52 protein-coding genes and 1 tRNA gene (2 of these 53 only partly in view) are annotated in these 56,501 nt (G+C 67.3%); 19 read left to right on the top strand and 34 right to left on the bottom strand.

The window, feature by feature from the left end:
• The 3 genes in view from nikC to nikE are tightly spaced (at most 5 nt apart) and all read left to right on the top strand, a layout consistent with a single transcriptional unit that may run on beyond the window.
• Positions 1-21, top strand: partial view of a nickel ABC transporter permease subunit NikC gene (nikC, locus tag B5V46_RS00880; protein ID WP_080614838.1) — the 3' end only. The gene continues 837 nt to the left of window position 1, outside the view; 21 of the gene's 858 nt are visible here — the last part of the coding sequence; its start codon lies off the left edge, out of view; its stop codon occupies positions 19-21.
• A 5-nt stretch (positions 22-26) separates the two neighbouring features.
• A complete protein-coding gene (locus B5V46_RS00875; RefSeq protein WP_231119326.1) occupies positions 27-782 on the top strand; it encodes an ATP-binding cassette domain-containing protein in 756 nt (251 codons plus the stop codon).
• Positions 779-1,774: a nickel import ATP-binding protein NikE gene (nikE, locus tag B5V46_RS00870; protein ID WP_080614836.1), complete on the top strand. Its 996-nt coding sequence runs from the start codon at positions 779-781 to the stop codon at positions 1,772-1,774. Before B5V46_RS00875 ends, nikE begins: the two co-directional genes overlap by 4 nt.
• A gap of 412 nt (positions 1,775-2,186) precedes the next feature.
• On the opposite strand, the gene B5V46_RS00865 is transcribed toward nikE, so the two are convergent.
• The 10 genes from B5V46_RS00865 to hisN form a co-directional block, all read right to left on the bottom strand.
• Positions 2,187-2,924, bottom strand: coding sequence for an ethanolamine ammonia-lyase subunit EutC (locus B5V46_RS00865; RefSeq protein ID WP_080614835.1), 738 nt, complete (start codon positions 2,922-2,924; stop codon positions 2,187-2,189).
• Positions 2,921-4,309, bottom strand: a complete 1,389-nt coding sequence (locus tag B5V46_RS00860) for an ethanolamine ammonia-lyase subunit EutB (RefSeq protein WP_080614834.1) — start codon at positions 4,307-4,309, stop codon at positions 2,921-2,923. Before B5V46_RS00860 ends, B5V46_RS00865 begins: the two co-directional genes overlap by 4 nt.
• Before the next feature lie 18 nt (positions 4,310-4,327).
• A complete protein-coding gene (locus B5V46_RS00855; protein ID WP_080614833.1) occupies positions 4,328-5,272 on the bottom strand; it encodes a choline/ethanolamine kinase family protein in 945 nt (314 codons plus the stop codon).
• A complete protein-coding gene (locus B5V46_RS00850) occupies positions 5,269-6,210 on the bottom strand; it encodes a phosphotransferase family protein (protein ID WP_080614832.1) in 942 nt (313 codons plus the stop codon). Before B5V46_RS00850 ends, B5V46_RS00855 begins: the two co-directional genes overlap by 4 nt.
• Positions 6,207-7,481: a Zn-dependent hydrolase gene (locus B5V46_RS00845; protein WP_080614831.1), complete on the bottom strand. Its 1,275-nt coding sequence runs from the start codon at positions 7,479-7,481 to the stop codon at positions 6,207-6,209. Before B5V46_RS00845 ends, B5V46_RS00850 begins: the two co-directional genes overlap by 4 nt.
• On the bottom strand, positions 7,474-9,327 hold the full coding sequence (locus tag B5V46_RS00840; RefSeq protein WP_080617894.1) for an ABC transporter ATP-binding protein: 1,854 nt from the start codon (positions 9,325-9,327) through the stop codon (positions 7,474-7,476). The genes B5V46_RS00845 and B5V46_RS00840 overlap by 8 nt, the downstream gene beginning before the upstream one ends.
• A 1-nt stretch (position 9,328) precedes the next feature.
• Positions 9,329-10,240, bottom strand: a complete 912-nt coding sequence (locus B5V46_RS00835) for an ABC transporter permease (protein ID WP_080614830.1) — start codon at positions 10,238-10,240, stop codon at positions 9,329-9,331.
• Positions 10,240-11,220, bottom strand: coding sequence for an ABC transporter permease (locus B5V46_RS00830; RefSeq protein ID WP_080614829.1), 981 nt, complete (start codon positions 11,218-11,220; stop codon positions 10,240-10,242). Before B5V46_RS00830 ends, B5V46_RS00835 begins: the two co-directional genes overlap by 1 nt.
• Positions 11,221-11,299: 79 nt before the next feature.
• On the bottom strand, positions 11,300-12,874 hold the full coding sequence (locus tag B5V46_RS00825) for an ABC transporter substrate-binding protein (protein WP_080614828.1): 1,575 nt from the start codon (positions 12,872-12,874) through the stop codon (positions 11,300-11,302).
• 72 nt (positions 12,875-12,946) lie between these two features.
• The gene (gene hisN, locus B5V46_RS00820) at positions 12,947-13,741 is read right to left on the bottom strand and encodes a histidinol-phosphatase (RefSeq protein ID WP_080614827.1); all 795 of its coding nucleotides are present in this window, start codon (positions 13,739-13,741) and stop codon (positions 12,947-12,949) included.
• Between the two features lie 272 nt (positions 13,742-14,013).
• On the opposite strand from hisN, the gene B5V46_RS00815 reads away from it, so the two are divergent.
• The gene (locus tag B5V46_RS00815; RefSeq protein ID WP_080614826.1) at positions 14,014-14,784 is read left to right on the top strand and encodes a DeoR/GlpR family DNA-binding transcription regulator; all 771 of its coding nucleotides are present in this window, start codon (positions 14,014-14,016) and stop codon (positions 14,782-14,784) included.
• A gap of 237 nt (positions 14,785-15,021) precedes the next feature.
• On the opposite strand, the gene B5V46_RS00810 is transcribed toward B5V46_RS00815, so the two are convergent.
• Both B5V46_RS00810 and B5V46_RS00805 read right to left on the bottom strand, forming a co-directional pair.
• Positions 15,022-15,309 carry an HU family DNA-binding protein gene (locus tag B5V46_RS00810; RefSeq protein WP_080614825.1) on the bottom strand — a complete coding sequence of 96 codons (288 nt, stop codon included), beginning with the start codon at positions 15,307-15,309 and terminating at the stop codon, positions 15,022-15,024.
• A 285-nt stretch (positions 15,310-15,594) separates the two neighbouring features.
• On the bottom strand, positions 15,595-17,073 hold the full coding sequence (locus B5V46_RS00805) for an AMP nucleosidase (RefSeq protein WP_080614824.1): 1,479 nt from the start codon (positions 17,071-17,073) through the stop codon (positions 15,595-15,597).
• Between the two features lie 210 nt (positions 17,074-17,283).
• On the opposite strand from B5V46_RS00805, the gene B5V46_RS00800 reads away from it, so the two are divergent.
• Complete coding sequence (locus B5V46_RS00800; RefSeq protein WP_080614823.1) at positions 17,284-18,144, top strand: SDR family oxidoreductase; 861 nt, start codon at positions 17,284-17,286, stop codon at positions 18,142-18,144.
• 106 nt (positions 18,145-18,250) lie between these two features.
• Here B5V46_RS00800 and dxs read toward each other — a convergent pair whose 3' ends face one another.
• The 6 genes from dxs to B5V46_RS00770 all read right to left on the bottom strand — a co-directional run bounded on the left by dxs (position 18,251) and on the right by B5V46_RS00770 (position 23,590).
• The gene (dxs, locus tag B5V46_RS00795) at positions 18,251-20,182 is read right to left on the bottom strand and encodes a 1-deoxy-D-xylulose-5-phosphate synthase (RefSeq protein WP_080614822.1); all 1,932 of its coding nucleotides are present in this window, start codon (positions 20,180-20,182) and stop codon (positions 18,251-18,253) included.
• Positions 20,183-20,212: 30 nt separating this feature from the next.
• The gene (locus B5V46_RS00790) at positions 20,213-21,082 is read right to left on the bottom strand and encodes a polyprenyl synthetase family protein (RefSeq protein WP_080614821.1); all 870 of its coding nucleotides are present in this window, start codon (positions 21,080-21,082) and stop codon (positions 20,213-20,215) included.
• A 5-nt stretch (positions 21,083-21,087) separates the two neighbouring features.
• Complete coding sequence (locus B5V46_RS00785) at positions 21,088-21,330, bottom strand: exodeoxyribonuclease VII small subunit (RefSeq protein WP_080614820.1); 243 nt, start codon at positions 21,328-21,330, stop codon at positions 21,088-21,090.
• Positions 21,327-22,262 (bottom strand): histone deacetylase family protein, encoded by a 936-nt coding sequence (locus B5V46_RS00780; RefSeq protein WP_080614819.1) that lies wholly within the window; start codon positions 22,260-22,262, stop codon positions 21,327-21,329. Before B5V46_RS00780 ends, B5V46_RS00785 begins: the two co-directional genes overlap by 4 nt.
• A gap of 111 nt (positions 22,263-22,373) precedes the next feature.
• Positions 22,374-23,075 carry a response regulator gene (locus B5V46_RS00775; RefSeq protein ID WP_080617893.1) on the bottom strand — a complete coding sequence of 234 codons (702 nt, stop codon included), beginning with the start codon at positions 23,073-23,075 and terminating at the stop codon, positions 22,374-22,376.
• Positions 23,075-23,590, bottom strand: a complete 516-nt coding sequence (locus B5V46_RS00770; protein ID WP_080614818.1) for a MarR family winged helix-turn-helix transcriptional regulator — start codon at positions 23,588-23,590, stop codon at positions 23,075-23,077. The genes B5V46_RS00775 and B5V46_RS00770 overlap by 1 nt, the downstream gene beginning before the upstream one ends.
• A 185-nt stretch (positions 23,591-23,775) precedes the next feature.
• Here B5V46_RS00770 and B5V46_RS00765 point away from each other — a divergent pair, with 185 nt between their 5' ends.
• A complete protein-coding gene (locus B5V46_RS00765; RefSeq protein ID WP_080614817.1) occupies positions 23,776-24,642 on the top strand; it encodes a branched-chain amino acid aminotransferase in 867 nt (288 codons plus the stop codon).
• Between the two features lie 22 nt (positions 24,643-24,664).
• Here the strand turns inward: B5V46_RS00765 and B5V46_RS00760 are convergent, their stop codons facing one another.
• The 8 genes from B5V46_RS00760 to B5V46_RS00725 all read right to left on the bottom strand — a co-directional run bounded on the left by B5V46_RS00760 (position 24,665) and on the right by B5V46_RS00725 (position 35,445).
• The gene (locus B5V46_RS00760; protein WP_080614816.1) at positions 24,665-25,591 is read right to left on the bottom strand and encodes a DMT family transporter; all 927 of its coding nucleotides are present in this window, start codon (positions 25,589-25,591) and stop codon (positions 24,665-24,667) included.
• A gap of 82 nt (positions 25,592-25,673) precedes the next feature.
• Positions 25,674-26,723 (bottom strand): tRNA epoxyqueuosine(34) reductase QueG, encoded by a 1,050-nt coding sequence (gene queG / locus B5V46_RS00755; protein ID WP_080614815.1) that lies wholly within the window; start codon positions 26,721-26,723, stop codon positions 25,674-25,676.
• Positions 26,720-27,385 carry a glutathione S-transferase family protein gene (locus B5V46_RS00750; protein ID WP_080614814.1) on the bottom strand — a complete coding sequence of 222 codons (666 nt, stop codon included), beginning with the start codon at positions 27,383-27,385 and terminating at the stop codon, positions 26,720-26,722. The genes queG and B5V46_RS00750 overlap by 4 nt, the downstream gene beginning before the upstream one ends.
• Positions 27,386-27,440: 55 nt before the next feature.
• Entirely contained in the window at positions 27,441-28,241 is an 801-nt protein-coding gene (gene mtgA, locus B5V46_RS00745; RefSeq protein ID WP_080617892.1) for a monofunctional biosynthetic peptidoglycan transglycosylase, read from the bottom strand.
• A gap of 108 nt (positions 28,242-28,349) precedes the next feature.
• Positions 28,350-28,856 carry a DUF1269 domain-containing protein gene (locus tag B5V46_RS00740; RefSeq protein ID WP_080614813.1) on the bottom strand — a complete coding sequence of 169 codons (507 nt, stop codon included), beginning with the start codon at positions 28,854-28,856 and terminating at the stop codon, positions 28,350-28,352.
• Between the two features lie 141 nt (positions 28,857-28,997).
• Complete coding sequence (gene gltB, locus B5V46_RS00735; RefSeq protein WP_080614812.1) at positions 28,998-33,539, bottom strand: glutamate synthase large subunit; 4,542 nt, start codon at positions 33,537-33,539, stop codon at positions 28,998-29,000.
• On the bottom strand, positions 33,536-34,000 hold the full coding sequence (locus tag B5V46_RS00730) for a GFA family protein (protein WP_196774303.1): 465 nt from the start codon (positions 33,998-34,000) through the stop codon (positions 33,536-33,538). The genes gltB and B5V46_RS00730 overlap by 4 nt, the downstream gene beginning before the upstream one ends.
• Positions 34,001-34,011: 11 nt before the next feature.
• Positions 34,012-35,445, bottom strand: coding sequence for an NAD(P)-dependent oxidoreductase (locus tag B5V46_RS00725; RefSeq protein WP_080614811.1), 1,434 nt, complete (start codon positions 35,443-35,445; stop codon positions 34,012-34,014).
• Positions 35,446-35,674: 229 nt separating this feature from the next.
• Here B5V46_RS00725 and B5V46_RS00720 point away from each other — a divergent pair, with 229 nt between their 5' ends.
• Positions 35,675-36,478 carry an undecaprenyl-diphosphate phosphatase gene (locus B5V46_RS00720; RefSeq protein ID WP_080614810.1) on the top strand — a complete coding sequence of 268 codons (804 nt, stop codon included), beginning with the start codon at positions 35,675-35,677 and terminating at the stop codon, positions 36,476-36,478.
• On the opposite strand, the gene B5V46_RS00715 is transcribed toward B5V46_RS00720, so the two are convergent.
• The gene (locus B5V46_RS00715) at positions 36,479-37,465 is read right to left on the bottom strand and encodes a complex I NDUFA9 subunit family protein (RefSeq protein ID WP_080614809.1); all 987 of its coding nucleotides are present in this window, start codon (positions 37,463-37,465) and stop codon (positions 36,479-36,481) included.
• Positions 37,466-37,605: 140 nt separating this feature from the next.
• Here B5V46_RS00715 and B5V46_RS00710 point away from each other — a divergent pair.
• From B5V46_RS00710 to B5V46_RS00675, 8 genes are all read left to right on the top strand, one after another.
• Positions 37,606-37,692, top strand: a tRNA-Leu gene (locus B5V46_RS00710).
• Positions 37,693-37,734: 42 nt separating this feature from the next.
• Entirely contained in the window at positions 37,735-38,346 is a 612-nt protein-coding gene (locus B5V46_RS00705) for a ribonuclease D (protein ID WP_080614808.1), read from the top strand.
• Between the two features lie 4 nt (positions 38,347-38,350).
• The gene (locus B5V46_RS00700; RefSeq protein WP_042457780.1) at positions 38,351-39,310 is read left to right on the top strand and encodes an SIS domain-containing protein; all 960 of its coding nucleotides are present in this window, start codon (positions 38,351-38,353) and stop codon (positions 39,308-39,310) included.
• A gap of 3 nt (positions 39,311-39,313) precedes the next feature.
• On the top strand, positions 39,314-39,931 hold the full coding sequence (gene lptC / locus B5V46_RS00695) for an LPS export ABC transporter periplasmic protein LptC (protein WP_080614807.1): 618 nt from the start codon (positions 39,314-39,316) through the stop codon (positions 39,929-39,931).
• A gap of 13 nt (positions 39,932-39,944) precedes the next feature.
• Positions 39,945-40,451: a lipopolysaccharide transport periplasmic protein LptA gene (lptA, locus tag B5V46_RS00690; RefSeq protein WP_080614806.1), complete on the top strand. Its 507-nt coding sequence runs from the start codon at positions 39,945-39,947 to the stop codon at positions 40,449-40,451.
• Entirely contained in the window at positions 40,451-41,215 is a 765-nt protein-coding gene (lptB, locus tag B5V46_RS00685; protein WP_369822800.1) for an LPS export ABC transporter ATP-binding protein, read from the top strand. Before lptA ends, lptB begins: the two co-directional genes overlap by 1 nt.
• A 345-nt stretch (positions 41,216-41,560) precedes the next feature.
• A complete protein-coding gene (gene hpf / locus B5V46_RS00680; protein ID WP_080614805.1) occupies positions 41,561-42,118 on the top strand; it encodes a ribosome hibernation-promoting factor, HPF/YfiA family in 558 nt (185 codons plus the stop codon).
• A gap of 60 nt (positions 42,119-42,178) precedes the next feature.
• Positions 42,179-42,643, top strand: a complete 465-nt coding sequence (locus B5V46_RS00675) for a PTS sugar transporter subunit IIA (protein ID WP_080614804.1) — start codon at positions 42,179-42,181, stop codon at positions 42,641-42,643.
• A gap of 261 nt (positions 42,644-42,904) precedes the next feature.
• Here B5V46_RS00675 and galE read toward each other — a convergent pair whose 3' ends face one another.
• The 5 genes from galE to B5V46_RS00650 form a co-directional block, all read right to left on the bottom strand.
• Complete coding sequence (gene galE, locus B5V46_RS00670) at positions 42,905-43,888, bottom strand: UDP-glucose 4-epimerase GalE (protein WP_080614803.1); 984 nt, start codon at positions 43,886-43,888, stop codon at positions 42,905-42,907.
• Between the two features lie 4 nt (positions 43,889-43,892).
• The gene (gene galU, locus B5V46_RS00665) at positions 43,893-44,795 is read right to left on the bottom strand and encodes a UTP--glucose-1-phosphate uridylyltransferase GalU (protein WP_080614802.1); all 903 of its coding nucleotides are present in this window, start codon (positions 44,793-44,795) and stop codon (positions 43,893-43,895) included.
• Between the two features lie 220 nt (positions 44,796-45,015).
• A complete protein-coding gene (locus B5V46_RS00660) occupies positions 45,016-45,816 on the bottom strand; it encodes a 3-deoxy-manno-octulosonate cytidylyltransferase (RefSeq protein ID WP_080614801.1) in 801 nt (266 codons plus the stop codon).
• Positions 45,816-46,613 carry a 3'(2'),5'-bisphosphate nucleotidase CysQ gene (gene cysQ / locus B5V46_RS00655; RefSeq protein ID WP_231119183.1) on the bottom strand — a complete coding sequence of 266 codons (798 nt, stop codon included), beginning with the start codon at positions 46,611-46,613 and terminating at the stop codon, positions 45,816-45,818. The genes B5V46_RS00660 and cysQ overlap by 1 nt, the downstream gene beginning before the upstream one ends.
• 177 nt (positions 46,614-46,790) lie before the next feature.
• On the bottom strand, positions 46,791-47,423 hold the full coding sequence (locus B5V46_RS00650) for an alpha-ketoglutarate-dependent dioxygenase AlkB (RefSeq protein ID WP_080614799.1): 633 nt from the start codon (positions 47,421-47,423) through the stop codon (positions 46,791-46,793).
• Positions 47,424-47,593: 170 nt separating this feature from the next.
• Here B5V46_RS00650 and dnaK point away from each other — a divergent pair, with 170 nt between their 5' ends.
• The 3 genes from dnaK (at position 47,594) to radC (ending at position 51,639) form a co-directional block, all read left to right on the top strand.
• Positions 47,594-49,516, top strand: a complete 1,923-nt coding sequence (gene dnaK, locus B5V46_RS00645; RefSeq protein ID WP_080614798.1) for a molecular chaperone DnaK — start codon at positions 47,594-47,596, stop codon at positions 49,514-49,516.
• Between the two features lie 73 nt (positions 49,517-49,589).
• Positions 49,590-50,750, top strand: a complete 1,161-nt coding sequence (gene dnaJ / locus B5V46_RS00640; RefSeq protein ID WP_080614797.1) for a molecular chaperone DnaJ — start codon at positions 49,590-49,592, stop codon at positions 50,748-50,750.
• A 121-nt stretch (positions 50,751-50,871) separates the two neighbouring features.
• A complete protein-coding gene (gene radC / locus B5V46_RS00635; RefSeq protein WP_080614796.1) occupies positions 50,872-51,639 on the top strand; it encodes a DNA repair protein RadC in 768 nt (255 codons plus the stop codon).
• 13 nt (positions 51,640-51,652) lie between these two features.
• On the opposite strand, the gene B5V46_RS00630 is transcribed toward radC, so the two are convergent.
• Both B5V46_RS00630 and secA read right to left on the bottom strand, forming a co-directional pair.
• Complete coding sequence (locus B5V46_RS00630; protein ID WP_196774302.1) at positions 51,653-53,179, bottom strand: substrate-binding domain-containing protein; 1,527 nt, start codon at positions 53,177-53,179, stop codon at positions 51,653-51,655.
• 169 nt (positions 53,180-53,348) lie between these two features.
• A complete protein-coding gene (secA, locus tag B5V46_RS00625; RefSeq protein WP_080614794.1) occupies positions 53,349-56,084 on the bottom strand; it encodes a preprotein translocase subunit SecA in 2,736 nt (911 codons plus the stop codon).
• Between the two features lie 177 nt (positions 56,085-56,261).
• Here secA and B5V46_RS00620 point away from each other — a divergent pair, with 177 nt between their 5' ends.
• Positions 56,262-56,501 carry the beginning of a peptidylprolyl isomerase gene (locus tag B5V46_RS00620; RefSeq protein WP_080614793.1) on the top strand. The gene runs 606 nt beyond the window's last position, so only the first 240 of its 846 coding nucleotides appear in the window; its start codon is at positions 56,262-56,264; the stop codon falls past the right edge of the window.

Below are 56,501 nucleotides of genomic sequence, written 5' to 3'. Positions count from 1 at the left end.
GTCGGGGAGGCCGCGCATTGAGCCGGGTGCTCTCGATCGAGGGGCTGAGCGTCGCAGCCGGCGGCCGCCCGCTGCTGCGGGATCTGACGCTCGAGATCGCACAGGGCCGCACGCTCGCTCTGGTCGGCGCCAGCGGATCGGGCAAGTCCACCGCCTGCGCCGCGGCGCTGGGGGTTCAGGCGGCCAACCTCGCCGTCCGCGGCCGGGTCTGTCTCGATGGCAGGCCGGTGGCGCCCGGGCAGCTGCGGGGACGGGTCGTGGCCTCGATCCTGCAGAACCCGCGCAGCGGCTTCAACCCGCTCCGGAGCATGCGCGACCACATGCGCGAAACCTGCCGGGCGCTGGACCGGCCCTGGTCCGAAGCGGCCGCGCAAGACCTGCTCGCCGAGGTGGGGCTCGAAGACCCCGGGCGGGTGCTTGGCCTTTACGCCTTCGAGATGAGCGGCGGCATGCTGCAGCGCGTGGCCATCGCACTGGCCCTGCTCGGCGGGGCGCCGTTTCTCTTCGCCGACGAGCCGACCACGGATCTCGATCTGGTGGTGCAGGCGCGCATCCTCGATCTCATGGAACGAAGCCGGGACCGGGCGAGGCTGGGCCTCATGCTGATCACCCATGACATGGGCGTCGTCGCGCGGCTGGCCGATGAGGTGGCCGTGCTGGAGGCCGGTGCCCTGGTCGAGCGGGGACCGGTCGGACAGATCTTCCACGCCCCGCGCCATCCGGTGACGCGGATGCTGGTGGCGGCGCATCTCGCCCTTTACGGACAGGAGCTTCCGGCATGAGCCTGCTTGCCGCCCGCGGCCTGTCGCATTGCTATCGCAGCCGTCCGCTGCTGGGTCCGGCCAGAACGCATGCGGCGCTGTCGGAAGTGTCGCTCGAGATCGACGAAGGCGAGACCGTCGCCCTGCTCGGGCGCTCGGGCTGCGGCAAGAGCACCCTCGCGCGGCTTCTCTGCGGGCTGGAGAGGCCCACGACAGGCGAGGTGCTTTTCGAGGGCATGCCGCTGGAGGCGTGCCGCGGCGCAGCGTGGCTGAGGATGCGCCGCGCGGTGCAGATGGTGTTCCAGGATTCGCCCGATGCCACCAATCCGCGCCAGACCGTCGGCCGGATCGTCGCCGAGCCGCTGCGCCATCTGACCCGGCTGGACCGCAAGGGCCGCGAGGCGCGCGTCGCCGAGCTGCTCGATCTGGTCGAGCTGCCGCCCCGGATCGCCCGGATGCGCCCCGGCCAGCTCAGCGGCGGCCAGTTGCAGCGGGTCTGCATCGCCCGCGCCCTGGCCCCCGAGCCCCGGCTGGTCATCCTCGACGAGGCGGTGTCCAATCTCGATCTGCATCTGCAGGCCAGCACGCTGGCCTTTCTGGGCGAGATCCGCCGCAAACGCGGCATCGCCTGCCTCTTCATCACCCATGACCTGCGTCTGGTAAGCCGCTTCGCCGACCGCGTGCTGGTGATGGACCGGGGCCGGATCGTCGAGGAGGCCCCTTCCGCGGAACTCGCCACGCTCTCGCATCCCGCCTCGCAGGCCCTCCGCGAGGCCATCCTGCCGCCTTTTCCCGGCCGCCCGGCCGTCGGCAAGGCCGCGCCTCTGCCTGAAAACGCAGCCGAAATCCCGCCCGAGGCCCCGACAACGCCTGCCGGCATCTCCGTTATCCCCGTTCCCGGGGGGCGAACGGCCGGGGCGGAGATCCTATCCCCAGAATCTGGGGAAGAACCTGTGGGTAACCCGCGGCAAACGGCATCTTCCTTAACCCTTTCTGGCCTGCCTAAAAATTAGGCGGTTTTCGGGACGCAGCCGCCGACCGCAACCGGACCGGGCCCCTCGCGCCGGACCCTCGCGAAAATCCCGGAAATTCGCCTCGGACGGGCCTCTCTCTGCGCGCCGCAGCGGACCCGCCTCATCCGCCCGTGGGCAAGAAGCGCCCGACCGTTTCCCGACCGGGAAATACAAGTCGACCCGGCCCGCGCGGAAACCGGATATGCTTGAAACGCGGACAGGCCATCGCCATCAGGGTAGGTGAAAAGGTCAGGGCGCGGCCCCGGACCGTTCGAGCCGGATGGCCGCCAAGATCGCGGCGACAGAAGCCGGGGCCGCGGCGTGATGGCAGAAGCGTCTCGCCCGCCGCCCGACGGTCCTTCGGAACGGCCGCGCAAGGCAGGACCGCGACCCGGCCCGCCCGGGCAGCGCGTTAGGGGGCAAGTGTCCCGGCCGGGTGCGCTCCGCTTTCATCCTTCAGCGCGACGCCGGTCCGGCCCAGCTTGCGGGCAGCCGCGATCAGCCAGGCGATGCGCGCGGCCGCCGCCTCGGGCGAAAGCCCACCCGTGCGGTGGATGTTCGAGACGCAGTTCCGCGCACTGTCCCTCGTGACGGGCACGGGGTTGGCGGTGAGATAGGCCCCGAGGCTGTCCGAGACGCTGAGCCCCGGGCGCTCGCCGATCAGCATCAGGCACATCGCGGCCCCCATCCGCCGGGCGATGTCATCGCCAAGCGCCACCCGCGCACCCTCGGCCAGGATGACGGGCGTGGCGTCCAGCTCGGGCAGCGCCGCGCGCAGGGCCGCGATCACCGGCGCGGCATGGGCCAGCGCCGGGGCCGAGAGCCCGTCTCCGACCACCACGACGAGCGGAGCGCCGGTGCGCGGCAGATCCACCGGCCCGGCCAGATGGCGGCCCAGATCGGGGCGCCGCAGATAGATGCTGCGCGCGACCGCCCGGCTTTGCACCCGGATCGTAGCCAGCGGGGTCAGCGCCGCGGCAAGCGCGTCCCAGTCGGGCCGGGCATGGATCGCATCGCGGGCCGCGGCATGGGCCTCCTGAAACGCCAGAAGCGCATCCAGCGGTGTCGGGCCCGCCGCCGCATCCAGCCGCACCCGGGCGGGCGTCATCGCCCGCAGCCGTCCGAACCCCGTGCTGACGCTGCCGCTCATGTCGGAATCCCCATCCGCTTGCCCAGCGCCGCCGCATCCGGCAGCGCGGCCGGGCCCGCCGCGCCCTGCGCCAGCCCCGTCTTCGCCAGCCAGGCCTCGAATTCCGGCGCGGGCCGCAGCCCGGTCACCTCGCGCAGATAGCCGATATCCTCGAAGGCGAGGCTCTGATAGCCCAGCATCACGTCATCGGCGCCGGGCACGGTGATCAGGAAGGTCACCCCCGCCCGGGTCAAGAGCGTCATCAGCACGTCCATGTCGTCCTGATCGGCCTCGACATGGTTCGTGTAGCAGACATCGACCCCCATCGGCAGGCCCAGGAGCTTGCCGCAGAAATGGTCCTCGAGCCCGGCGCGGATGATCTGCTTGCCGTCATAAAGATATTCCGGCCCGATGAAGCCCACGACGGTGTTGACCAGCAGCGGCTTGTAGGCGCGGGCGACACCATAGGCGCGGGCCTCCAGCGTCTGCTGATCGACGCCGTGATGGGCATCTGCCGAAAGCGCCGCGCCCTGCCCGGTCTCGAAATACATCAGGTTGTCGCCGACCGTGCCCCGGCCGAGACTGCGCCCGGCCTCCAGCGCCTCGGACAGCATCGCGAGGGTGACGCCGAACCCCTCATTGGCGGCCTCGGTCCCGGCGACCGACTGGAACACCAGATCGACCGGCGCGCCCTCCTCGATCAGCCGGATCGCGTTGGTAACGTGGGTCAGCACGCAGGTCTGGGTCGGGATGGCGAGACCGGCGACCATCTCGTCCAGCGCCGCCAGAAGGCCCGCGCAATTCGCGAGGTTGTCCGAGGCCGGGTTGATCCCGATCACCGCATCGCCCGCCCCGAAGAGCAGCCCGTCGAGCGTCGAGACCGCGATGCCGCGCGCGTCATCGGCCGGGTGGTTGGGCTGCAACCGGGTCGACAGCGTCCCGGTCCTGCCGATGGTGTTGCGAAAGGCGGTCACCACCTCGACCTTGCGCGCCACCCGGATCAGGTCCTGATTGCGCATGATCTTCGACACCGCCGCGACCATCTCGGGCGTCAGCCCCGCTGCTGCGGCGGCAAGGCTTGCCGCATGGGCCGCGGGCGACAGAAGCCAGTCGCGGAAATCGCCCAGCGTCATCGCCGCGAAGGGGGCGAAGGCCGCAGGGTCGTGACTGTCCAGGATCAGCCGCGTGACCTCGTCCTCCTCATAGGGCACGACCGCCTCGGTGAGGAACTCGGCCAGCGGCAGATCGGCCAGAACCCGGCGCGCCGCGACCCGCTCGGTGGCGCTGGCGGCCGCGATCCCGGCCAGCTGATCGCCCGAGCGCTCGTGCGTGGCCGCGGCCAGCAGCCTCGCCAGGGACCCGAAGGTGAACTGCTCGCCACCCGCGGTGGCACTGTATCGAGGCATCTTTCCCGCCTTTCCCGGTCAGACCGTCCGCAGATGCTTCGGCCAGTCCTGATGGCCGGTGATCTGGCGAAACCGCATCAGCTTCCACATCCCGTATTTGTGAAAATCGAAGGCCAGCCGCGACACCCTGAGCTGCACCATCGACCACAGTGCCCATTTCACATCGGCCAGCGCCTTGTGGACGATGACCCGCGACAGGATCTCGGGGCGGACCTCGCCGAAATAGGCCTCGATCAGCTCCAGCTCCTGTTCGGGGGTGAAGAACATCTCGCCGAAGAACAGACCGAAATCATAGCAGCGATCGTTCATCGAGGCATATTCATAGTCGATCAGCATGATCGAGCCGTCCTGGCCCATCATGAAATTCCCCGGCATCGGATCGTTGAAACAGGGCACCAGATCGAGCCCCGAGGCCATCAGCGCCGCGCGCGCCATGGCCTCGTTCAGCATGATCCAGTCATGGTCGGGAAAGCGTGGCGCGCCCAGATCGGCGGCCTGGGCGGCATGTTCGTCGATCATGTCGAAGACGGTCTTGGTCGTGGCCAGCAACGGCAGCGCGTGCAGCTTGCGATAAGCGGCCATGGCCGCGCCGCGCCTTGCAGGATCGGCGAAATCGCTGTGGGTGGCGGGGCGGCGGTCGGCCATGAAATCGTTGATCTCGACGCCCTCGGCCGCCAGATCGCCATAGACCCGGGGGCCGAGCCCCGCCGCTGCCGCCTTCTGCGAGGCCTCGAAGGCCGCGTTGCGGTCGATGAACATCTCGGTGCCGTTGCCGGGGATCTTGACGAACCAGTCGCCGCTGCCATCGGTCGCGGTCACGCGCCAGTTCTCGTTGCTGATCCCGCCCGAGACCGGGCCATAGACCATGCCCGCGCCGCCGCGGAACAGGGGCGCCTTCGCGATCACCGCCTCGATCGCCTCTTCCATCGGATGCGCGGCCTGGCCCAGTGTCTTCATGCTCATGCCGCCCCTCCTGCCAGCCGGATCTTCTGCTCGAATTGCGGATGGTTCAGCGCCATCCGCAGCCGCATCAGCCGCCATTCGCCGTATTTCAGCCATTCGACCCCGCCCCGGACCGAGGTCTGCGCCTTCAGCCGCGACCAGAGTGCATGCAGCATGTCATCGACGAAGGACCAGAGCCGGGCACGGGCGAAGCCCGCCTCGTCGACGCCCCCCGCATAGGCGGCAAAGCCCGCCTGCATGTCGCGCTCGAAATCGGTGGCCTCGGCCAGCAGGACCCCCAGATCGTAAAGCGGGTCGTTCATCCCCGCGCGGTCGTAATCGACCAGCCGCACGGTGCCCACGGGCCCCAGCATCAGATTCGAGGCCGCGCCGTCATTGCGGCAGGGGGCCAGCGTCGCGCCCGTCCGCAGCACCGGCTCGGCGGCACCGATCAACCGGCGCAGCCAGTCGATATCGTCCGGCAGCAGCGCGCCGATCCGGCCATGCCCGGCAATCAGCGCGTCGATCTGCGCGAAGGGATCGAAGCGGGTGGCGAGCGCGGGCGTCCTATGCAAGGCCTTCAGCGCGGCCATCGCGGCGGCCAGAACCGCAGGCTCCTGCAAATCCTTCTGCATCGCGCGGCGCCAGCCCCCGGCCTCGGTCAGGGCCTCCATGGCGATGGCGCCCTGCGCGGCATCCGCCCACAGCACCCTGGGCCCGACCCCCGCCGCGCCTGCCTGGTGCGCCAGCGTCATCGCGGCGTCCAGATCGAAGCCCTCCCGCATCTCGGGATGCATGACCTTGAGGAAGACCTCGCCCGTCAGGATCGAGGCGCTTTCCAGCGCCAGATAGCTGGGCGAGGCCAGCGGCGCAGGCCCGGGGCCGGCCCCGTCGCAGGCCAGCCCGGCAGCGGCACAGGCGGCGGCCATCATCTCGTTTGTAACAAGCGCCCCGCTCATGCATTCGCCCCGAGGGCAAGATCCAGATCGCCGCCCGCGCGGTCGATCCGGCGGACCATGTCGGTCAGCACGTCGCCGCCCGCGGCCAGATCCTCGGGGCTCGTGTATTCGTCATTGCGGTGGATCACGCCGCCGACCGAGGGCACCGCGAAGACGAGGCTCGGGAGGATCGCGTTCACCGCCACCGCGTCATGCCCGCCGATGGTGTCGAGCTGCATCCTCGGCAGCCCGAAATCGTCTGCCACCCGCTCGGTCAGCATCGCCAGCCGGGGGTCGAACTTGCCCGCCGGTCGGCGGTCGACGGACATGATCTCGGCCGTGGTCCGCGCGCGTGCCGCCAGTTCCGGCAGGGCCGCGCGCAGGCTGGCCTCGGACCAGTCCAGCATCGCCTGTTCCGGCGCGCGCAATTCGCAGAACAGGATGGCCTTGCCGGGCACGATATTGGGCGAATTGGGCGAGATATCGACCCGCGCGACCGAGGTGAACAGCGTGTCCTCTGCCACATCCGCCAGCCGCCGCACCTCGGCGATGATATGGGCCGCGCCCAGAACCGCATCCTTGCGGTCCTCCATCGGTGTCGGGCCGGTATGGTTCTGCTCGCCCGTGACCTCGATCCTGACCTTCAGCGCGCCCCAATGGCGCAGGAAGGGCGCGATGCGGGCGCCCGCCGTCTCCATCCTGGCGTCGCCCTCGATATGGATCTCGAGATACAGATCGGGGCGCGGCGCCGCGTCGGTGCCCTTGTATCCGGTGCGGACCAGTTCCTCGCCCACGCTCTTGCCGTCGCGGTCGCGCCGCGCCAGCGCCCAGTCGAGATCTAAAAGCCCCGCGAAGACCGACGAGCCCAGAAGGCTGGGCTGGAACCGCGCGCCCTCCTCGTTCATCCAGTCGGCGATGACGTAGTTGCAGCGCGGCGCCGCGCTGTCCTTGCGAAAGCTCTCGACCGCGGCCAGCGCCGCCATCACCCCATAGGCGCCGTCGAACCGCCCGCCTTTGGGCTGACTGTCGAGATGCGAGCCGATCATCACCAGGGGCGCGTCGTGCCCCGCAAAGTCGATCCGGCCGAAGAGGTTGCCGATGGCATCGACCAGCACCGTATAGCCGCGCGCGGTCAGTTCGGCCCGGAACCAGTCGCGGGCGGCCTTGTGGGCATCGGTCAGCACCGGGCGGTCGACCCCGCCATCGCCGGTCGATCCGAATTCCGACACCTTTTCCATCAGCTGGTTCAGAAGATCCGCGTCGATGCGGGCAAGGCTCGGGGTCTCAGGCATGGGTCGTCTCCGTGGCGGTTTCATGCAGCGCGATGTCGGGGTCGGGGTTGAGGAAACAGGCGGCCAGCGCGTGATCGCCGCGGGCGCGGAGCGCCGGGTTCTCGGCCCGGCAGCGGTCGAAGGCCTGCGGGCAGCGGCTGGCAAAGGCGCAGCCCGGGGGCAGGTCGATGGGGCTTGGGGGTTCGCCCTCCAGCAGGCAGTCCTCGGGGCGGTAGCGGCGCTCCTCCAGCGTCGGCGCGGCCGACAGCAACGCGCGGCTGTAGGGATGGCCCGGGTCGAAGAAGAGCCGCTCATTGGGCGCGACCTCGACGGTTTCGCCGAGATACATCACCGCGATCCGCGAGCAGACCTGCCGCACCATCGTCAGGTCATGCGAAATGAAGATATAGGTGAAGCCATGCTGGGCCTGCAGCTTGTCGAACAGATCCAGCAGCTTGCCCTGTTCGGTCTGGTCGAGCGCCGACAGCGTCTCGTCCATGATCAGCAGCCGGGGTTCCAGGATCATCGCGCGGGCGACGTTCAGCCGCTGGCGCTGGCCCGCCGACAGCCCGGTCGGCAGTGCGCGGTACAGACTGTCCGAAAGCCCGACCTCGGCCATCACCGCCCGCGCCCGGTCGCGCCGCTCGGCGGCGTTGCCGATCCGGTGGATCTTCAAGGGCTCTTCGAGGATCGCGCCGATCGCGGATTGCGGCGGCAGGCAGCCGTAAGGGTCCTGCAGCACCAGCTGGAACTTGCGGCGCAGCGCGCGCAGGCGTTTGGGGCTGGCGGCGGCGACATTCTCGCCCTCGAAGAAGACAGAGCCCGCATCGGGCCGTTCCAGCCCGGTTAGTAGCCGCATCAGCGAGGATTTCCCGCAGCCGGATTCCCCCACGACGCCGAAATTGTCGCCCGGGAAGACGTCGAATTCAACATTGCGCACGGCCTGCACCCGCGACACGCCGGCCTGGCCCCGCGCGCGGACCTCATAGGCCTTGGCCAGCCCCCGGACCGACATGATCGCGCGCCGGTTCCGATCGATCCCGCGCCCCGCGCCGGTCTCGCCCCCCTGCCAGAGCGTCGGCAGCTCGGCGATCAGATCCTTGGTGTAGGCATGTCCGGGGCGCGCCACCAGCGCGGCCGGGGTCTGGCGCTCGACCACCCGCCCCTCATGCAGCACCATCACCTCGTCTGAGGCATCGCAGGCCACCGGCAGCGACGAGCAGATGAACAGGATCGCGGTCGAGAAGTCATGGTTCAGCTCGCGCATCAGCTTGAGGATCTGCGCGGCCACGGTCACATCGAGCGGCTGGGTGATGTTGTCGGCGATCAGAAGCGCGGGGTCCGAGATCAGCGCATCGACAATCATCGCCCGCTGCATCATGCCGCCCGAATACTGGAACGGATATTCATGAAACCGCCGCCCGGCCGAGGGGATATGCACGGCCTCTAGAAGCCGGATCGCCTTGTCCCGCGCCGCATCGGCGGACATGTCGGGCCGGACCGCGCGAAGCTTTTCCACCAGCTGTGCGCCCACCGTCATGGTCGGATCGAGCGCGCCCGCCGGGTTGCCGCCGACATAGGCGATCTCGCGACCGGCAAGGCTGCGGGCATGGGCCGGATCGGCCACCAGATCGCGGCCGCGAAACCGGATCTCGCCGCCTGTCACCCTCAACGGCGCCGACAGCCAGCTGGCCAGCGCGCGGGCCAGTACGGTCTTGCCCGAGCCGCTTTCCCCGATCACCGACAGGATCGAGCGCGGCGCCAGATCGAAGGAGATATCGGTCAGGATCGGTTTCTCGCCCGCCGCGACGCTCAGGCCGCGCACGCAGAGAAGGGTTTCGGTAGCTCCGGTCGTGTCCAAGGCCATCTCACGCCCCTCCATAGATCGCGTTCCGGGCGCGTTCGAGCGCGGCGCCCATCAGGTTGATGCTGGTCAGGGTCAGCACCAGGAAGACGCCGGGCATGGTGGCGATCCACCAGGCGTTCATCAGGTACTTGCGCCCGTCGGCGATGACATTGCCGAAGGTGGGGGTGGGCGGCTGGACCCCGAGCCCGAGGAACCCCAGCACGCTTTCGAAGATCATCATCCGCGCGATATCGAGCACCGCGACGAAGGCCATCGGCGGCAGCACCAGCGGCAGAAGCAGGGTGAACATGATCCGCAGATCGGTCGCCCCCAACACCAGCGCGCCGCGCACATATTCCTTCTTGCGCTCGGCCATCACGGTCGAGCGCATCACCCGCGCATAGACCGGCCAGCCCGCCAGCCCCAGCACCAGGATGATCGAGGGGATGGTGGGCCGCGAGACGCCGAGGATGGTGATCGCGAGGATGATCATCGGGACCGAGAGCTGGGCATCGGTCAGCCGCATCAGCACGGTATCGGTGCGCCCGCTGAAATAGCCCGCGAAAAGCCCGATCATCGCGCCCGCCAGCAGCATCAGGACCGTGGTCGAGACCCCGATCAGAAGCGAATAGCGGAGCCCCACGAGAGCCCGCGAAAGCATGTCGCGGCCGAGCTGGTCGGTGCCCAGCGGATGCGCCCAGTTCCAGCCCTCGCCCATGAACAAAGGCGGGGTCAGCTTGGCGCGGATGTTCATCTTGGTCGGGTCGATGCCGCTGAGCTCGGGGTACAAAAGCGCCGCCAGCAGCAGCAGAACGAAGACGGCCAGACCGATCCGGAACTCGACCGAGGCGAAGGCGGTCTGCCAGATCCGGGTCGAGATCCGGCGCCCGGCCTCGGGGCCGGCCGTGGCAAGGGGCATGTCGGTGCTGGTCATCAGTAATCGAGCCTCGGATCGATGGCGGTGGCCAGAAGGTCCACGGCGATGTTGATCAGGACGAAGACGGCGGCGGTGACGATGGCGATGCCCTGGATCAGCGGGAAATCGCGCTGCATCACGGCATTGATGGTCAGAAGCCCGAGCCCCGGATAGTCGAAGATGAACTCGATCACGAGAACCCCGCCCAGAAGCATCGAGAACTGCACGCCCAAGAGGTTCAGAAGCGGCACTGCCGAATTCTTCAGCGCATGGCGAAAGACGATCTGGTTGCGCGAGAGGCCGCGCACCCGGGCGATGTCGATGAAGCTCTGGCCCATCACGCCCGCGACCGAGACGGTCAGGGTGCGGATGATGAAGGGCGCGATCTCTACCGCCAGCACCAGCGCCGGCAGAATGGTGTAGGAAAAGCCCCGATAGCCGATGGCGGGCAGAAGGTTCAGCTTTACCGACAACAGGAGCGCCAGAACGATCCCCAGCCAGAAATTCGGCAGGCTCACGAACAGGGACGAGGTATAAAGCGCAAGCCGGTCGGGCAGCCGTCCCGGATAAAGCCCGCCCCAGACGCCGATCGGCACCCCGATCATCAGCGCAAAGACCATGGCCAGCAGCGCCAGTTGCAGGGTCATCGGCGCGGTCTCGGCGATCAGGTCCAGTACCTTGGCGCGCTCGCCCCGGGTGGAATCGTCGAAGCTCGCGCCTCCCACGGCCGCACCGCTGGCGGGCCGCACGAAGGATTCGCCCAGATCGCCCTGCAGCACCTTGCCCATGTAGCGGCCGAACTGGACATGGATCGGATCGCGCAGCCCCATTTCGGCGGCGATCTCCTCGACCAGGGTGTCGGGGGCCATGCCCCCCACCATCAGCCGGACCGGATCGCCCGGCACGACGCGCAACAGCGTGAAGATCAGGGCAGAGACAAGGAAGATGATGATCGCGCCCTGCCCCAGCCGTCGCGCGAGGAATCGTAGGATGAACATCGGCAAGCTCCCGGATGCGTGGCAGTCCCGTCAATGGCCGGAGCCCCCAAGGAGGAGTGGCGGGGCTCCGGCCGGCCAGTCAGCCGAGGGTCGTCATGGACGCATCGGACTGGCCGTCGGGATAGATGAAGAGCCCGTCCACATTGGCCCGCATCCCGTGGATCAGGACCGAGGTGAACAGGCTCAGCGCCGGGACCTTGTCGGCCAGCATCGGCATCAGGTTCGTTTGCAGGCTTTCCTTGCGCGCCTCAAGCGAGGGCGCATCGCGTTCGGCATCCAGCGCCGCGTCGATCTCGGGATCGACGATGCCGCAGATCCGCTTGGAGCTGGAATGGAAATGCGTGCGCAGGACCAGATCGGGCTCGGGCGAGCCCGTCGACCAGCCGCAATCGACCATATGGCCCGGGCCACCGCCGGGGCGGTCGTAAAGCCGCTCGTTCCAGGCCGCGACCTCCATCACGTTCAGCGTGACCGGGAAGCCCTGTTCCTGCAGCAGCGCCGCGATCAGCTCGCCATATTCCTTGGTCTTGGGATAGAAGCCGGTCGAGGTGATGTATTCCAGCTCGGGCAGACCCTCGCCGCCCGGATAGCCCGCCTCGGCCAGCAGGCGCTGGCATTCCTCGGGATCGTATTCGGGGTAATTCTCCAGATCGACATAGCCGAACTTGATCGGCGAGACGAAATTCGACGAGGCCTCGCCGGCCGAGCCCATGATCTCCATGATCATGCTGCGATCGATGGCATGGCAGGCGGCCTTGCGGACGCGCCAGTCATCGAAGGGCGGCTTCGAGCAGCGGAACCACAGGTACTTGTTCTCGACCGAGACCAACCGCGAGATCTTGATGTCGTCGCGCGCCTCCAGCGTCTCGACCTGTTCGGGCTCGAGCCGTTCGATGACATCGGCCTGCCCGTTCATCAGCGACAGCATCCGCGTCGTCGCATCGCCCACGAAAGAGAAGGTGACGCCCGTCACCTTGGGGGCGCCGCGGAAATAGCCCTCGTAGGCTTCCATCACGGTGTCGTTGCCGCGCTGCTCGACAAAGCGGAAGGGGCCGGTGCCGTTCAGCCGCTGGCTGAGCACCCCCTTGGGACCCTCGGCCACGTCCTTCGCGGACAGGATCGGCAGATAGGAGGCGAGGAAGATGAACAGCGAGGCGCCATAGCCGCCCTTCGAGGTATCGACGATCACGGTATGATCGTCGGGGGTCTCGACGGCGAAGGTGTCGGGGCCGCCGGGATAGACCTGCTTGGGCCGGTCGAGCTTTGCGCCGTATTCGAAGGTCGCCTTGACGTCCTCGGAGGTGAAGGGCTTGCCGTCATGGAAGGTGACGCCGTCCCGCAGCCTGATCTGCAACCGGTGGGCATCGAGTTCGGTGATCTCGGTCGCGAGTTCATAGACCACCTTTTCGGGATCGTCGGGGCGCATCGGCGCCCGGGTCAGATAGCCCATGACGAAGCCCTCGATATTGGTCTGGGACAGCGTCGTGTGAGCGGTCGGGTCCCAGTTGCCGGTGATGTTCTCGGCCGAGAGGAAGACCAGCGGGCGGGCCTCCTGCGCGAAGGCCGAGCTGAAGAAGAAATCGGGGTTGATCCGCGCCGCCCCCAGCGCCGCCCCCGCCATCGCGCCGTATCGGAGAAAATTCCGCCTATCCATGGTCGTGCACTCCTTGTTGGTCTGTCTGTTGTCGTCATGACGGCAGGCCCCGGTTGATCCGGGATCGCTGCCTCAGGCCGCCTGGCCTGTCCGCAATCTTTCGATCCGCTCCAGCATCGCGCCGTGCAGCCCGGGCGTGGCCGCGGCCAGCACCTCGCCGCTCGAGCCGACGCCAAGCGGCTGTCCCTGCCAGTCGGTGATGACCCCGCCCGCGCCGCGGATGACCTGCACCAGCGGCAGGTAGTCATAGGGCTGCAGCCCGGTTTCCAGCACCAGATCGCAATGCCCCGAGGCCAGAAGCGCATAGGCATAGCAATCGCCGCCGAAGCGCAGCATCCGGACCGTCCGGCGCAGCATCTCCAGCACCTCGGCATCGGGGCCCGCAAACAGCATGGGGTCGGTCGTGTAGGCGAAGGCCTCGGCCGGATCGGTACAGCCGCTGGTGCGGCAGGGCCGGCCGTTCAGGGTGGTGGCCTGCCCCGCGACCCCGCACCAGCGTTCGCCAAGCGCGGGCATGTCGATCTGCCCCAGACAGGGCGCGCCATCCTTCAGAAGCGCCATCAGCCCGCCGAACAGCGGATTGCCGGTGACATAGCTCTTGGTGCCGTCGATCGGATCGACCACCCAAAGATGCTCGCTGTCGGGGCGCAGCGGCGCCTCTTCCTCGCCGAAGATGCCATGGGCGGGGAAGCGCGCCATGATCCGCTCGCGCATCAGCGCCTCGACGGCGCGGTCCGCGAGGGTGACGGGGCTGTCATCGGCCTTGCTCTCGACATCCAGCGCCTGACGGAAATGCTTCAGCGCGATGCGGCCCGCCTCGTCTGCCGTGTCATTCGCGAAACGCAGCGCATCGCCCAACTCGTTCATACCTGCCAACCCCGGTCCTGCAATTCGACTTGTTCCGCCTCCAGCCTCCACAAGCAGGGGCTCGAATGTCAAGAAAAACGCACATAAATCCCCAGAATTCACAAATCGCCCTAGCAGAGAGCATGTTTTACGCCCAGAAGATCGCGAAGTATGCGGCTTTACGGACAAGAGAGCGGCATTTCGCCGCCAAAACACACAAATTTCCCTCGTAAATGTGGCGAATCCCTCAGGACCTGCTAAAACCACACAACCGACACAGGAGACCCGACAGGATGCAGCCTTACGAAAGACATTCGAAGATCCTGGAACGGCTCGGCCATGACCGCCGGGTCTTCACCGCCCAGCTGGCGCGGATGTTCGACGTCTCGCATGAAACCGTGCGCCGCGACCTGCTCGAGATGGAACAGAATGGCAGCCTGACCCGCGTCCATGGCGGCGCCGTCGCGACGGAGCGCGAGATCCTGCCAGAGCCCGCCTTCTCGGAACGCCGCGTCGCCCATGCCGACAAGAAGGCCGCCATCGGCACCCTGGCCGCGACCCTGATCCCGCCGGGCTCGACCGTCTTCATCGATGCCGGCACCACGACCTGCGCCTTCGCACGGGCGCTGGCGCGGATGGGCGGGATGCGGATCATCACCAATTCCATAGAGATCGCACAGCTCGCGGGCCCCGCCCGGGACTGCGACACGCTTCTGCTGGGCGGACGCCCCCATACAGACGTGCCCGCCACCTATGGCGAGATGACCCTGTCCGAGATCGACCGCTTCCTGGCCGATTACGCCGTGCTCTCGCCGGTCGGGCTGCATGCGGATCGGGGCGCGACCGATTACGCGCTGCACGAGGCCGAGGTCGCCCGTGCCATGATGCGGCGCTCGCGCGACTGCATCATGCTGTGCCATTCCGAGAAGATCGGCACCGAAAGCCGGGTCTCGATCTGCCGCCTCGACGAGATCGACCATCTGGTCACCGATGAGGCCGCCGACCGCGGCCTGCGTCTGCCCCGGGGCCAGGTCCATTACGCGGACACGGGGGCAGGCTTCTGAGCCCGGGCCGGTCGCACCCCCGGCAACAACGCGGGAAATGCCAGAGAGGTCAGGTTGTCGACAGCCCAGGCAGGCGCCCGGCTGTCATCGGACCCGGCCGGTCCGACCGGATACCGCCCCGTTGGCCCTTCGCCGGGTCGGTCGCGTTTCCGGGGACGGGCCGCGCCCCTTCCCAAAACGAAAGGGCCGCCCTGCGGGCGGCCCTTGAACCGTGAAGATCGGACTGAACCCGGTGGCTCAGCCGTTCACGCTGTCCTTCAGGGCCTTGGCGATGGTAACCTTCACCACCTTGTCGGCGTCCTTCTTGAACTGCTCGCCGGTGGCGGGGTTGCGCACCATGCGCTCGGGGCGCTCGCGGCAGTAGATCTTGCCCACGCTGGGCAGGGTCACCGAACCGCCGGCCGCCACCTCACGGGTGATGATCGCGGTGATCGCGTCGAGGGCGGCAGAGGCCGTTTTCTTGTCGGCCTCCATCTCCTCGGCGAGGGCCGCAACCAGCTGGGTCTTGGTCATGGGTTTGGCCATGTATGGTCTCCTCGTTCCTGCCCTCTATGGGGGCGTGTCGCGTGTATTTAACTCAGTATTGCGGACCCACACAACCATTTGTGGGGCAAACAACCGTATTTCATAGCGTTCTGCGACCGTTTTTCCGCCCATCGGCGGCAATGCGCAAGCCGAAGCCGACCGCACCGGCGCTTTTCCCCGGTTCCCGGGCCCAAAGGCCTCACCCGAAACCGAAAACGAAAACGACGGCGCATGCGCCCGGACCCGCCCTATCCCGAACCGCATCGCCCGGGCGATGCGCATGGGTCAGAGAAAGGCCGTCTCCTCGAAGCTGCGCAGCTTGCGGCTATGGATGCGTTCCAGCGGCATGTCGCGCAAAAGCTCCATCGCCCGGACCCCGATGGCCAGATGCCGCGCAACCTGGGTCTTGTAGAAATCCGAAGCCATGCCGGGCAGCTTCAGTTCGCCATGCAAGGGCCGGTCCGACACGCAAAGCAGCGTGCCATAGGGCACCCGGAAGCGGAAACCATTGGCGGCGATGGTGGCGCTTTCCATGTCGAGCGCGATGGCGCGGGACTGCGACAGCCGCTGCACCGGGCCGGTCTGGTCCGACAGTTCCCAGTTGCGGTTGTCGATGGTGGCCACCGTGCCGGTGCGCATGATCCGCTTGAGCCCATAGCCCTCGAGCTGCGTCACCTCCTCGACCGCATCCTCCAGCGCGACCTGGATCTCGGCCAGCGCCGGGATCGGCACCCAGAGCGGCAGATCGTTGTCGAGCACGTGATCCTCGCGCAGATAGCCATGGGCCAGCACGAAATCGCCCAGCCGCTGCGAATTCCGCAGGCCCGCGCAATGGCCCACCATCAGCCAGGCATGCGGGCGCAGCACCGCGATATGATCGGTCGCGGTCTTCGCATTCGAGGGGCCGACGCCGATATTGACCAGCGTGATGCCCTGCCCGTCGGGGCGCTTGAGGTGATAGGAGGGCATCTGCGGCAGCTTGAGCGGCACCGGCAGCTGGGTCTCGGGCGCCCGGATCTCGGCATTGCCGGGGCCGACCAGCGCGGTATAGCCGCTGTCCGGATCGGCCAGCGCCCGCCGCGCCAGCGCCTCGAATTCCTCGACATAGAACTGGTAGTTGGTGAACAGGACATGGTTCTGGAAATGCTCGGGCGCGGTCGCAGTGTAATGCGCGAGCCGGGCCAGAGAATAATCGACCCGCTGCGCGGTGAAGGGCGCCAGCGGCCGGGCCACGCCCTCGGGCATCGACCAGGTGCCGTTGACGATGTCGTCATTGGTCGTGGTCAGGTCCGGAACATCGAAGAGATCGCGCAAAGGCACATCCAGCGCGCCGTCCTGGGGCACCGTGACCCCGGCGCTGCCCATCGCGAAATGAATCGGGATCGGCGTGGTCGAGGGCCCGATCACCACCGGCTGACCGTGGTTTTCCAGAAGCAGGCCGATCTGCTGGCGCAGGTAATTGGCGAAAAGATCGGGCCGGGTGACGGTGGTGACATAGGTCCCGGGCTCGGCGACATGACCGAAGGACAGGCGACTGTCGACCAGGGCATGGGTGACGGTGGAAAAGCGGATCTCGGGATAGACCGCGCGGAATCGGGCGCGGGGGGCCGATCCGGCCAGCACCTCGTCGAAACGAGCCCTGAGAAAGCCGATTGCGGTTTCGTAGATCTCGACCAGCCGCTCGACCGCCCGGGCCGCATCGGTGAAGCTTTCGGGGGCGGGCAGGCTGGGGCTGGAAAGCGGCAAATCGCTGTGGTCCGGCATGGGCGGGTCTCCGGTCGGCTGGGTCGGGCTCGGGCCAAGTGTCACGCTTTGCCCGCGAGGCGCAAGCCTCGCTCTCTGCAAGCCCCGGGCGCAAGCCTCGCTCTCGGAAAGCCCGGGGCACAATCCTTGCCCTTCGCCGATACGGGGCGCTGCGCCGCAGACCCGACCCCGCCCCTTGCCACTGGCGCCGTCCGGGGCAATCTATGGGGCATGACAGGTACCCTTCTTTCCATCGGGCATGGATATTCGGCCCGCGAGCTTGCGCAGAGCCTCGGACCGGGCTGGCGCGTGATCGGCACCAGCCGCAGCCCCGAGGGCGTCGAGGCCCTGCGCCGAACCGGCATCGAGGCCCGGATCTGGCCCGGCGAGGATCTCGGCCCCGATCTGGCCGCAGCCACGCATCTCATGACCTCGGTGCCGCCCGGGGCCTCGGGCGACCCGGTGCTGGCAGCCCTGGGCGAGACCCTGCGCGCGGCCCGCCATCTGCGCTGGGTCGGCTATCTCTCGACCACCGGGGTCTATGGCGATCATGGCGGCGACTGGGTCGACGAGAGTGCAGAGCTGACCCCGGCAACCTCGCGCGGCGCGGCCCGGGTCGCGGCCGAGGCGGGCTGGGCCGCGCTGGACCTGCCGCTGCATATCTTCCGGCTGGCTGGGATCTACGGGCCCGGCCGCTCGCCGCTCGAGCGGGTGCGCGAGGGCCGCGCCCAGCGCATCGTCAAGGAGGGCCAGGTGTTCTCGCGCATCCATGTCGAGGATATCGCCCAGGTACTGGCCGCCTCGATGGCCGCGCCAGATCCCGGTGCGGTCTACAACCTCGCCGATGACGAGCCCGCCCCGCCCGACGAGGTGATCGCCTTCGCGGCCGAGATGCTGGGCCTGCCGGTGCCGCCCGCCATCCCCTTCGAGAAGGCCGAGCTGAGCCCGATGGCCCGCAGCTTCTACGCAGAATCGAAGAGGGTCCGGAACGACCGGATCAAGACCGACCTCGGGGTCCATCTGCGCCATCCCGACTATCGTGCCGGGCTGGCAGCCTTGCTGGAGGCCGAACGCGCCGCAATGATCCGCTGAGTTCAGCGCTTGCATCGGCCCGGGCGCCCGCGTCGGGGCGCCCGACTTTCAAGCAACGTCTCAGGCCCGATTTTCGCAGGGCTTACTTTCCCGGGCCCTGCTTTCGTCAGGCCCGAAGCGCGGCCTGCGCCGCACCGCCGGCCAGAACCTGGCGCACCTTGGCCTCGATATCGGCCGCGTTCAGCCGGGCATCGGCATACATCGCCTCGGCGCTGGCATGGTCGATGAAGGTATCGGGCAGCACCATCGAGCGGAACTTGAGCCCCTCGTCGAAGACGCCCTTCTCGGCCAGAAGCTGGGCCACATGGCTGCCGAAGCCGCCGATGGCGCCCTCCTCGATGGTGATCAGCGCCTCATGCTCGCGAGCCAGCTGCAGGATCAGCTCCTCGTCCAGCGGCTTGGCGAAACGGGCATCGGCGATGGTAGGCTCGATCCCTTCGGCGGACAGCGCCTTGGCAGCCTCGCGGACCTCCTTCAGCCGGGTGCCAAAGCTCAGAAGCGCGACGCGCTTGCCCTCCTGGACGATGCGGCCCTTGCCGATTTCAAGCGGCACGCCCTTTTCGGGAAGCTCGACGCCCACGCCTTCGCCGCGCGGATAGCGGAAGGCGATGGGGCCTTCGTCATGGGCGACGGCGGTCGCGACCATATGCACAAGCTCGGCCTCGTCGGCGGCGGCCATCACCACCATCCCCGGCAGGTTCGCGAGGAAGGCGGTATCGAAGGCCCCGGCATGGGTCGCGCCATCGGCGCCCACCAGCCCCGCGCGGTCGATGGCAAAGCGCACCGGCAGCCGCTGGATCGCGACGTCATGGACGATCTGGTCATAGCCGCGCTGCAGGAAGGTCGAATAGATCGCGCAGAAGGGCTTCTGCCCGCCCGCCGCCAGCCCGGCCGAGAAGGTGACGGCATGCTGCTCGGCGATGCCGACATCGAAGATGCGTTCGGGGAAGCGCTCGGCAAAGAGGTTCAGCCCGGTGCCGTCGGGCATCGCCGCGGTGACGGCCACCACCTTGCGGTCGGCGCGGGCCTCGCGGATCAGCGCCTCGGCGAAGACCTTGGTATAGCTTGGCGCATTGGCGGGGGTCTTCTTCTGGACCCCGGTCTCGATGTCGAATTTCGAGACGCCATGGCCGCAATCGGGCGCGTTCTCGGCCGGGGCATAGCCCTTGCCCTTCTTGGTGATCGCATGGATCAGCATCGGGCCGGTGGCGCGGGTCTTGACGGTGCGCAGGATCGCCAGCAACTGTTCGAGATCGTGGCCGTCGACCGGGCCGACATAGGAAAAGCCCAGCTCCTCGAACAGCGTGCCGCCGACGGTGACCTGCTTGACCAGATCCTTGGCGCGCTTGGCGCCCTCCTGGAAGGGCTCGGGCAGGTGCTTGATCGCGCCCTTGGCGATGGACTTGAATTCCTGGAACGGCGCGCCCGCGTAAAGCCGGTTCAGATAGCGCGACATGGCGCCGACGGGCGGTGCGATCGACATCTCGTTGTCGTTCAGGATCACGATCAGCCGCTTGCCCAGATGGCCCGCATGGTTCAGCGCCTCATAGGCCATCCCGGCCGAGAGCGAGCCGTCGCCGATCACCGCGATGGCATCGCCCACGCCGGCCTCGGGCGCGGTGCCCAGATCGCGGGCGACGGCAAAGCCCAGCGCGGCCGAGATCGAGGTCGAGCTGTGGCCCGCGCCGAACGGGTCGAATTCGCTTTCCGAACGCTTGCAGAAACCCGACAGCCCGCCCTGCTGGCGCAGCGTGCGGATGCGGTCGCGGCGCCCGGTCAGGATCTTGTGCGGATAGCACTGATGGCTCACGTCCCAGATCAGCTTGTCGCGGGGGGTGTCGAAGACCGCATGCAGGGCCACGGTCAGCTCGACCACGCCAAGCCCCGCTCCCAGATGCCCACCGGTTTCGGAGACTGCCGAGACCACCTCCTGCCGGAGCTCCTGCGCGACCTGCGCGAGCTGGGCATCCGAGAGCCCCTTCAGATCCGAAGGGCTGGCGATCCCGTCGAGAAGCGGGGTATTCGGGCGGTTATTCACTGGGACAGCCCTCCCTGGGCGTTACCTGGATTATGACTCGCGGGAAATGACGAAACGGGCGGCGGCCTTCAGCGGATCGGCCTGCCCGCCAAAGGAAGAAAGTGCGGCCTCGGCCTCCTCGACCAGGGCGCGGGCCCGGGCGCGGGCACCGTCGAGCCCGAGAAGCGACACGAAGGTCGCCTTGCCGGCCTCGGCATCCTTGTGGACCCGCTTGCCGGTCTTGGCGGCGTCGCCCTCGACATCGAGAATGTCGTCGGCGATCTGGAAGGCAAGGCCGAGCGCGGTGGAATAGGCGGTGAGCGGGCCGGTATCGGCGCCGGCCAGACGGGCGCCCGCCTCGGCCGACCAGCGGATCAGCGCGCCGGTCTTGTTGGCCTGAAGCGCGGTGATCTCGTCCAGCGTCAGCGGCCGGCCGGCGGTCTCGGCGGCGATGTCCTGAGCCTGGCCCAGCACCATGCCGTCGATGCCCGAGGCCTTCGCCAGCGAGGCCACAAGGTCGATCCGCACCGCCGGGTCCGGATGGCAGGCGGGCGCGGCCAGCAGATCGAAAGCCAGCGTCTGCAGCGCATCGCCGGTCAGAAGCGCGGTGCCCTCATCCCATTTGACATGCAACGTGGGCTGGCCCCGGCGCAGGTCGTCATTGTCCATGCAGGGCATGTCGTCATGCACGAGGCTGTAGGCATGCAGCGCCTCGACCGCCGCCGCGGCATCGACCGCCGCCTCGGGCGCGATGCCGTAAAGTGCGGCCGACTCGAGCACCAGGAAACCGCGCAGCCGCTTGCCGCCCGAGACGGCATAGCGCATCGCATGGGTGACGGGCTGGTCGGCGGCCCCCGCAAGCGCCTCGGTCAAACGCGTCTCGATCCGCTCGGCGGCGGATTTCAGGCTGGACTGGAACATCGCTGTCAAAGACCTTCGGCCGGTTTCGTCCCTGTGGGGTTGCCCGACGCGTCAAGCGTCATCGCCTCGATCTTGGCCTCGGCATCGCGCAGCTTGGCTTCGCAATGCTGCCGCAGCTTCATCGCGCGTTCGGAGAGCGCAATCGACTCTTCCAGCGGCACGTCACCGCGTTCAAGCGCGGCGACGGCCTCTTCCAGAGCCCGCATCGCATCCTCGAAGGTCATTTCCCCGATGGTTTTTTCCGTCATGCCCCCCGCTCCATCAGCACCGCCACATGGGCCGCCGCAGAGGCCCCCAAGGCTTCAAGATCATATCCGCCCTCCAGTGTCGAGACCAGCCGCCCCCCCGAATGGGTCTCCGCGATGTCGCAGAGGCGGTGGGTGATCCAGGCGAAATCCTCGACCCGCCAGGCCAGTTCGGCCAGCGGATCGGCGGCATGGGCGTCGAACCCGGCCGAGACCAGAACAAGATCCGGGGCAAAGGCGTCGAGCCGGGGCAGCGCATGGGCCTCGAAGGCCGCGCGGAAGGCCCGCCCGTCGCTGCGGGGTGCCAGCGGCAGATTCAGCACATTCTCCGCAATGCCGGTCTCGGCCGCCTCGCCGGTGCCGGGATAAAGCGGCATCTGATGGCTCGAGACGAAGAGCGTGCGCGGCTCGTCCCAAAGAACGTCCTGGGTGCCGTTGCCGTGATGCACGTCGAAATCGACGACCGCGACGCGGCACAGCCCATGCCGGTCGAGCGCGTATTTCGCGGCGATGGCGATGTTCGAGAACAGGCAGAAGCCCATGGCGCGCGCCGGTTCGGCGTGATGGCCGGGCGGACGCATCGCGACGAATGCATTGGCGGCCGTGCCTGCCATCACCATGTCGACCGCCCGCAACACGCCGCCCAGCGCCCGGAGCGCCGCCCGGTACGACCCGGGCGAGACATGGGTATCGGGATCGAGCGGCGCCGTGCCCCCGGCCGGGATCGCGGCCCTGACCGCGTCGATATGGGCCTGCGGATGGGCGCGCAGCAGGTCTGCCTCGTCAGCCAGCGGCGCCTCGGCGCGCAGAAGCCCCGCGAAACGCCCGGCCGACAACGCCCCGGTCACGGCGCGCAGCCGGCCGGCACATTCGGAATGGCCGGGCGGGGTCGCGTGATCGAGCCCGTCCGGATGGGTCAGGAACGCCGTGGTCATGGCCCAAGGCTACGCGGGCACGCCGCCTGCGGGCAAGCCCCGCGCTCAAGTAGCCTCCGCCGGGCCGGAACGGACGCGGGCGCCGGGCGCCGGGCGGGATTAGTGTCGGGATCAGTCGGGCGCCAGCATGTAGCCCTCGCCCCGCACGGTCTGCAGATAGCGGGGCTGTTTCGGGTCGTTCTCGATCTTGCGGCGAAGCCGGGTGATCTGCACGTCGACGGCACGTTCCTGCGCCTGCCCGCCATCGCGGCCCAGCTCCTCTACCAGCCGGGTCCGGCTGACCGCCTCGCCCGGACTGGCCGAGAAGATCTTCATCAGCTGGGCCTCGGTCGCGGTCAGCCTGACCCGCTCCTCGCCCTGCCACAGCTCACCCCGGCCGACATCGTAGCGGACCGGGCCCAGTTGCAGCACCTGCGGCAGCTCGTTCTCGGGGCGCAGCTGCGGCACCCGGCGCAGGATGGCGTTGATCCTGAGCAGAAGCTCTTTCGGCTCGAAGGGCTTCGGCAGATAGTCGTCCGCCCCGGCCTCGAGCCCCCGGATCCGGTCCGAGGTCTCGCCGCGCGCGGTCAGCAACAGGATCGGCGTCGTGATCGCCTGCCGGAGCGCGCCGGTCAGCGCGATGCCATCCTCGCCCGGCATCATCACGTCAAGCACGATCAGATCGAATTCGAGCCCCTGCAACAGCTTGCGGGCATGATCGGCATCGCGTGCGGTGCTGACCCAGAAGCCCTGCCGCATCAGGAACTTGCGCAGCAACTCGCGAATCCGCTCATCGTCGTCGACGATCAGAAGGTGAAGCTCGGCCTCGCCCATCATGACCCGCGCTCGGTGATACGGTGGAAATGGCGGCGCATCTCGGGATCCATCATCGCCTCGAGCACCTGGCGAAAGCCCGCCACCGCGGCAGGGCCCGCGGCGCGATAGGCATCGCGCATCCGCGCGCGCTGCGCGTCGGAGAGATGATGTTCGAGATCGAGCCCGGCCTCGGTCAGATAGAGGTGGCGTTCGCGCTTGTCGCGATGCCCGACCCGGCTTTCGACCAGCCCGTCCTCGATCAGCGACCGCAGCACACGGTTGAGCGACTGCTTGGTCACGCCGAGGATCGAGAGCAGGTTGTTGACGGTGGTCCCCGGCGCCCGGTGGATGAAATGGACCGCCCGGTGATGGGCCCGGCCGTAGCCCCGTTCCTCGAGAATCCGGTCGGGATCCGCGGTGAAGCCGCGATAGGCGAAGAACATCGCCTCGATCCCCTTTCGCAACTGTTCGTCCGTCAGAAACAGCAGGCTTTCGCCGCTCTTCTGGGCAACCGCCGGGGCGATCTGGGCCATCGCAACCTCCCGTCTTTCGCATCGTGACCGAAATTTCAGCAATCTTATGTCAGCCTTGTTGACTTTCCAAGACTCAACTGGTAGCGAGCGGTGAAATTTGCGCAACATTATGTCCGATGCGGACTTAAGATCAGCAATTTTCAGAAATCAGGACCCCAGAGGGGGAAAAGAAGAGGACGAAGGCCATGACTGGCTACGATGACCGCGACGGCGTTATCTGGATGGATGGGAAACTGGTGCCCTGGCGCGAGGCCAATGTGCACATCCTGACCCATGCCCTGCATTACGCCTCCGCGGTATTCGAAGGCGAGCGGGCCTATGGCGGAAAGATCTTCAAGTCGCGCGAGCATTCCGAGCGCCTCAAGCGCTCGGCCAACATGATCGACTTCGAGATCCCCTATACGGTCGACCAGATCGAGGACGCCAAGGCCGAGGTGATTAAGGCGAACGGGCTGACCGACTGCTATGTGCGTCCGCTGGCCTGGCGCGGATCGGGCCCCGACATGGGCGTGGCCTCGGAACAGAACCCGGTCCGGATGGCGATCGCGGTCTGGGAATGGGGCGCCTATTACGGCGCGGCCAAGATGAAGGGCGCCAAGCTCGACATTTCCAAATGGAAGCGGCCGAGCCCGGAAACCGTGCCGAGCCAGGCCAAGGCGGCGGGGCTTTACATGATCTGCACCATGTCCAAGCACGCGGCGCATGCCAAGGGCTGCACCGATGCGATGATGTTCGACTATCGCGGCTATGTGGCCGAGGCGACCGGCGCGAACATCTTCTTCGTCAAGGATGGCGAGGTGCATACGCCCAAGGCCGACTGCTTCCTGAACGGGCTGACCCGTCAGACCGTGATCGGCCTGCTGCAGGAGAAGGGCGTGACCGTGCATGAGCGCCATATCGAGGCCGCGGAGCTGGAAGGCTTCGAGCAGTGCTGGCTGACCGGCACCGCCGCCGAGGTGACCCCGGTGGCCGAGATCGGCGATTACAGTTTCGAGGTCGGCGCGCTGACCCACGACATCGCCGAGACCTACGAGAAACACGTCCGCGCCTGAGGCGCAGACCGGGCCGCGCGCCTCAGCCCTGGGGGGTGACCCCCTTGCGCGCGCGGCCTCGTTCCAGACCCAGCTGGCGTTCGCGCCAGATGATGACGACGCCGGCCGCGATGATCAGGCCGGCGCCGATCAGCACCATCGGCGTCGGGACCTCGGCGAAGACGAAATAGCCGATCACCAGCGCCAGCAGCATCGAGGCATAGTCGAAGGGCGCCACCAGCCCGGCCTCGGCATAACGATAGGCAGAGGTCAGGCAGATCTGGGCAAACCCGCCGATCAGCCCGGCCAGGATCAGCATCGCCGCGACCGGCACCGAGGGCATGACCCAGCCGAAGGGGATGGTGAACAGCGACAGGACCGTCGCCACCACCGAGAACCAGAACACGATGGCCGAGGTCCGTTCGGTCTGGACCAGCCTGCGCACGAAGACCTGGGCCAGCGCCGCAGAGGCAGCCCCGCCCAGCGCAACCACCGCGCCAAGCGTCGCGCGCGCATCCGTGGCATCGGTGCCGAAGGCGGACAGCCGCGGGCTGAGCACCACCACGACGCCAAGCAGCCCCAGCGCCACCGCCGACAGCCGGAACAGCCGCACCTTCTCGCCCAGGAACATCGCCGCGAAGATCACCACCAGCAGCGGCGCGGAATAGCTGATCGCCGTCGCCTCGGGCAGCGGCAGGATGCCCAGCGCCGCGAAGTTCAGCACCATCGCGGTGCCGCCCACCAGCCCGCGCCAGAACTGGCCCAGCGGGTCCTTCGTTCTCAGCCCCGCGCCCAGCTGCCCGGTCCAGACCAGCCAGACCAGGATCACCGGCAGCGCGAAGAGCGAGCGGAAGAACACCGTCTCGCCGGGCGGGATGCCCTGTTCGGAGGCAGCCTTGATCAGGGCCGACATCACCACGAAAAGCGTGACGGAGGTAAGTTTCAGGCCAATGGCGCGGGACGGGTTCATGAACGGCTCGGGTCTTGAGGGGGGTCGGCCCGTCCATACGCCCCCGCGCGGGTTTTGCAAGCCCCGGACCGGACCGGGAGCTTCAGGCCGGCGCCGCCCCGCCCAGCCGCGCCAGCGCCCAGCCCGCGGCCTCGGCCACGTCCGGGTCGTCATCCGCGCAAAGCGGCCGGAGCACGGCGGCAAGCCCCGGATCGCCCGAATTGCCGATCGCGTAGCAGACGTTGCGCACGAAGCGGCCGCGCCCGATCCGCTTGATCGGCGAGCCCGAGAACCGCGCGCGGAAGGCCGCGTCGTCCAGACCGGCCAGCTCGACCAGGGGCGGCTCGATCAGATCGGGGCGGGCGGCATATTTCACCTCGGTCGCGGCGACGGCGAACTTGTTCCAGGGACAGCTGCCGAGGCAGTCGTCGCAGCCATAGATCCGGTTGCCCAGAAGCGGCCTGAGCGCGGGATCGACCGGGCCCTTGTGCTCGATCGTCAGGTAGGAAATGCAGCGCCGCGCATCGAGCTGGTAGGGCGCGGGAAAGGCGCCGGTCGGGCAGGCATCGAGACAGGCGGTACACGTGCCGCAATGCCCGGTCTCGGGCGGATCGGCGGGCAGCTCGACGGTGGTGAAGAGCGCGCCCAGAAAGAACCAGTTGCCAAGGCTGCGGCCCAGCAGGTTGGTATGCTTGCCCTGCCAGCCCAGCCCCGCGGCCTGGGCCAGCGGCTTTTCCATCACCGGGGCGGTATCGACGAAGACCTTGATCTGGTGGCCCGGCGCCTGGTCCAGGAACCAGCGCCCGATCCGCTTGAGCCGCTTCTTCAGCACGTCGTGATAGTCGCGGTTCTGGGCATAGACCGAGATCGCGGCACGGTCGGGCCGGTCCAGCGCGGCCAGCGGGTCATGGTCCTGGGTATAGGGCTCGGCGAACATCACGACCGAGCGTGCCTCGGGCCAGAGCGTCGCGGGATCGCCGCGCCAGGACATGCGCTCGGCCATCCAGCCCATCTGGCCGTGACGTCCCTTTGCCACGAACGCGGCCAGCCGTCCGGCCGCCTCGGGGATCGCGTCAGGGCGGCAGACCCCCATCGCCGCCAGCCCCTCTTCGCGGGCCCGGGCGGCGAGGCGGTCTTTGAGCGCCGCGCTCAAAAGTCGAGATTCGCGTAATGCCTGGGCGGCGGGAAGCCCGGCACCTGATCGGCCAGGATATTGCGGAAGGCCGGCCGCGACTTGATCTTGGCATACCAGTCCTTGACCGCCGCATTGCGGTTCCAGTCGACATCCGAGATGTAGTCGAGGCAGGACAGATGCGCCGCCGCCGCGAAATCGGCCAGCGTCATCACATCGCCCGCAAGCCAGCGCCGCTGATCCAGCAGCCAGCCCATGTAGTCGAGATGGTACTTGATCGCCGTCGCGCCCGCCTTGACGTTGCGGCTGTCGGGATAGCCCGACTTGGTGACCTTCTTGTTCACCCGCTCATAGAGCAGCTTCGAGGTCACCTCGTGGTGGAACTTGTCGTCGAACCAGAATACCAGCCGCCGCGCCTCGCAGCGTTCGGCCGGGCTGCCGGGCAACAGGCAGGGCTCGGGGAAGGCCTCGTCGAGATATTCGCAGATCGCCTGGCTTTCGGCCATGGTGCGCCCGTCCATCCGCAGCACCGGCACCTTTCCGGCCGGATTGCGGCGCATGAAATCGGCGTCGCGTTCCCAGTAACGTTCCTCGACCAGCTCGACCTCGATGCGCTTCTCGGCAAGCACCAGGCGAACCTTGCGGCAGAACGGTGACAGCGGCATGTGGTAGAGGCGGTTCATGCGGACTCCCTGACGGTTGACCTGTCGGTCTTCATGACCTCTCGGCCGCGAATTTTCAATGGTCGAAACAATCCGACCGACCGTCGGCAAGAATCGTGGCAGCGCCCTCCTCGATCTGATCGGCCCGGCGCAACAAGGTCGGCGACAGGTGGTTCGGATCGCGGTCCTTCGGGTTCGGCAGAAGCACCGCCAGCCGCGCGGCCTGCGAGCGCGACAGCTTCGAGGGCGGGATGCCGTAATAATGCCAGGCGGCGGCGTCGATGCCGAACACGCCCTCGCCGAATTCGGCCACGTTGAGATAGACCTCGAGAATGCGCCGCTTGGACCAGGTCAGCTCGATCATCGGCGTCAGCAGCGCCTCGAGAGCCTTGCGCGGCCAGCTGCGCCCCTGCCAGAGATAGACATTCTTGACGGTCTGCTGGCTGATGGTCGAGGCGCCATAGCGCCCGCCCGCCTCGAGCGCGCCGCGGATCGCACCCATGTCGAAGCCCCAGTGCCGACAGAAATTCGCATCCTCGGCAGCGACGGCCGCGCGCGGCATCGCAGGAGCGACATCCCTGAGCCGCACCCATTTCTGGTCGATATCGCCAAGCCGCATCCGCTCGGACATCATGGTGGGCGTGGTCGGCGGGTTGATGAGACCTGGCGCGATCAGCACCAGGGCCACCAGCCCAAGCGCCGCGAGCGCCCCGCGCCGGGCGAGCCGGCGCAGCCTTTGGCGCAGCGGCAGGGGGGAGGCCGCGGCCTTGCTGTCGCGCCGTGCGGTCTTCTTTCCGGAGTTTTTCGCCCCGGCAGACCTGGTCCCGGCAGTTTTCGCCGTCGTTTTCGAGCCGGTCGTTTTCGTCGGTTTCGCCATGCCCGCGTGATAGCCGAGGCCGCGGCGCTTGACCACCGCCCCGCAGCCCCGGAAGACCCCTGAAAGCTCAGCCGGTCCGCGCCCCGGCGTCGCGGCAGGCGGGCCGGATCACTCTGCCGTCGCGTGACCTTTCTCGAGCACCTCGCGCAGCGTCGCCTCGTCTTCCTTCGACAGCGAGGTGCGCAGGATGCGGCCCTCGGCATTGACCTCGCGCAGCCGCTCGATCACGCGGTCGCCGGTGGCCTTGCGCACGAGGACGAACAGCGCCGAACTGCCGGGAGTCAGCTTCTCGCCCAGCTCCTTCATGAAATCGTCCTCGATCCCGATATCGCCGAGCGCGCCGCTGATGGCGCCCGCACCCGCCCCCACGGCAAGCCCCAGCAGCGGATTGAGGAACAGGAACCCGATCAAGAGCCCCCAGAACGACCCGCCCACGGCGCCGGCCGCGGTCAGGTTCACCGCCTGGTGCAGCTTGACCTTGCCCTCGTCGTTGCGGGTCACGACGACCACATCCTCCATGTCGAGCAGATAGTCCTTCTGCATCCGGACCAGCTCGCCCCGCATATCGAAGGCCTTGCTTTCATCGTCGAAGGCCACGGCAATCAGATCGGCCATATCCCTCTCCTTTCCTGGCTACGGTTACCCGGTAAGGTGGGGAGGCGCGGTCCGCGGAAGAACCCCGCCAGGGTTCAAGAACGAGTGACCCCCGCGCGCCCTTCGGCGGCGGGGGTCGGAGCTTTCAGGCCGGAACAGGCCTTATTCCGCCGGAACCGCGCGTTCCTCAATCCCCAGCGGGTGGGACAGATGCGGCAGCATCTCCTTCGGACAGACCTGCAGGAAGTTGCCTTTTTCCAGCTCCCAATGGGTGAGGATGTCGCGCGCCTTGGGGCTGCCGGTCTCGTCGACATGCCGCGCGATCAGCGCCTTCAGCTCGGCTTCCCAATGCTGCACCGTGATCTTGCAGGTGACCAGCGTCTCGGGATTGACCTTCTCGGCAACCGCGCCCTCGGGATCGTAGAGATAGGCCATCCCGCCGGTCATGCCCGCGCCGAAATTGGCGCCGATGGTGCCGAGGATCACCGCGATCCCGCCGGTCATGTATTCGCAGCCATTCGAGCCGCAGCCCTCGACCACCACCTTTGCGCCCGAGTTCCGCACCGCGAAACGTTCGCCCGCCCGGCCCTTCGCGAAGAGATACCCGTCGGTCGCGCCGTAAAGAACGGTGTTGCCGATGATGGTGTTCTCGGAGGCCACCAGCGGCGAGCTGAGCGGCGGGCGCACCACGATGGTCGCCCCCGACAGACCCTTGCCGACATAGTCATTGGCATCGCCCGCGACGATGATCTTGAGCCCCGGCGCGCCGAACGCCCCCAGCGACTGCCCGGCGCTGCCCGCGAGTTTCACGGTCAGATGGTCGGGCTGCAGCTTGTTGCGCATGCCGAAGCGCTGGACGATGAGGCTGGAGACCCGGGTGCCGATGGTCCGGTCGGTGTTCCGCACCGCGTAGGACACCTGCATCTTCTCGCCATCCTCGAAGAAGGGGGCGGCATCGCGCAGGATCTCGGCATCGAGCGTGTCCGGCACCTCGGTCCGTGACCGGGTGCGGTCGAGGGTCGGGCGGTCATTGGCATCGACCTGGATCAGGAGCGGATTGAGGTCGAGATCGTCAAGGTGGGCCGAGCCGCGGCTGATCTGGTTCAGGAGATCCGAGCGGCCGATGATCTCGTCCATGGACCGCGCGCCGATCTGGCTGAGCAGCTCGCGCACTTCCTGGGCATAGAAGGTGATGAGGTTCACCACCTTGTCGGCATTGCCAGTGAACTTGCCGCGCAGCTTTTCGTCCTGGGTGCAGACGCCCACCGGGCAGGTGTTCGACTGGCACTGCCGGACCATGATGCAGCCCATGGCGATCAGCGCGGCGGTGCCGATGCCATATTCCTCGGCCCCCATCATCGCGGCCATGACGATGTCGCGTCCGGTGCGCAGCCCGCCATCGGTCCGAAGCGTCACCCGCTCGCGCAGGTTGTTCATCGACAGGACCTGATGCGCCTCGGTCAGGCCCATCTCCCACGGGAGACCGGCATATTTGATCGAGGTCGCGGGCGAGGCGCCGGTGCCGCCATTATGGCCCGAGATCAGGATCACGTCGGCCTTGGCCTTGGCCACGCCGGCGGCAATGGTGCCGACACCCGAAGAGGCCACCAGCTTGACCGTCACCTTGCAGCGCGGGTTGATCTGCTTGAGGTCGTAGATCAGCTGGGCCAGATCCTCGATCGAGTAGATGTCGTGATGCGGCGGCGGCGAGATCAGGGTCACGCCCTTGGTCGAGTGCCGCAGACGCGCGATCAGGTCGGTGACCTTCATCCCCGGAAGCTGGCCGCCCTCGCCGGGCTTGGCGCCCTGGGCCACCTTGATCTCAAGCTCTTCGCAATGGTTCAGGTATTCGGCGGTGACACCGAACCGGCCCGAGGCCACCTGCTTGATCTTGGCCGAGGGGTTGTCGCCATTGGGTTCCGGGTAGAAATGCGCCGGATCCTCGCCGCCCTCGCCCGAATCGGACTTGGCGCCGATCCGGTTCATCGCGACATTCAGCGTCTTGTGCGCCTCGGGGGAAAGCGCCCCCAGCGACATGCCGGGCGTCACGAAGCGCTTGCGGATCGAGGTGATCGATTCGACCTCTTCCAGCGGCACCGGCTTGCCCAGCGACTTGATGTCGAGCAGGTCGCGCAGATGGATCGGCGGGGTCGCGCGCATCGCGGCCGAATACTGCTTCCACACCTCGAAGGACGCCGTGTTGCAGGCCTGTTGCAGCATATGCATGTTGCTGGCTTCCCAGGCGTGACGTTCGCCGGTGCGGCGGGCCTTGTAGAAGCCGCCGATCGGCAGCACGTCCTGGCCGCCCTTCCAGCCCAGACGGTGCACCTCTTCCAGCTTGCGCTGGATGCCGGTGACGCCGATGCCCGAGATGCGGCTGTGCATGCCGGGGAAGTATTCGGCGCACATCGCGCGCGACAGCCCCACGGCCTCGAAATTGAGCCCGCCGCGATAGGACGAGATCACCGAGATGCCCATCTTGGACATGATCTTGAGAAGACCCAGATCGATGGCCTTGCGGTAATGGCCGACGGCCTCGGTCAGGCTGCAATCCAGCAGGCCGCGCCTGATGCGGTCGGCCAGCGTGTCCTCGGCGAGATAGGCGTTCACCGTGGTGGCGCCGCAGCCGATCAGCACCGCGAAGTAATGCGGGTCGACGCATTCGGCCGAGCGCACGTTCAGCGAGCAGAAGGTCCGGAGCCCCTTGCGGGTCAGCCAGCTATGCACGGCCGAGGTCGCGAGGATCATCGGCATCGCGACCTTTTCCTCGCCCTGGTGATGGTCGGTCAGCACGATATGGCCCGCGCCCGATCGCACCGCGTCCTCGGCCTCGTTGCGGATCCGCTGCAGACCGAGGCGCAGCGCCTCGGGCCCCGCGCCCGGCGGGAAGGTGCAGTCGATCTCGGCCATCGGCACCGAGAAATGCTTCACCAGCTCGTCGAACTGGGAATTGCCGAGGAACGGGCTTTCCAGGATCACGATCCGGGTCTGGCTGCCATCCTCATCGAGCACGTTGCGCAGGTTGCCGAAGCGGGTCTTGAGGCTCATCACCCGGTATTCGCGCAGGCTGTCGATCGGCGGATTCGTGACCTGGCTGAAGTTCTGCCGGAAGAAATGGCTGAGCGGGCGGTATTTCTCGGACAGCACCGCCGAGGGCGTGTCGTCGCCCATCGAGGCCAGCGCCTCCTTGCCGTCCTCGGCCATCGGCATCAGGATCGATTCGATTTCCTCGATCGTGTAGCCGGCCGAGATCTGCCGCCGGCGCAGGTCCGCCCCGTCGAAAAGCGGCTTCTCGGGCAGATCGCCCAGCACCTCGTCGATCTCGGACACGGTGTCGAGCCATTCGCTGAAGGGCTGGCTCGCGGCCATCATGTCCTTGATCTCGCTGTCGCGGAACAGCTTGCCGCTCGCCATGTCGACGCCCAGCATCTGCCCCGGGCCAAGCGCGCCCTTCTCGCGGACGGCGGCTTCCTCGGTCGGAACCATGCCGCTTTCCGAGCCTGCGATCAGCAGCCCGTCGCCGGTGACGACATAGCGCAGCGGGCGCAGGCCGTTCCGGTCGAGCCCGGCGCAGACCCAGCGGCCATCGGTCATGGCCAGCGCGGCCGGTCCGTCCCAGGGCTCCATCACCGAGTTCACATAGGCGTACATGTCACGCCAGGCGGGCTTCATCTCGTCGGTGGTCTGCTTCGAATAGGCCTCCGGCACCAGCATGGTCTTGGCCATCGGCGCGTTACGCCCGGCGCGGACCAGCACCTCGAACACCGAATCGAGCGCGGCCGAATCCGACGAGCCCTGCGCCACGATCGGCTTGATGTCTTCGGCCAGTTCGCCGAAGGCCGAGGAGGCCATCCGGATCTCGTGGCTTTTCAGCCAGTTGAGGTTGCCCTTCAGGGTGTTGATCTCGCCGTTATGGGCCAGCATCCGGAACGGCTGGGCCAGCCACCATTGCGGGAAGGTGTTGGTCGAATAACGCTGGTGATAGATCGCGAAGGCCGACTCGAAGCGGTCGTCCTTGAGGTCGGGATAGAATTCGGCGACCTGCTCGGCCAGCATCATGCCCTTGTAGATCAGCGACCGGCAGCTCAGCGAACAGATATAGAGCGAGGGCACCTGGGCGGCGGCGGCGGCCTTCTCGATCCTGCGGCGGATCACGTAAAGCTCGCGCTCGAAGGTCTCCTCGTCGACATCCTTGGAATTCGAGATCAGGATCTGCTCGATCTCGGGCCGGGTCGCGTTGGCCTTCTCGCCCAGAACGTCGGTATTCACCGGGACGTGGCGCCAGCCGTAGATATAGTAGCCCATCCGCAGCACTTCAGTCTCGACGATGGTCCGGCAGACCTCCTGCGCGCTGAAATCGGTGCGCGGCAGGAAGACCTGTCCCACGGCGATCAGCCGGTCGGCATGGGGCTCGTGGCCGGTGCGGCGGATCTGGTCGTAGAAGAACGGCACCGGGATCTGCACATGGATGCCCGCGCCGTCGCCGGTCTTGCCGTCGGCATCGACCGCGCCGCGGTGCCAGACCGCCTTCAGCGCGTCGATCCCGTTCTCGACCACCTTGCGCGAGGGCTTGCCGTCGATGGCGACGACGAGGCCGACCCCGCAGGACGAGTGTTCATCTTCGGGGCTGTAAAGACCGTTCTCGGCCACGAAAGCCCGCTTGGCTTCTTCCCGGGCAACCCAGGCGGCATCGTATTTGGTCATTGCTGTTCTCCTTCGGAGCCCGTCGAGCCCATGCTCATTCCGTCTGCGGCGGCGGCCATCATCTGGGCCTCGGTCAACCGCACGTGATCGCCGGCGAAGGCATAGCCGGCAGGTTTGCTGTCGATATAGACCTCCGAGCTCAGCGGCAGGTCGCGGGTGCCCTCGAAGAGCCCCGCCGAGACGAAGCAATGCCCCTTGTGCGCGCCTTCGGCGGTGAAGGCGTACCAGAGCGACGAGCCGCATTCCGGACAGAAGGCGCGCTCGGCCCATTGCGACGAGGCATAGGTCTTGACCGGGCCCTCGGCCCGGATCGGCTGCGTGGTATGGACCGCCATCAGCGGGCCCGAGGTCCATTTGCGGCACATCGCGCAATGGCAGGCGCCAAGCACCTGCTGCGCCGGCTCGATCTCGACCGTGACGGCGCCGCAGAGACATTGCCCCTTCAGGGTGGTGTCGGACATCGCCTGGCCTCCTATTCCGCCGCGACCTGGGCGGGCTGCGCCAGGAAGTCGAGGATGCTGTCGGCCGCCTCGCGCCCGTCGCGGATCGCCCAGACGACCAGGCTTGCGCCGCGCACGATGTCGCCGACCGCGAAGACGCCCGGCAGCGAGGTCTCGTGGCTGCGGAAATCGGCCTTCACGGTGCCCCAGCGGGTCACTTCCAGCTCGTCCTCGCCCCACATCGCGGGGAGGTCCTCGGGCTCGAAGCCCAGCGCCTTGATCACCAGATCGGCGGGCTCGGCATAATCGGCGCCCTCGATCACCTCGGGCGATTGCCGCCCCGTGGCATCCGGCGGGCCAAGCCGCATCTTCTGCACCATGACCGAGCTGACCGGATCTCCGGCAAAGCCCTTCGGCGCCGAGAGCCAGACGAAGTCCACGCCCTCTTCCTCGGCATTCTGCACCTCGCGCTGCGAGCCCGGCATGTTGGCGCGGTCGCGGCGGTAGAGGCATTTCACGCTGACCGCACCCTGGCGGATCGCGGTGCGCACGCAGTCCATGGCGGTATCGCCGCCGCCGACCACGACCACCCGCTTGCCCTCGGCATTGAGTTCGCCCGACAGGTATTCCGGCACCTCGTCGCCGAAGCTGACCCGGTTCGAGGCGGTCAGGTAATCCAGCGCGGCAACGATGCCCTGCGCGCCCGCGCCGGGGCCGGTCAGATCGCGGCCCTTGTAGACGCCGGTCGCGATCAGGACCGCGTCATGCTTGCCGCGGATCGCGTCGAAGCTGATATCGGTGCCGACATTGCAGTTCAGCACGAATTCGACACCGCCCTGTTCGAGCTGCGCCACGCGGCGCATGACGATGTCCTTTTCCAGCTTGAAGCCGGGAATGCCATAGGTCATCAGCCCGCCCGCCCGGTCGTGCCGGTCATAGACGGTCACCTGCAGGCCCGCACGCCGCAGCCGGTCAGCCGCCGCCAGCCCGCCCGGGCCCGCGCCGATGATGCCCACGCTTTCGCTGCGCTCCTCGGTCGGCGCGATCGGCGGCACCCAGCCCTCGTCCCAGGCGGTGTCGGTGATGTATTTCTCGACCGCGCCGATGGTCACGGTGCCATGGCCCGACTGCTCGATCACGCAATTGCCTTCGCAAAGCCGGTCCTGCGGGCAGATCCGTCCGCAGATCTCGGGGAAGGTATTGGTGGCCTGGCTCATCGCATAGGCCTCTTCCAGACGGCCTTCGGCGGTCAGCCTCAGCCAGTCGGGGATGTTGTTATGCAGCGGACAGTGCGACTGACAGAACGGCACGCCGCACTGGCTACAGCGCGAGGCCTGCTCGGCGGCCTTCTCGGCCGCGAATTCGGCGTAGATCTCGCCGAAATCCTTCGCACGGTCTCCAGCCTCGCGTTTGTCCGGCGTCTCTTTCGCCACGCGGACGAACTGAAGCATCTTTTGCTGCGCCATTGCCTTTCCTTCCAGGATGGGTCGGGACCTTCGGAAAATTTCTATACGGAGGAAGCCCGGCCATGAAAAGTCAGTAGTGCTGTCTTATTTGCAAGAAATTTAGGGCTCGCCACCCCTTGGGGCACTGAAAGCTGCATTTTTAGGTCAATAATTATGACCTATAGCGAAGTCTTCCCTTTCCGAATCACGTCCCTATGCTGGGCGCCATCCTGAACCTCCGGGCCATTCCATGACGCTTTTCCACCTGTTTCTGATCGCGGTGATCCAGGGCATCACCGAGTTTCTTCCGATTTCCTCCTCGGGCCACCTGATCCTGCTGCCGGGCCTGACCGGCATGGCCGATCAGGGCCATATCATCGACGTGGCGGTGCATGTGGGCACGCTTGCCGCCGTCGTGCTCTACTTCCGCAAGGACGCGATGCTGGCGCTCGGTGGGCTGACCCGTGTCGCGCGCGGCCAGATCGACACACCCGGCGCCTTTCTCGCGCTGTGCCTGATCATCGCCACCATCCCGGTGATGGTGGTCGGGCTGGTGCTGGAACTGACCGGGCTCGAGGACATGATGCGCAGCATCGCGGTGATAGGCTGGACGATGCTAATCTTCGGCCTCGTGCTCTGGGTCGCCGACACCCGGTTTCCCGCGACCCGAAAGGCCAATAGCTGGACGCTGAAACACGCCGTCATCATGGGGCTCTGGCAGGTGCTGGCGCTGATCCCGGGGACCTCGCGCTCGGGCATCACCATCACCGGGGCGCGGATGCTGGGCTATGACCGGGTGGGTGCCGCGCGGCTGTCGATGCTGATGTCGATCCCGACGATCCTGGCCTCGGCGGTGCTGGTCGGCGGCAAGGCGGCGGCCGAGGCCGACATGGCGGTGCTGCGCGACGGCGCCATCGCCGCCGGCTTCACCTTCGTCGCGGCGCTGGCCGCGCTGGCCGTCATGATGCGGCTTGCGCGGTCGGTCAGCTTCACGCCCTATGTGATCTACCGGGTGATCCTCGGCCTCGTCCTGCTCTGGATCGCCTACAGCTGATCAGGGCTTGAGCCGCCTGGCCGCCTCGCGGATCTCGTAGAACTGGCCCGCGGGGCGGTAGCGCCACAGGTATTCCGGCAACACCGCCTCCATCGCGGTGGGCTGGATGCCAAGCTCGGCCAGCCCGGGCAGCCCCTCGCCCACGACATTGTCGCGCCCGAGATTGCGGACCTGATCGCGGGTCACGACCTTGTTCTCGAGCAGCCCCAGCGACAGCGACTGCACCAGATCGAAGGCCCACCCCATCGCGGCGCCCAGCGCCAGCGGCAGCGGCAGCACGATCCGGTTCGGGCGACCGATCACCTCGAGCATCTCTTCCATGAGTTCGCCGAAGGTCCGGATCTCGGGACCGCCGAGTTCATAGATGCCGGGCGCAGCCTCGCCCATCGCCGCCGTCGCCGCAGCAGCGGCGACATCGTCGACATAGACCGGCTGGAACCGGGTATAGCAGCCCACCACCGGCAGCACCGGCGAGAAGCGGGCCATCTGCGCGAATCTGTTGAAGAAGCGGTCCTCGGGGCCGAAGACCAGCGAAGGCCGCAGGATTACCGCATCGGGGAAGCTCTCGCGCACCGCCGCCTCGCCGCGACCCTTGGTCTCGGAATAGGCGCTGTCCGAGTCGATATCGGCGCCGATGGCCGAGATCTGCACCAGCCGCGCCACACCCGCAGCCCGCGCCTCCTCGGCGATGTGAAGCGCGCCGTAATGCTGCACCAGCCCGAAGGTGTTGCGCCCCGATTCGGCGAGGATGCCGACGCAGTTCACCGCCGCTTCGGCGCCCTGAAGCGCCTGCCGGACCGAATCGCGGTCGCGGACATTGCACAGCACGGGCTCGACCTGCCCCACCGCGCCATAGGTGCGGACGAACAGCGCCTCGTTGGGGCGCCGCACCGCCACGCGCACCCGCCATCCGGCGCGCGCCATGCGCCGCGCGACATAGCGGCCGACAAAGCCCGACCCGCCGAAGATGGTGACAAGCTTGGACATGGAGATACGCCTCCCTGGCATATGATGGTATGCAACCGAATATAGGGGCCGGGCGCCCCAAGCAAGAGATCGTATCGAAATGCGAAAATCGTCGTTGACACCGTCTGCGGGCACCTATAGATCACCGCCTCACGACACCTGCCCAGGTGGCGGAATTGGTAGACGCGCTAGCTTCAGGTGCTAGTGTTCGCAAGGACGTGGAGGTTCGAGTCCTCTCCTGGGCACCAACCCCAATAGCCGGGGGATTTCCCCTAAAGTCAGGGGAAGACGTGGCGAATTTCCTTCATAAGCATGACCTGCCCGACGATCTCGATCTCGGGTCCATTGTTGCCATCGACTGCGAGACGATGGGGCTCAACCCGCATCGAGACCGGCTCTGCCTCGTGCAGATGTCGGCGGGCGACGGCGACGCGCATATGGTGCAGATCGCCCAGGGCCAGACCGAGGCGCCGAATCTGACCCGGATGCTGGCCGACCCGGACACGCTGAAGCTGTTCCATTTCGGCCGATTCGACATCGCGATTCTCGAACATACCTTCGGCGTGACCACCGCGCCGGTCTATTGCACCAAGATCGCCTCGAAGCTGGTGCGCACCTATACCGACCGGCACGGGCTGAAATACCTGCTGCAGGAACTGCTCGAGATCGACATATCGAAACAGCAGCAAAGCTCGGACTGGGGCGCGGCCATGCTGAGCCCGGCGCAGCTCGACTATGCCGCCTCGGACGTGCTCTACCTGCACCGTCTGAAAGAGGTGCTGGACGGCATGCTGGCCCGCGAGGGCCGCAGCGAGATCGCCCGGGCCTGTTTCGATTTCCTGCCCACCCGGGCCCGGCTCGACCTTTCCGGTTGGCCCGAGACCGACATCTTCGCACATTGAGACCATGACACCCGAAACCTGCCTGTCCATCGGCCGCCGCGTCCTGCGGATCGAGGCCGACGCCGTCCATCGCCTAGCCGAGGGCCTCGACCAGGAGTTCATCCGCGCCGTCGAGACCATCCTCGGCGCCACCGGCCGGGTCATCGTCTCGGGCATGGGCAAGTCGGGCCATGTGGCGCGCAAGATCGCGGCGACCTTCGCCTCGACCGGAACGCCCGCCCATTTCGTCCACCCCGCCGAAGCCAGCCATGGCGATCTGGGCATGGTGGCGCGGGGCGATGTCTGCCTCGTCCTGTCGAATTCGGGCGAGACGCCCGAGCTGGCCGATATCGTGGCCTATACCCGCCGCTTCGGCATTCCGCTGATCGGGGTCGCGGGCCGGCCCCGCAGCACGCTGTTGCGCCAGGCCGATGTGGCGCTGCTGCTGCCATCCGCCGACGAGGCCTGCCCGATGGGCCTGGCCCCCACCACCTCGACGACGATGACGCTGGCGCTTGGCGACGCGCTGGCCGTGGCGCTGATGGAGCACCGCCAGTTCACGCCCGAGCATTTCCGCGAATTCCACCCCGGCGGCAAGCTGGGCGCGCGGCTGTCGAAGGTCGCGGACCTGATGCACAAGGGCGAGGACATTCCGCTGGTCGCGACGGGCACCGGCATGGCCGAGGCGCTGATCGTGATGAGCCGCAAGAGCTTTGGCGTGGTCGGCGTGACCACCCCTGACGGCCGGCTGGCCGGGGTCGTGACCGATGGCGACCTTCGCCGCCACATGGCGGGCCTGCTCGAACGCAGCGTCGACGAGGTGATGACCGCCAACCCGCTGACCATCTCGCCCGACGTGCTGGCCGAGAAGGCGGTGGCGCTGATGAACGAACGCAAGATCACCTGCCTCTTCGCCGTCGGGGCGGACGGGCGGCCGGGCGGCATCCTCCATATCCATGACTGCCTGCGCGCCGGGGTCGCATGACGCATGCAGGCCCATGACAACGCCTATTCCCGGTTCATCGCGGCGGCCAAGATCGTGCTTCCGCTGGCCGCGCTGGGTCTGTTGTCGACAATTTTCATGATCTCGCGCGACCATGGCAAGGGCGGCGAAGACGGGCTGCCGCCCTATGCGAAGGTCGAGATCGAGGGGATCCTGCGCGACCAGCGGCTGGGCGCGCCCAACTATGCAGGCGTCACCCGCGACGGTACGGCGATCTCGGTGCGGGCCGACACGGCCAGGGCCGATCCCGACAGCCCCGGCCGGAGCGAGGCCTCGAACATGCAGGCACGGCTCGATCTGCCCGATGGCAGCTCGGCCGAAATCGAAGCCAGGACCGGTTCGGTCGACACCGCCGATCAGGTGGCCGTGCTGGAGGGCGATGCCCGGATCTCGACCTCGACTGGCTACAGAATCGAGACAGACCGCCTGCGCTCGGCCTTCGCGGATACCGATGTCGAGGCCGACGGGCCGGTGAACGCGGACGGGCCGCCTGGCCGGATCGAGGCAGGACGCATGACGCTCCGCGCCGACCCCGATCACGAGGGCAGGTATCTTCTGGTTTTCAAGGATGGCGTGAGGCTGGTATATGAGCCCGAAAACTAGCGGAAAGGATCCGATGTTGTCGGTACGCGCAGGTCTGGCGGCGCTGGCTCTGGTCCTGGCGATCCCGGCAGGGGCCGGGGCGCAGGGAGCCGAAATCGCCTTTGGGGCGCTCGAACACGATTCCTCGCTGCCGGTCGAGGTCACCGCCGAGAGCCTCAGCGTCGATCAGGGCGACGGCACCGCCGTCTTCACGGGCGATGTGGTGGTGGGCCAGGGGCAGATGCGCCTCGCGGCCGAACGGATGCTGGTCGTCTATGGCGCGGGCGGCGCTGGCAGCGGCAAGATCTCGCGGCTCGAAGCGTCGGGCTCGGTCGTGCTGACGCTGGGCGCCGAAGCGGCCGAGGCACAGGAGGCCGTCTACGATATCGGCGCGGCGACCGTCGTGATGACCGGAAATGTGCTCCTGACCCAGGATGGCAATGCGATCGAGGGCCAGAGGTTGGTGGTCGATCTCACCCGCGGCACCGGCGCCATGGAGGGCCGCGTGCGCACCGTTCTGACCCCTTCGGACAAGAAGTGATGGCCGACGGCACGACAGCCTTCGACATGCCCGGCCCCACCGGCGGATTGCGGATCGTCGATCTGCGCAAGAGCTATCGCCGCCGCCCGGTGATCCGCGATGTCAGCCTCCGGCTCGACCGCGGCGAGGTGGTCGCGCTGCTCGGCCCGAACGGCTCGGGCAAGACCACCTGTTTCTATGCCGTGGCCGGGCTGCTGACGCCCGAGGGCGGCAAGGTCCTGCTCGACGGCCGCGACGTGACCATGCTGCCGATGTATCGCCGCGCCCGGCTGGGCATCGGCTACCTGCCGCAGGAGGTCTCGATATTTCGCGGGCTGAATGTCGAGGACAATATCAGGGCTGTGCTCGAGATCGTCGAACCTGACCGCCACAAGCGCCGCGAGCGCCTCGAGGAACTGCTGTCGGAATTCTCCATCGAGCATCTGCGCCGCGCGCCCGCGCTGTCGCTGTCGGGCGGCGAGCGGCGCCGGGTCGAGATCGCGCGCTGTCTTGCCGCCAACCCCAGCTATCTGCTGCTCGACGAGCCCTTCGCCGGGGTCGACCCGATTGCGGTCGGCGAAATCCGCGCCCTGGTCGCCGATCTCAAGACCCGGGGCATCGGCGTTCTGATCACCGACCACAATGTCCGCGAAACGCTGGAAATCGTCGACCGCGCCTATATCCTGCACGACGGCAGGGTGCTGATGAGCGGGACCACCCAGGAAGTGATCCGCGACGAGAACGTGCGCCGGGTCTATCTCGGCCAGAGTTTCCGCATCACCTGACCCCGCCCGCGACCAGATCGAATCATCTGCTTCTGTCTGCCGCAGCCGGGCGCGGCCGGGCGTCGCGCCGGGGATCTGCCGGGGGTCTGCCCGCCTCTCCCGGCCGGCCGCGACGGGCGCTGTTGTCCGGCGGCGACATCACCGGCCGGCGCCATGGCGGGACCGTTGACATCGCCGGGCGATCTGGCGCCAAATGCGCGTGACGCCAGATCCTTCCGCCATGCGCCGGCCGCAGGCGCGGAACGGCTGAACACGGTGACCGAACTCCTTGTTCCCGTTGACCCCGCCGCGCCCCGGCCTTAACGGAGGGCAACCCTGCGTCTGCAGGCAATCTCAGGAGGAACAATGCTGTACCAGATCAGCGGCAAACAGATCGATATCGGCGAGGCTCTGCAGACCCATGTCAAGGACGAGCTGAGCGCGGCGGTCTCGAAATATGCCGACCGGGCAACCGACGCCAATGTCGTCTTCTCGCGCAATGCCCATCAATATGTCTGCGAAGCGACAGTGCATCTGTCGACCGGCCTGACCGCTCAGGCGAGCGCCCAGGCGACAGAGATCTATGCCGCCTTCGACAGCTGCTGCGACAAGATGGAAAAGCAGCTGCGCCGCCACAAGCGCCGGCTGAAGGACCATCACCGCGACCGCTCGGAACCTGTGGAGCTTTCCGGCGGTTCGGCCTATATCCTTGCCTCGACCGAGGAAGGGGACGAGACCGACAGTCTCCAGCCGATGATCATCGCCGAGATGGAAACCCAGATTCCGTCGATTTCCGTGGGCGAGGCGGTCATGCAGATGGAACTGACAAGCGCTCCGCTTCTGGTGTTCCGCAACGAAAAGACGGGCAAGATCAACGTCGTGCATGCCCGCGAAGACGGGAATGTGGGCTGGATCGAGCCCTGACCCGCAGCTGACCAGGCCGCGCCCTTATCCCGGGCGCGGCGCGTCCGAAGCGAGAGTGACATGCAGCTATCCACGCTCATCACCCCCGAAGCCGTCCGCGTCTTTGGCACCATGTCCAGCAAGAAGCGGCTGTTCCAGGAACTCGGAGAGGTCGCCCACGCGGCCTATGCCCTTCCCCCTGGAGACGCGGTCGACGCCTTGCAGGAACGCGAAAGCCTCGGGCCGACGGGTGTCGGCCAGGGCGTCGCCCTGCCGCATGCCCGGCTCTCCGGAATCGACCGGGTCCGCGGCGCCTTCATCCGGCTGGAAAAGGCGATCGATTTCGGCGCCGTCGACCGCCAGCCGGTCGACCTGATCTTCGCCTTGTTCGCGCCGCAGGATTCCGGCGTCGATCACCTCAAGGCGCTGGCGCTGGTCTCGCGCACCCTGCGTGACAGCACGATCTGCGCCAAGCTGCGCGCCAATACAGACCCGGCCACGCTGCATGCGGTCCTGACCGAGGCGGCGGCGTCTCAGGCAGCCTGATCGATCGGCCTGCGGGCCGACCTCTGCCCCCGAAGACCCGGATCGTTGCAGCTAGAGACCGCTGACGATGGCCCCGATCATCGGGGCGCGTCCGGCATGCCTGCCCTGTCGCGCCACGGACCGGGACTGGCGGATTGGAACGACCAGTCCGTCGCCCGGCCCGCAGGCACCGGATCGGCGCAAGCGGCCCTTACGGGATCGGGGCGACCCGAGCATGCGCGGCGAAGCGAAGGCGGGGGCACCGGCCCCTCGCCCCCCGTGTCAGGTTGCATAGCCTCCGCCGCGGAACCATTTCCAGGCATCCTCGATCATGGTCGGCAGGTCCGAGCGGGTCGGGCTCCAGCCAAGCTCTGTTTCGGCGCGGGCGCTGCCCGAGACCAGCCGCACCGCGTCGCCGCCCCGGCGCGGCCCCTCGGAATGGGGCACTGAACAGCCGGTGACCGCCTGCGCCGCCTCGATCACCTCGCGCACCGAATAGCCGGTCCCGGTGCCGAGGTTGAAGACCCGGCTGCCCTTGCCCGCCAGCAGCCAGCCCAGACCAAGAACATGCGCCGCCACCAGATCGCTGACATGGATATAGTCGCGGATGCAGGTCCCGTCCGGCGTCGGATAATCGGTGCCGTGGATCGTCAGCGCCGGGCGCCGGCCCTCGATCGCCTCGAGCATCACGGGGATCAGATGGGTCTCGGGGTCGTGCGCCTCGCCGACCTCGCCCTCGGGATCCGCGCCCGCCACGTTGAAATAGCGGAAGATCACCGAGTTCAGCCCGTGACTTGCCTCGAAGTCGCGCAGCATGTCCTCGATCGCGCGCTTGGACGCGCCATAGGCGTTCAGCGGCGCCTGGGCGCTGTCCTCGTCCAGCGTCACCCCGTCCTGGTCGCCATAGACCGCGCAGGTCGAGGAAAAGACCATGTCGAGGCAACCCGCCGCCACCGCCGCCTCGATCAGCGCAAGCGAGCCTCCGACATTGTTGCGCCAGTACTTGCCCGGGTCGCGCATCGCCTCGCCGACCTGGCTGAAGGCCGCGAAATGCATCACGCCCACGGGTCGGTAGGCCGCAAAGACCGCGTCAAGCCGCGCCCGGTCGGCCAGATCGCCGCGTTCGAACGGGCCGAACTTCACCGCCTCGGCCCAGCCGGTCGAGAGATTGTCATAGCACACCGGCACATGGCCCGCGCGCGCGAGCGCCTTGCAGGCATGGGCGCCGATATAGCCCGCCCCGCCCGTCACCAGAACATGCGCCATCGACCTATTCCGCCGCCTCCGGCCGGGCGAACCGGGCGCGCAGGTAGTCCTCGAACTCGCCCTTCAGCTCGGGCCGCGCCAGCGCGAAGGATACCGTCGCCTGCAGGAACCCCGCCTTCGAGCCGCAATCGAAGCGCTGCCCCGCGAAGCGGTAACCGTACACCCCCTGCCCGTCGATCTCCTCTGCGATGGCGTCGGTCAGCTGCAGCTCGCCCCCGGCCCCGAACCGCTCGCGGCGCAGGTTCTGGTCGAGATTGTGCAGCACCTTCGGCGTCAGGATATAGCGCCCGATCACCGCCAGGTTCGAGGGCGCCTCCTCGAGGCTCGGCTTCTCGACCATCCCCTTGACCAGCACCCTGTCGCCCATGTCCCGCGCGACATCGAGAATGCCATAGGCCGAGGCCTTCTCGGGCGGCACTTCCATCGCCGCCACCATGTTCGCGCCGGTCTCGCGATAGGCCTCGGTCATCTGCTGCAGGCAGGGCGTCTCGGCCGCGATCACGTCATCGGGCAGGATCACCGCGAAGGGCTCGTTGCCGATCAGCCGCCGCGCACACCACACGGCATGGCCCAGCCCCATCGCCATCTTCTGGCGGATATAGGCGATCGCGCCGCTTTCCATGTCGGTGCTGCGCAGGATCTCCAGCAGGTCGTCCTTGCCCCTCGAGCGCAGCGAGTCCTCCAGATGCGGGGCGTGGTCGAAATAATCCTCGAGCGCGCTTTTGCCGCGCGAGGTCACGAAGATGAAATCGGTGATCCCGGCCGCCCGCGCCTCGTCGATCGCGTATTGGATCAGCGGCCGGTCCACCAGCGTCATGATCTCCTTCGGAATCGATTTCGTCGCGGGAAGAAAACGCGTCCCAAGACCCGCCACGGGAAAAACCGCCTTCGTCACTTGCCGGTTCATGATCTCACTCGCTTGTCGCTTTCATTTCATCCCGGCCCATATTGACCGGGCCGGCGCGTAACATCGATATTATTTATTAAAAAACCCGACAATTCGGCGGGGTTATTCCGATACTGGAAACATTTCATGACGCTCGCCGGTTTTCGCGCCATGCGGCGAAGCGGTTGGCAGAATCCTGCCGCACCGGTTCGCCGCCCTGGCCGCCAAGGCGGGCCCCATCTCAGTCGATCCCCATCGCGGCCATCATCGCCTCGATCCGCGGAACGTCCGTGGGGTTGTTCAACTCCCAGAACTGGCGGCCGCGCGCCGCTACCTCGACGCAGAGGACCGGCCGGCCATGTTCGAGGAAGCGCAGCTGTTCGAGCCCTTCGAGCCCTTCCAGCGGCCCCGGCGCAAGCCGAAGGTAGGTCTCGAGCGCCGCGGGACGGTAGGCATAGACCCCGACATGGTGAAAGACCGGCGTCGGCGCGGTGTCGGCATAGTTCTGCCCGGTATAGGGGATGACCTCCTTCGAGAAATAGAGCGCCCGGTTGCCCGCGCCGAAGACGGCGGTGGTGCCGCCGACCCGGCCCGCGCGGCGATCTTCCAGCAACGCGTTCAGCCCCTGCCCGTCGCAGCGCAGCACCGGGGTCGCCAGATCGGCACCGGGATCGGCGCGCAGCCCCGTCACCAGATCCTCGACGAACCAGGCGGGCGTCAGCGGCGCATCGCCCTGCAGGTTGACCGCGATCTCGACCTCGCCGCCCAGCACCCCGAGCGCCTCGGCCACCCGCTCGGTCCCGTTGGCGCAGGTCCCGGAGGTCATCACCACCTCGGCGCCGAAAGCCTCGGCCGCGGTGCGGATGCGCTCGTCATCGGTCGCGACCACCACCCGGTCGATGCCCGAAACCGCCTGCGCCGCCTCCCAGGACCGCTGGATCAGGCTCTTTTCCTGCCCGGAGGCGCCCTTCAGAAGCGCCAGAGGCTTGCCCGGATAACGCGACGAAGCGTAGCGCGCCGGGATCACGATGACGACGGACATCAGACGCCTTTCAGCTCGACGCCCGGTGCAAGGGCGATGAAGAACGGGTTCTCGTAGCCCGGCTTGCCATAGCGCAGCGGGCTGTGATCGTCGAAACGCACGACCTCGCCGCCCGCGCCCGCCAGCACCGCATGCCCGGCCGCGGTATCCCATTCCATGGTGCGCCCGAGCCGCGGGTAAAGATCGGCCTCGCCGGTCGCGACGAGGCAGAATTTCAGCGAGGATCCGGCCGAGGTCATGTCGCGCACGGCATATTTGCCGATGTAATCGTCGGTGGCCTGATCGCGATGCGATTTCGAGGCCACGACCATCAGCGCGCCATTGTCGGGGGTCGAGACAGAGAGCGGCGTGACCGGCCCGACCGTATCGAGCGCCAGATCGCCGGTTTCCTCGACGGTCGCGCCATCGGCCCGGGTATAGAACAGCCGCCCGCGCGCCGGGGCATAGACCACGCCGCGCACCGGAACCCCGCCCTCGATCCAGGCGATGTTGACGGTGAAATCGCCCCGGCGCTTGACGAATTCCTTGGTGCCGTCGAGCGGATCGACGATCAGGAAATCGGCGGCGTGCTCGGCATGGGTCTCGGCCTGCTCCTCGGTGACGATCAGCAGGTCCGGAAAGGCCTGTTTCAGCTCGGCCGTGATCAGCGCATCGGCGGCCTCGTCGGCCTCGGTCACGGGGCTGGAATCGGCCTTGGCGCGCACCTCGAAATCGGGCGCAGCGTAGATTTCCATGATACGTGCCCCGGCCAGAAGCGCTGTCTTGCGCATCACGGTTTCAAGCTGAGCGTAATCCAAATTTTCCTCCTGACATCGTCTCGCGCGACGAAACAAATTCGCAGTCACGTTATGCGCGGCTTGCCGGGCGACGGCAAGAACACACGGAAAAGGTGATTTTCCCCGGGACCGAACGAGCGTTTCCTTGCCGGGCGGGACCGGGGTGGAACCGGGGCGGGACTGCGGCGCGACCGGCCGTCAGTCCACCACCCGGAGCGTCAGGTTGATCCGGCCGCCGCCCTCGATCAGGGTCGAGCTGCCGCCCCGCACCCGGTCGATGCCGTGATGGATCAGCCGGGCCGCGCCGCGCATCATCAGAACGTCGCCGGATTTCAGCCAGAGGCTTTCGGTCGGCCCGCCCCGGGTCACGTCGCCGATCCGGAACCGCGCCTCGTCGCCCAGCGAGACCGAGACGATGGGCCAGGAGAAATCGGCCTCGTCGCGGTCCTGATGCAGGCCCATCTTCGCGCCGTCGCGATAGAGGTTCACGAGACAGCAGTCGGGCGCGCGCGCAAACCCGGTCACCCGGTGCCACAGCGCCAGCACCGGCGCCGGGATCGGCGGCCAGGCCACTCCCGACGGGTGCCGGGTCTCGTAGCGGTAGCCGCGCCGGTCCGAGACCCAGCCGTATTTTCCGGCCGAGGTCATCCGCACGCTCATCTTTCGCCCGAACCGGGTTTCGGGCTGGACCGGCGGCGCCGCGGCCATCACCGCCGCGATCTCGGTCATCAGCCCGGCCCGGGCCGCGGGATCGAGCAGGCCGGGAAATATCTCGACTCCCCGCACCACCAGCCCCGGCACCGGTTCCTTCGGTCTTTCCGTCTCAGACATCGTTCACCACACCCACATTTCTGCAATAGGCTCCGCTTGCAGGGTCTCACACCCCTCCTTATATACGCCCGAGAAACGGGCCCGGGCGACCGTGGCCCATGGGATCGGGGCGCAGAGGCCTCCTGAGGGTCTGCTCCCCACAACATCGCCGAATGAAGAGGTAAGATATCATGGGTAAAGTCATCGGGATCGACCTCGGGACCACCAACTCCTGCGTCGCCATCATGGACGGGGCGCAACCCCGGGTCATCGAGAATGCCGAAGGCGCGCGGACGACCCCGTCGATCGTGGCCTTCACCGACAACGAGCGCCTGGCCGGCCAGCCCGCCAAGCGCCAGGCCGTCACCAACCCCGAGAACACCGTCTTTGCAGTCAAGCGGCTGATCGGCCGCCGGGTCGACGACGCCGAGGTCGAGAAGGACAAGAAGCACGTCCCCTATTCCATCGTGGACGGCGGCAATGGCGACGCCTGGGTCAGCGTCCGCGGCGAGAAATACTCGCCCAGCCAGATCTCGGCCTTCATCCTGCAGAAGATGAAGGAAACCGCCGAAAGCTATCTCGGCGAGGACGTGACGCAGGCCGTCATCACCGTTCCGGCCTATTTCAACGACGCCCAGCGTCAGGCCACCAAGGATGCCGGCAAGATCGCCGGTCTCGAGGTGCTGCGCATCATCAACGAACCGACGGCCGCCGCGCTGGCCTACGGGCTCGACAAGAAGGAAACCCGCACCATCGCGGTCTATGACCTCGGCGGCGGCACCTTCGACATCACCATTCTGGAAATCGACGACGGCCTGTTCGAGGTGAAATCGACCAACGGGGACACCTTCCTCGGCGGCGAGGACTTCGACATGCGCATCGTCGCCTACCTGGCCGACGAGTTCAAAAAGGAACACGGCGTCGATCTGACCAGGGACAAGATGGCCCTGCAACGGCTGAAGGAAGCCGCCGAGAAGGCCAAGATCGAGCTGTCCTCCTCCAGCCAGACCGAAATCAACCAGCCGTTCATCTCGATGGACCCGCAGGCCGGCACGCCGCTGCACCTGGTGATGAAGCTGACCCGCGCCAAGCTGGAAAGCCTCGTCGGCGACCTGATCAAGCGCTCGATCAAGCCCTGCCAGGACGCGCTGAAGGATGCCGGGCTCTCGACCTCGGATATCGACGAGGTGGTGCTGGTCGGGGGCATGACCCGGATGCCCCGGGTCATCGAGGAAGTGACCAAGTTCTTCGGCAAGGAACCGCACAAGGGCGTGAACCCCGACGAGGTCGTGGCCATGGGCGCCGCGATCCAGGCCGGCGTGCTGCAGGGCGACGTCAAGGACGTGGTGCTGCTTGACGTGACCCCGCTGTCTCTGGGCATCGAGACCCTGGGCGGCGTCTTCACCCGGCTGATCGACCGCAACACCACGATCCCGACCAAGAAAAGCCAGATCTTCTCGACCGCCGAGGACAACCAGAGCGCCGTGACGATCCGGGTCTTCCAGGGCGAGCGCGAGATGGCGGCCGACAACAAGATGCTCGGCCAGTTCAATCTCGAGGAAATCCCGCCCGCGCCGCGCGGCATGCCGCAGATCGAGGTGACCTTCGACATCGACGCCAACGGCATCGTCTCGGTCTCGGCCAAGGACAAGGGCACCGGCCGCGAACAGAAGATCACGATCCAGGCCTCGGGCGGTCTCTCGGATGACGAGATCGACAAGATGGTGCGCGAGGCCGAGGCCAATGCCGAAGCCGACAAGTCGCGCCGCGAACTGGTCGAGACCAAGAACCAGGCCGAAAGCCTGATCCACTCGACCGAGAAGTCGATCGAGGAACATGGCGACAAGGTCGACCCCTCGACCGTCGAGGCGATCGAGCTGGCCGTGGCCGCGCTGAAGGACGTGCTTGAAAGCGACGATGCCGGCAAGATCAAGGGCGGCATCCAGAACGTGTCCGAAGCCGCGATGAAACTGGGCGAGGCGATCTACAAGGCCCAGCAGCAGGACACCCCGGACAACGACGAGCCCGAGGCCCGCGACGAACCGACCGGTGTGGATGACGAGATCGTCGATGCCGAGTTCGAGGATCTGGACGACGATCGCAAGCGCTCGTGACGCGCGACCGGACCCAAAGCGGCCGGTCCGGGAAACCGGGCCGGCCAGCGTGTTTCGGGAAGAGGGTTAGCTGATGGCAAAGCGCGATTTCTACGAGGTTCTCGGGATTGCCCGCGGCGCCTCGGCCGAAGAGATCAAGAAGGCCTATCGCAAGAAGGCCAAGGAACTGCACCCGGACCGCAATGCGGACAATCCCAAGGCGGAAGGGCAGTTCAAGGAGGTCAACGAGGCCTACGAGACGCTGAAGGACCCCGACAAGAAGGCCGCCTATGACCGGTTCGGCCATGCCGCCTTCGAACAGGGCGGCGGGCGCGGTCCCGGCGGCATGGGCGGCATGGGCGGTGGCTTCGGCGGTCAGGGCGATTTCGCCTCGGCCTTCTCCAACGTCTTCGACGACCTGTTCGGCGATTTCATGGGCGGGGCGGGCCCCGGCGGGCGCCAGCGTGCCACGCGCGGCTCCGACCTGCGCTACAATCTCCGCATCACGCTCGAGGAAGCCTATTCGGGCCTGCAGAAGACGATCAAGGTCCCCAGCTCGGTGGCCTGCGATGTCTGCAACGGCACCGGGGCTGCGGGCGGCGCCGAACCGGCCACCTGTCCGACCTGTTCGGGCATGGGCAAGGTCCGGGCGCAGCAGGGCTTTTTCACCGTGGAACGGACCTGTCCGACCTGCGGCGGCATGGGCCAGATCGTCAAGAACCCCTGCAAGTCCTGCGGCGGCGCAGGCCGGATCGAGCGCGACCGCTCGCTCTCGGTCAACATCCCCGCGGGCGTCGAGACCGGCACCCGGATCCGGCTTGCCGGCGAGGGCGAGGCCGGGCTCAGGGGCGGGCCTGCGGGCGATCTCTACATCTTCATCGAGGTGGCGGGCCATCCGCTCTTCGAGCGCGACGGGCTGAACCTGTTCTGCCGGGTGCCGGTCTCGATGACCGCTGCCGCGCTTGGTGGCGAGATCGAGGTGCCGACCATCGATGGCGGCCGGTCGCGGGTGAAGGTGCCCGGCGGCAGCCAGTCCGGCAAGCAGATGCGGCTGCGCAGCAAGGGCATGCCCGCGCTTCGCGGCAATGCCCAGGGCGACATGTTCATCGAGCTTGCGGTCGAGACCCCGGTCAACCTCACCAGCCGCCAGAAAGAGCTTCTGCGCGAATTCGAGGAGCTGAGCGAAGAGAACAATCCGGAAGGATCGTCCTTCTTCACCAAGGTGAAAAGCTTCTGGGACGGGATGAAAAGCTGACGCGGGCCCCCGGCCCGCGTTTTCCCTGCGCTTTCGGCGTCACGCTCGACGGCACTCTCGGCAATAGCCCTGCCCTTTAGCCTTAACCTTTCATTCACCTTGAATCCGGTAGCGTCGGATCATGCCGCGCCCGACGCCACCCTCCTCCTCCGAAGATCCGCCACTGCCGCTTTTCGCAGAGGCGCCGGTGCGCACCCTCGCCCCAGGCGAGCGCCTGCCCTCCTATATCCGCGACCATCGCAGGCGGCTCCGCGACCGCTTCATGGCGGGCGGCGCGGCGGCGATGCCCGATTACGAACTGCTCGAGATGGTGCTGTTCCGCGCCCTGCCGCGGCAGGACGTCAAGCCGCTGGCCCGGCTGCTGCTCGACCGCTTCCGCGACTTCAACGGCGTGCTTTCGGCCCCGGTCGCGCGGCTGCAGGAGGTGCGCGGCGTCGGCCCCTCTGTCATCGTCGAGCTGAAACTGGTCGAGGCGGCGGCACAACGGCTGGCCCGGACCCGGGTCATGCACCGGCCCGTGCTGTCGAGCTGGGACGCGCTTCTGGACTATTGCCGCACCGCCATGGCCCATCGCGAGACCGAGCAGTTCCGGGTGCTGTTTCTCGACCGCAAGAACGTCCTGATCGCCGATGAGGAACAGGCGCGCGGCACCGTCGATCATGTCCCGGTCTATCCGCGCGAGGTGGTCAAGCGTGCGCTGGAGCTGAACGCCTCGGCCCTGATCCTCGTCCATAACCACCCGTCCGGCGACCCGACTCCCTCGCAATCGGACATCTCCATGACGACCCAGATAGAGGCCGCCTGCGCCGCGCTGGGGCTGGTGCTGCACGATCACCTGATCGTCGGCAAGGCGCGCGAGCTCAGCTTCCGGTCGGAAGGCTATCTATAAACGGCCCCGCGGTTCAGCGCAGCCAGAGCTCGACCCGGCGGTTGAGCCGCGCTGTCCAGTCATCCGGCACCCCACCATGGCTCTGGTCCGGACCGTCACCGTCGCCGCCATTGCACATCACCGGCAGCAGGTCGCCGAAGCCCGCCACCTCGATCCGGACCCGGCCGAAATCGGCGGCGGTCGCGGCTGCGCGTATCGCATCGCGCACCGCCTCGGCATCGCGCCGGGCCTCTACGCCACCGCCCTCCGGCCCGGCCGCCCCGTCGGAAAACCCGGCCAGGATCAGCCTGCGCCCGTCGAATTGACCTGCCTCCAGCGCCGCGGCCACCGCCGCGATATTGGCCCGCACCTGCGCATCCGCGCCGCCGGGAGCGCTGCGGAAGGTCTCGGACAGGCGAACCGCCCCGCCCAGCGTCGCAACCAACCGCTGCAATTCCCGCAGACCGTCCCCGGGGCGCGCCCGAGCGATGGCCAGGGCCAGCCGGTCGCCCTGCCGGTCAAGCGGGATCTCCTCGCGCAGGAGATCGACAAACCCCGCCCGGCGGATCGCGATCTGGGCGGCGGGCGTCTTCAGATAGTCCAGAAAATCCCGCCCGAACCGGGGCAGCCTGGGGCTGCCGAGATAAAGCGACAGCGGCGCCACATAGGGGTAATCGCCGGTCTTCACGGTCTGCGCCGATGCCACAAGCCGCGTGCCGCAGCCATCCGCCAGCGGGACCTGCAGCGCCTCCCCGAGCGTCGAGAGCCGCGCCAGACCAAAGCCCATGGGATCGGCCGCCACCGCCGTCGCGACCGCTGCCGCGCTTTCATGGCGCCGCGCCGAAGCCACCGGCATCCGGCCTTCCGGCACCCGCGCCTCGGGCCACTGGCGCAGCCCCGGCCCCCGTCCCGGCAGATGGATGATGACCGGCGCCGGGGACCCGCCGAGCCCGGACCACTCGGCGATCTCACCGCTCAGAAGCCCCAGAATGGACGCGCGCGAAAGCCCGCGCTCAGGGGCACCCAGCCGGCTATCGGGGGCCACCACCGGGACGATGGCGTCAAGCGCAAGGATACGGCGCCGAAACGGCCGTGACAGATCGCCAAAGCCCGCCTCGCGGATACGGGCGATCTCTTCGGGCAGGATCTCGCGGTCGGCCATCACGATCCGGGCCGCGCCGGTCAACAGGTCGGCAACCCCCTCGCCGGTGCTGCCCGAGGCCAGCACGATCTCGGCCCGCAGCGGGCCGCCCTCCGGCGCGCGCAGGCGGAACAGCCGGTTCCGCCCCTCGGCCCCGCGCTCGACGACAAGCCCGCGCGCGGCGGCAAAGCCCTCGATCAGCGCGGGCATCAGCCTCTCACCCAGCACCGGGCTGCCAGACAGCGCGATCCGCGCCACCCGCGCCCCGGGATCCGGACAGGCCGCACCCTTGCAGCTCACGCCGGCGCCGTCGACCGTCAGCTGTCCGTAGATGGTGTCGAGCCTGTAGAGCTCGCCATCGAAGCCGAGCAGACGACCGCGGATCCCGGCCGCGCCCTCTTCACGCGGCAGCAGCGTCACCTCTCCGGCCGAAGCGGGCCGCGAGGCAGGAGGGAAAAGCGCCGCGCAGAGAAGGACAGCGCCAATGAGAAACCGCATCGCGACCGGACCGGAGTGATTGCCTCTGTTCGGGCCGAGTGTCCGATCTGGCCGCGCCGATTTCAACCGTCCGGCAGGACGGCCGCCCTGCTCAGACCAGTTGACCGTGGCAATGCTTGAACTTCTTGCCCGAGCCGCACGGGCAGGGATCGTTGCGGCTGGGATTGCCCCAGGTCTCGGGCCGGGTCTCGTCGAAGCCCGACTGCGCTGCGGCCAGGGCCGCCGGGGCGGGTTCGGTTCCGCCCGCGGGCGCCTCGGCATGCGAGGGCTGGGCCTGTGCCGTCGCCTCGGCCAGCCGGGCCTGCTGTTCGGCAAGCTGGCGGATCATGTCGTTGCGCTCGTCCTCGGTCAGCGGCCGGATCTGTGCAAGTTTCTGGGTCACGTCCTCGCGCAGGCTGTTCAGCATCGATTCGAACAGCGCGAAGCTTTCCGTCTTGTATTCGTTCAGCGGATCGCGCTGCGCATAGCCGCGGAACCCGATGACCGAGCGCAGATGTTCGAGCTTGAGCAGATGTTCGCGCCATTTGGTGTCGATGGCCTGCAACAGCATCTGTTTCTCGATATTGCGCATCGCCTCGAGACCGAACTGCGCCGCCTTCGCGGCCATCGCCTCATCCGAGGCCGTGGCAATCCGCTCGGTGATAAGCTCGTCGTCGACGCCCTCTTCCTCGGCCCAGTCCTTGACCGGCAGGTCGAGATTGAGGGTCTCGGCAACAGCGCGCTGAAGGCCCTCTACATCCCACTGATCGGCATAGGAGCGCGGCGGAATATAGGTCTCGACCAGTTCGTCGATCACCTCCTGGCGCATGTCCTGCACGATATCCGACAGGTCGTCCGCCTCCATGATCTCGCGGCGCTGACCGAAGATGACCTTGCGCTGGTCGTTCATCACGTCGTCGAATTTCAGCAGCTGCTTGCGGATGTCGAAGTTGCGGCCCTCGACCTTGGCCTGGGCCTTTTCGAGCGACTTGTTCACCCACGGGTGGATGATCGCCTCGCCTTCCTTCATCCCCAGCGTGGAGAGAACCTTCTCCAGACGCTCGGAGCCGAAGATCCGCATCAGGTCGTCTTCCAGCGACAGGAAGAAATAGGACCGGCCAGGGTCGCCCTGACGGCCCGAACGGCCGCGCAGCTGGTTGTCGATGCGGCGCGATTCGTGGCGTTCGGTACCCAGGACGTAAAGCCCGCCGGCCTCGAGGACCTTCTTCTTCTCCTCGGCATGCTCGGCCTCGATCCGGGCGCGCACGGCGTCGGGATGGGCGGTCGGATCTGCGTCGAGCGCCTCCATCACCTTGATCTCGGCATTGCCGCCCAGCTGGATGTCGGTGCCGCGCCCGGCCATGTTGGTGGCGATGGTCACCGCGCCGAAGCGGCCGGCATCGGCGACGATCTGGGCTTCCTGCTCGTGGTGGCGGGCGTTCAGCACGTTATGCGGCACGCCTTCCGCCTTGAGCATGTCCGACAGCATCTCGGATTTCTCGATCGAGGTGGTGCCGACCAGAACCGGCTGGCCGCGGTCATGGGCCTCCTTGATCGACTCGACGATGGCGGCGTATTTCTCGGCCGCCGTGCGGTAGACGGCGTCATGCTCGTCGATCCGGGCGACGGGCCGGTTGGTCGGGATCTCGACCACGCCAAGCCCATAGATCTGCATGAATTCCTCGGCTTCGGTCGCCGCCGTCCCGGTCATGCCCGCCAGCTTGTCGTAAAGCCGGAAATAGTTCTGGAAGGTGACCGAGGCCAGGGTCACGTTCTCGGGCTGGATCTGCACGCCTTCCTTGGCCTCGATGGCCTGGTGCAGCCCGTCGGACAGCCGCCGGCCGCGCATCATCCGGCCGGTGAATTCGTCGATCAGCATCACCTCGCCGTCGCGCACGATATATTCCTTGTCCTTCAGGAACATCTTGTGCGCCTTCAGCGCCTGCTGGGCGTGGTGGACGATGGTCGTGCTTTCAGGATCGTAAAGCGACTGCCCTTCGGGCAGGATGCCCAGTTCATGAAGCCGCTTCTCCATGAACTCGTTGCCTTCCTCAGTGAAGGTCACGTTGCGCATCTTCTCGTCGAGCGTGTAATGCTCGTCGGTCAGATCGGGCACGACCTTGTCGAGGGTCATGTACAGCTCGGACCTGTCCTGGCTCGGACCCGAGATGATCAGGGGCGTGCGCGCCTCGTCGATCAGGATCGAGTCGACCTCGTCGACGATGGCGTAATAATGCCCGCGCTGCGCCATGTCCTTGAGCTCGGACTTCATGTTGTCGCGCAGATAGTCGAAGCCCAGCTCGTTATTGGTGCTGTAGGTGATGTCGGCGCGGTAGGCTGCACGCTTCTCGGGTTCGGGCTGCCACGGATAGACGACGCCGGTGGTCATGCCGAGCATGGCATAGACCTTGCCCATCCATTCGGCGTCGCGCTTGGCGAGGTAGTCGTTCACGGTGACGATATGCACGCCCATGCCGGTCAGCGCGTTCAGATAGGCCGGGAAGGTCGCGACCAGCGTCTTGCCCTCGCCGGTCTTCATCTCGGCGATATTGCCCCGGTGCAGGAAGATGCCACCCACCAGCTGGGTATCGAAGGCCCTCAGCCCCAGCGCCCGGCGCGCGCCCTCGCGGCAGTTGGCGAAAGCCTCGGGCAGCAGCTCGTCCAGCGTCTCGCCCTCGGCGAAGCGGCGCCTGAATTCCAGCGTCTTGGCCTTCAGCCCCTCATCGTCCAGCGCCTGGAATTCGGGCTCCAGCGCATTGATGCGGGCGACCAGCGGACGCACCTTCTTGACCGTCCGGTCGTTCCGGGTCCCGAAGACCTTACGGGTGAGTGTTCCGATGCCCAGCATGTTCTCTCCGCGCGGATGCGTATCTGACAGGATCTTGTACGACGGACCGCTTGCCCGCCTGAGAATGCGGCAATAGAAGTGGCCAAGGAAATAAGGCCGACCCCGAGAACCAGTTGCGATGTAAGGGGAGGCCGGAATGGTGTCAACGCCACCAAGCGCCCGCCGAAAGGAGTGCCCATGTCATTTGACCTCAGACCGCTTGCCGTTCTTGCCCTCGGGGCGACGCTCGCGCTGCCCGCGCTGGCCGACGAGATCGGCCCCGACACGGTCGTCGCACGGGTGGGCGATCAGGAGATCACGATCGGCCACATGATCGTGCTCCGCGCCCAGCTTCCGGCCGAATACCAGCAGCTTCCCGATGACGTGCTGTATCAGGCCGTGCTCGACCAGCTGATCCGGCAGACCGCTGTCGGCGAG

This window comes from Rhodovulum sp. MB263, from assembly GCF_002073975.1.
Classification (GTDB): Bacteria; Pseudomonadota; Alphaproteobacteria; order Rhodobacterales; family Rhodobacteraceae; genus Rhodovulum.
This window is presented reverse-complemented; position numbering and strand designations above follow the sequence as displayed.

Excerpts from the sequence above, each read along its gene's own strand:
- nikE (WP_080614836.1), top strand. The coding sequence starts at position 779 with ATGAGCCTGCTTGCCGCCCGCGGCCTGTCGCATTGCTATCGCAGCCGT.
- B5V46_RS00865 (WP_080614835.1), bottom strand. The coding sequence starts at position 2,924 with ATGAGCGGCAGCGTCAGCACGGGGTTCGGACGGCTGCGGGCGATGACG.
- B5V46_RS00860 (WP_080614834.1), bottom strand. The coding sequence starts at position 4,309 with ATGCCTCGATACAGTGCCACCGCGGGTGGCGAGCAGTTCACCTTCGGG.
- B5V46_RS00855 (WP_080614833.1), bottom strand. The coding sequence starts at position 5,272 with ATGAGCATGAAGACACTGGGCCAGGCCGCGCATCCGATGGAAGAGGCG.
- B5V46_RS00850 (WP_080614832.1), bottom strand. The coding sequence starts at position 6,210 with ATGAGCGGGGCGCTTGTTACAAACGAGATGATGGCCGCCGCCTGTGCC.
- B5V46_RS00845 (WP_080614831.1), bottom strand. The coding sequence starts at position 7,481 with ATGCCTGAGACCCCGAGCCTTGCCCGCATCGACGCGGATCTTCTGAAC.
- B5V46_RS00840 (WP_080617894.1), bottom strand. The coding sequence starts at position 9,327 with ATGGCCTTGGACACGACCGGAGCTACCGAAACCCTTCTCTGCGTGCGC.
- B5V46_RS00835 (WP_080614830.1), bottom strand. The coding sequence starts at position 10,240 with ATGACCAGCACCGACATGCCCCTTGCCACGGCCGGCCCCGAGGCCGGG.
- B5V46_RS00830 (WP_080614829.1), bottom strand. The coding sequence starts at position 11,220 with ATGTTCATCCTACGATTCCTCGCGCGACGGCTGGGGCAGGGCGCGATC.
- B5V46_RS00825 (WP_080614828.1), bottom strand. The coding sequence starts at position 12,874 with ATGGATAGGCGGAATTTTCTCCGATACGGCGCGATGGCGGGGGCGGCG.
- hisN (WP_080614827.1), bottom strand. The coding sequence starts at position 13,741 with ATGAACGAGTTGGGCGATGCGCTGCGTTTCGCGAATGACACGGCAGAC.
- B5V46_RS00815 (WP_080614826.1), top strand. The coding sequence starts at position 14,014 with ATGCAGCCTTACGAAAGACATTCGAAGATCCTGGAACGGCTCGGCCAT.
- B5V46_RS00810 (WP_080614825.1), bottom strand. The coding sequence starts at position 15,309 with ATGGCCAAACCCATGACCAAGACCCAGCTGGTTGCGGCCCTCGCCGAG.
- B5V46_RS00805 (WP_080614824.1), bottom strand. The coding sequence starts at position 17,073 with ATGCCGGACCACAGCGATTTGCCGCTTTCCAGCCCCAGCCTGCCCGCC.
- B5V46_RS00800 (WP_080614823.1), top strand. The coding sequence starts at position 17,284 with ATGACAGGTACCCTTCTTTCCATCGGGCATGGATATTCGGCCCGCGAG.
- B5V46_RS00790 (WP_080614821.1), bottom strand. The coding sequence starts at position 21,082 with ATGTTCCAGTCCAGCCTGAAATCCGCCGCCGAGCGGATCGAGACGCGT.
- B5V46_RS00785 (WP_080614820.1), bottom strand. The coding sequence starts at position 21,330 with ATGACGGAAAAAACCATCGGGGAAATGACCTTCGAGGATGCGATGCGG.
- B5V46_RS00780 (WP_080614819.1), bottom strand. The coding sequence starts at position 22,262 with ATGACCACGGCGTTCCTGACCCATCCGGACGGGCTCGATCACGCGACC.
- B5V46_RS00775 (WP_080617893.1), bottom strand. The coding sequence starts at position 23,075 with ATGGGCGAGGCCGAGCTTCACCTTCTGATCGTCGACGACGATGAGCGG.
- B5V46_RS00770 (WP_080614818.1), bottom strand. The coding sequence starts at position 23,590 with ATGGCCCAGATCGCCCCGGCGGTTGCCCAGAAGAGCGGCGAAAGCCTG.
- B5V46_RS00765 (WP_080614817.1), top strand. The coding sequence starts at position 23,776 with ATGACTGGCTACGATGACCGCGACGGCGTTATCTGGATGGATGGGAAA.
- B5V46_RS00760 (WP_080614816.1), bottom strand. The coding sequence starts at position 25,591 with ATGAACCCGTCCCGCGCCATTGGCCTGAAACTTACCTCCGTCACGCTT.
- B5V46_RS00750 (WP_080614814.1), bottom strand. The coding sequence starts at position 27,385 with ATGAACCGCCTCTACCACATGCCGCTGTCACCGTTCTGCCGCAAGGTT.
- mtgA (WP_080617892.1), bottom strand. The coding sequence starts at position 28,241 with ATGGCGAAACCGACGAAAACGACCGGCTCGAAAACGACGGCGAAAACT.
- B5V46_RS00740 (WP_080614813.1), bottom strand. The coding sequence starts at position 28,856 with ATGGCCGATCTGATTGCCGTGGCCTTCGACGATGAAAGCAAGGCCTTC.
- gltB (WP_080614812.1), bottom strand. The coding sequence starts at position 33,539 with ATGACCAAATACGATGCCGCCTGGGTTGCCCGGGAAGAAGCCAAGCGG.
- B5V46_RS00730 (WP_196774303.1), bottom strand. The coding sequence starts at position 34,000 with ATGTCCGACACCACCCTGAAGGGGCAATGTCTCTGCGGCGCCGTCACG.
- B5V46_RS00725 (WP_080614811.1), bottom strand. The coding sequence starts at position 35,445 with ATGGCGCAGCAAAAGATGCTTCAGTTCGTCCGCGTGGCGAAAGAGACG.
- B5V46_RS00720 (WP_080614810.1), top strand. The coding sequence starts at position 35,675 with ATGACGCTTTTCCACCTGTTTCTGATCGCGGTGATCCAGGGCATCACC.
- B5V46_RS00715 (WP_080614809.1), bottom strand. The coding sequence starts at position 37,465 with ATGTCCAAGCTTGTCACCATCTTCGGCGGGTCGGGCTTTGTCGGCCGC.
- B5V46_RS00700 (WP_042457780.1), top strand. The coding sequence starts at position 38,351 with ATGACACCCGAAACCTGCCTGTCCATCGGCCGCCGCGTCCTGCGGATC.
- lptC (WP_080614807.1), top strand. The coding sequence starts at position 39,314 with ATGCAGGCCCATGACAACGCCTATTCCCGGTTCATCGCGGCGGCCAAG.
- lptA (WP_080614806.1), top strand. The coding sequence starts at position 39,945 with ATGTTGTCGGTACGCGCAGGTCTGGCGGCGCTGGCTCTGGTCCTGGCG.
- lptB (WP_369822800.1), top strand. The coding sequence starts at position 40,451 with ATGGCCGACGGCACGACAGCCTTCGACATGCCCGGCCCCACCGGCGGA.
- hpf (WP_080614805.1), top strand. The coding sequence starts at position 41,561 with ATGCTGTACCAGATCAGCGGCAAACAGATCGATATCGGCGAGGCTCTG.
- B5V46_RS00675 (WP_080614804.1), top strand. The coding sequence starts at position 42,179 with ATGCAGCTATCCACGCTCATCACCCCCGAAGCCGTCCGCGTCTTTGGC.
- galE (WP_080614803.1), bottom strand. The coding sequence starts at position 43,888 with ATGGCGCATGTTCTGGTGACGGGCGGGGCGGGCTATATCGGCGCCCAT.
- galU (WP_080614802.1), bottom strand. The coding sequence starts at position 44,795 with ATGAACCGGCAAGTGACGAAGGCGGTTTTTCCCGTGGCGGGTCTTGGG.
- B5V46_RS00660 (WP_080614801.1), bottom strand. The coding sequence starts at position 45,816 with ATGTCCGTCGTCATCGTGATCCCGGCGCGCTACGCTTCGTCGCGTTAT.
- B5V46_RS00650 (WP_080614799.1), bottom strand. The coding sequence starts at position 47,423 with ATGTCTGAGACGGAAAGACCGAAGGAACCGGTGCCGGGGCTGGTGGTG.
- dnaK (WP_080614798.1), top strand. The coding sequence starts at position 47,594 with ATGGGTAAAGTCATCGGGATCGACCTCGGGACCACCAACTCCTGCGTC.
- dnaJ (WP_080614797.1), top strand. The coding sequence starts at position 49,590 with ATGGCAAAGCGCGATTTCTACGAGGTTCTCGGGATTGCCCGCGGCGCC.
- radC (WP_080614796.1), top strand. The coding sequence starts at position 50,872 with ATGCCGCGCCCGACGCCACCCTCCTCCTCCGAAGATCCGCCACTGCCG.
- secA (WP_080614794.1), bottom strand. The coding sequence starts at position 56,084 with ATGCTGGGCATCGGAACACTCACCCGTAAGGTCTTCGGGACCCGGAAC.